The organism is Pontibacter mangrovi (genome assembly GCF_006385705.1).
GTDB classification, from domain to species: domain Bacteria; phylum Bacteroidota; class Bacteroidia; order Cytophagales; family Hymenobacteraceae; genus Pontibacter; species Pontibacter mangrovi.
On the sequence record NZ_VFRQ01000006.1, the window covers coordinates 1 to 57,671 of the forward strand.

A 57,671-nucleotide genomic window follows, 5' to 3' on the forward strand; every position below is an offset into this window, starting at 1 on the left:
CGTAGGGCATACGCTGTCAGCTTGGGAGTCAGACACCGATGGTGTCCAATACAACGGCAATGGTCGGGTAGCCCAAGAATCCCACAGTCTTTAAACGTGGGAGTGTCAAAGCCGCTAAACATATGCAAAGCCCAAGACATCCCGGCGAGCCTGATGAACACTATTTAACCTTATGAGGAAATGACAGACGTTATCAAACGAAATAATGTCCGCACCATCGGTGAAGGAGATCAGGCAATTATTTTTGCCCATGGATTTGGATGCAACCAAAATGTGTGGCGCCATTTGGTTGACGCATATAGAGACCAGTATAAACTGGTCCTTTTTGACTTTGTCGGATCTGGTCAATCCGATCTGAGTGCTTACGATTCTGAGAGATATGGCTCCTTGGATGGCTATACCAAAGATGTTCTAGAAATCCTGGAAGCGCTAAACATCAAAAACGCGCTTTATATCGGCCATTCTGTAAGTAGTATGATAGGAGTGAAAGCCGCAATAGCACAGCCTTCCTATTTTAGTAAATTGATTTTTATATCTCCTTCTCCCTGTTATTTAAATGATGGGGATTATATAGGCGGTTTGGACAAGGAAGACTTAAACAATCTGCTAGCATTAATGGACAGCAATTACCTGGGCTGGTCTAGCTTCCTTGCGCCCCAGGTGATGGGGAATTCGGACAGACCAGCCTTAGGAGAGGAACTGGTTGAAAATTTTTGTGCCACTGACCCGGATATTGCGAAGGAGTTTGCCCGCGTAACTTTTCTTTCTGACAATCGGGCTGATCTGGAAAAACTGGTAACCGAGAGCCTGACCTTACAATGCGCTGAGGATATTTTAGCCCCTTTAGCAGTAGGGTATTACTTAGAGAAGAAAACGAAAGGGAATACGCTCAATATTTTAGAGGCGACCGGGCATTGCCCCCATTTAAGTGCTCCGGAAGAAGTAATTGCAGCTATTAATGCCTATATTGATTTCGAATAACAACACTTTTATGGAAAAAGAGCCTGCAACCGATCTCATAAATTTTAAATGTGTATATGACAATGCTCCCTGCGGCTTATTGACTTATAAGATGCAGGGTCCCATCATGTATGCAAACCAGACGCTGCTAAAATGGCTTGGTGTCAGTGAGGAGGAAATCATAACTAAAAAGATGCCGGATATCTTAGATAAGGCAGGCGTCCTATATTATGAACTTTTCGTGCAGCCTATCCTGAAAATGCACCAGGAAGTAAAGGAGATCAGCCTGCGCATTGAGACTCCAAAAGGTGCTTTCTCCTGTTTATTTAACGGAGTAGCAGGCGAAGGGCAAATTGTCAATGCCGTTATTTATAAAATAGAAGATCGGCAGAAGTATGAAAAAGAGCTCTTCCTTAAAAGAAGCAAGGCAGAAGAAGATAATAAACTTAAATCCAAAGCCTTACAAGAAGTGATCTTTGACCACTCCCATCTGGTTCGGGCTCCATTGGCAAATATTCTGGGCCTGATAACACTACTGGAAAGAACGATTCAGAACGGAAAGGAAGTTACCGTTATCATTGCCATGCTGCAACAGAGTGCCTCCAAACTGGACAACCAGATTACCTCTATTGTGAACAAGGCAAACCTAACTTCCTAGCAATAGTGGTGTCAAGAGCCTATGTCCCTGCCTTGCCTTTCGATGCTGACCAGGCACTGTCTGGAGGTCGTAACCCCGGCTTTTATTGTGCTTTGCTGCAGGCAATGGATGAAGTGGCATAACTTCAGTTGGCTTGCAACATAGCGGGGCCGGCGCCTTGCAACTTGGCGCGGGATTCGCGTGGGGGCGTTCACAGTGGATAACCCTTGCCGGGTTACCCACAAACGAACACCCCTGGTAGTAGTGGTGAGGTGTGTTTTATTTTGGTGCATCTTCTATTCCAAAAAGGCTCCAAAGCCGGCGGTAGACACAAGCAGGATTCGGCTTAGCCCTCCACCTGCCCGCTCAACAGGTGGTCATACAGGACCTTTGCTGCCGCCTCCAGCAAGGGGAAGTCATTGAGCCGCTCCTGGCAGCGCTTCATATCGAAATGGCAAAGGCTTCCGAAAGGACGGCCATGCGCGTCTCGCATCAAGACGCCATAATAGGATGTCACGGGCGTGACCACCAGCCCTTTCACGCGCTCATCCTCCGTCGCATCCATGATTTCCAGCGCCTGCCGCACTTGCAGTAAACTACAGTAAGTCGCTTTCATGGGCGCGTCTTCGCCCTTTTTCAATGCTGGGTCATACTTATCGAAAATGGCCACATTACGCAGCATCTCTCCATCATAGCGGTAGATACCCGTGAAGCGATGGGGGGTTCTGTGGCTCAGGTAGCGCAAGGCCCCGTGGATACCGGCGCTTCCGAGCGCCTCTTTAAATTCCTGAAGCTCTTTTTCAAAGTACGCAGCTGGGGAAGAATCCATATTTCTCATTCATAGTGAAAAGTAGCTCCTAGTCTGCGACGCGATTTATGCGTACAGCAATTGCCAGTCAGCTTGCCACTGGCAGGTAGGAGAAAGACGCGACGTCTGTCTTCCCAGCAAAGCTACGGCAATTTCTTTAGATTAAATGCCCCCTCCTTCCCTTGCTGCCAGCGCCTGGCCTGCCGAACCCCGGCTTCAGGCTTTCCCAACCCTGTACTGCAAGCCCCTCAGCCAGCCCCACTGTTGCCGGAAGTTCACAATAAAATATCAAAGAACGCCCGGGCACTCCTGTCTTTGGCGGTATAGCCGTCAGTGCAATTTTACCGGGCGCTTCTCCCTAAGCTACAGCAAAGGAAGCAGAAAGCCTTCGCATGGGATACTTTGAGGATGTCGCTGCCGGGGAACCATTTCGCTTCAGCTTGAAAGCCTGAAGAGGCTCTTGGATGAAATACCTCGCAGTAGGGAGGCAGCTCAGCAACCCCAGCTCCTTTAGCGGTGGGAATGGCAAGATGAGCGGCACCAACCTCTCTGGCCCCTCTTCCCAGCAAAGTTCATGAGAGGACTGCGTCCGGTCCAGTCTCCCTGCCATCGCCAGCGCAACCGACGCTTCAGGTGCCCAGAAAAAATTCCGGGATGCAACCGTATAACCGATTCATGGCGTCCTTGAAAAGTATGGGCTCATCCTGAGTCCACACAACATAAGCCTGTGCGAAAGCGGGATTTTTTCTTAAGTTTGCACCCCCAAATTATTCGCGTTTTTGAGTTTTTGCTCTAATTTTACAAAATGGAATTTACTGTTCAACAGATAGCTGACCTGCTGCAGGGCAAGGTAGAGGGAGATAACACTGTAAAGGTCAGCACCTTGGCAAAGATTGAGGATGCCCAAGCGGGCGCCCTTGCGTTCCTGTCCAACCTCAAGTACGAAGCCTACCTATACAATACCCAGGCCAGCGCCGTGATCGTTTCAGAAGCGCTGGAGCTGAAGAAAGAAACCACTGCTACCCTGATCCGGGTGCAGGACCCCTATTCGAGCTTCTCGACGCTGCTGACCTATTACCAGACGGCGCTGCTGGCCTCCAAGGTCGGCGTGGAAGAGCCCTGCTTCCTGGGACAGGGCAGCCAGATCGGCGAGGGCCATTACCGCGGCGCCTTTTCCTATATCGGCCAGAACTGCAACATCGGCAACAACGTCCGCATTTTCCCGCAGGCCTATATCGGTGACAATGTCACCATCGGCGACAACACGACCATCTTTGCCGGCGTAAAGCTCTATGCCAACACCGTGGTGGGCGCCAACTGCACCATCCACTCGGGCGCTGTGATTGGCAGCGACGGCTTTGGCTGGGCACCGCAGCCCGATGGCACCTACAAGGCCGTGCCGCAGATCGGCAATGTGATCCTGGAAGATGACATTTCCATCGGGGCCAACACCGCCATCGACTGCGCCACCATGGGCTCCACCATTATCCGCAAGGGCACTAAGATTGATAACCTGGTGCAGATCGCCCATAACGTGGAAGTGGGCACCGACACGGTGATTGCCTCCCAGTCCGGCATTTCCGGCTCTACCAAGATCGGGGACAACTGCGTGATCGCCGGCCAGGTGGGCATCGTGGGCCATATCACCATCGCCAACAAAACCACCATCGGCGCCCAGTCCGGCGTTTCCAAGTCCGTCAAGACCGAAGGCCTCATCATCCAGGGCTCCCCGGCCTTTGACTATAAGCAGAACCTGCGCGCCATGACTGTGTTCCGCAAGCTGCCTGAGCTGCAGCGCGAACTGGAAATGCTCAAGGAGAAAGTATAAACCGGTAACTTTAAGGTCTGAATAGCCCTGGCAGCTACCGGCGTGCCCATCTTCTATACCTTGTACTTTGCCTGTAGCGCTATTTCTGAGACAGGCTGGCTACTTTATGCTTAAAAGTTGGCAATACCCTATTTAATGTCTTAAGTTTGCAGGGTAAAAAGCACCGGCACGCAAACGCCTGCGCTTCCCTATACAGCCAGACGCTACAAGAGAGATAACACGACTACAGATACGTGAATGAACGATAAACAGCACACCATTAAAGCGCCGGTCACTGTATCGGGCATTGGGTTGCACACCGGCGTGGTTTCGAACATGACCTTCAAACCCGCCCCCATCAACCACGGACACAAGTTTCAGCGCATCGACCTGCCGGGCAAACCTGTTGTCAACGTGGATGTGGACAATGTGGTAGACCTCTCCCGCGGCACCACCATTGAGCAGAACGGCGCCCGCGTCAACACCGTGGAGCATACCCTGGCCGCGCTGGTGGGCCTGCAGATAGACAACGTGCTCATCGAGCTTGACGGCCCGGAGCCCCCGATCATGGACGGCTCTTCCATTGAGTTTGTGAAAGCCTTGCAGGAAGTGGGCCTGCAGGAGCAGAATGCGCTGCGCAACTTCTTTGAGATCACCCAAGGCCTGAGCTATAAGGACGAAGACCGTGGCGTAGAAATAGCCGCCCTTCCCCTGGACGATTACCGCCTCACAGTGATGGTGGACTATAATTCGCCGGTGCTGGGCAGTCAGCATGCCTCTATCACAGACCTGAACCAGTTCGAGAAAGAGATTGCCCCGTGCCGCACCTTTGTGTTCCTGCACGAGCTGGAAATGCTCTACAAGCAGAACCTGATCAAAGGCGGCGATCTGGACAATGCGATCGTGATCGTGGACCGTGTGGTGCAGGACGATGAGCTCACGCACCTGTCCGAGCTGCTGCAAAAGCAGAAAGTGGAGGTAAAAGAGGAAGGTATCCTCAACAACACGGAGCTGCGCTTTAAAAATGAGCCGGCCCGCCACAAGCTGCTCGACCTCTTGGGCGACCTGGCGCTGATCGGGCGCCCGATCAAAGGGCAAATCCTGGCCGCACGCCCCGGCCACGCGGCCAACATCGCCTTTGCCAAAAAGGTGAAAAAGCTGATCCACGAAGCAACGATTAAAAACGTACCGACCTACGACCCGAAGAAAAAGCCGGTCATGGACATCAACCAGATCTCGGCCACCCTGCCCCACCGTTACCCTTTCCTGCTGATCGACAAGATCATTCACCTGGACGAGACAACGGTGATGGGCATCAAGAACATTACCATGAACGAGCCGTTCTTTCAGGGACACTTCCCGGGCAACCCTGTGCTGCCGGGCGTGATCCAGATAGAGGCCATGGCCCAGACAGGCGGTATCCTGGTCCTTAACTCGGTTGAAAAGCCGGAGGATTACTGGACTTACTTCCTGGGCATAGACAAGTGCCGCTTTAAGCGCAAAGTGCTTCCGGGCGATACGATAATTTTTAGATGTGAACTGCTGGCTCCTATCAAGCGCGGCATTGCCAAAATGAGTGGTCAGGCCTTTGTAGGCGGGCAACTGGTGATGGAAGCTGAAATGTCGGCAAGTATAGTAAAGAAAGACGCATGAACCAGCCATTAGCCTACGTACATCCAGAAGCTAAAATCGCGCAGAACGTTGTCATTGAGCCCTTTGTCACCATCCACAAGAACGTGGAGATCGGCGAAGGCACCTGGATCGGTTCCAACGCGGTGATCATGGAAGGCGCCCGCATCGGCCAGAACTGTAAGATTTTTCCCGGGGCGGTGGTCTCCTCCATTCCGCAGGATTTGAAGTTTGCCGGTGAGGTCACCACGACCCATATCGGCGACAACACCGTCATCCGCGAGTATGTGACCGTGAGCCGGGGTACCATCGATAAGATGAAAACGGTGATCGGCAAGAACTGCCTGGTGATGGCCTACGCCCACGTGGCCCACGACTGCATGGTGGGTGACAACTGTATCATCGGTAATTCGGTGCAGATGGCCGGCCACGTAGAGGTGGGTGATTTTGCCATCGTCAGCGCGGCCACCCTGGTGCACCAGTTTGCCAAGATCGGCGCTCACGCCTTTGTTTCCGGCGGTTCGCTGGTGCTCAAGGACGTGCCGCCGTTTGTGAAGGCTGCCCGTGAGCCCCTCTCCTATGCCGGCATCAACTCCATCGGCATGCGCCGCAGAGGCTACGTGAGCGAGCAGATAAACGAGATACAGCACGTGTACCGCCTTCTGTTCATGAACGGGCTCAACAACAGCCAGGCCCTGGACAAGATCGAGGTGGAGCTGTCACCGAGCAGGGAACGCGACGAGATCATCAACTTCGTGCGTAATTCCGGCCGGGGCATCATCAAGGGCTATTTTGCAAAAGATGCAAGTTAAGCTGAAGGGCTTAGGCAAACGCTATAACTACGAGTGGATTTTCCGGAACCTGACCTATACCTTTGAGGCAGGCACCGCTTATGCCGTCCTGGGGCATAACGGCTCCGGGAAATCCACTTTGCTGACCATCATGGCCGGCCACAACCTGGCCAGTGAAGGGCAACTCAGCTACAGGCTTGACGGTAAAACAGTGGAACATGACCATGTGTACCGTTACCTCTCCCTTACAGCCCCCTACCTGGAGCTGGTTGAGGAGTTCACGCTGCTGGAGATGCTCGACTTCCATACCCGCTTTAAACCGCTTCGCCACCAGCTGTCCACGCTGGCGCTGATCGACAGAATGGGCCTGCAGCGCTCCAAACACAAGTTCGTCAAGGATTTCTCCTCCGGCATGAAACAGCGCCTCAAACTGGGCCTGGCCATCTACTCTGACAGTTCCCTGCTGCTGCTCGATGAGCCCACCACCAACCTCGACCAGGAGGGCGTGGCCTGGTACCAGGAGCACGTGGCCCAGAACAAGGAAGGCCGCCTGATCATCGTCGGCTCCAACATCCACCACGAATACAGCTTCTGCGACGAGCAGCTGCGCATCTCAGACTACCACGTGGCGCCGCGGGGGCGGTAAAAAGTCCACCGCAGCACAGTCTTTTGCCTAAAAGGGCCACGGCGGCCAGCTTGGTGGGGAGTGTAGAGCACACGGTGGCCGGAGTGAAGCACATGAGCATCACAAAGGAGAAGATCGGGCTGCAGGGAGACCAGTCATGCGCATCGCCTACGGCCCGCTCACCTTAAGAAGGGACCCTAGAAAATTATATTCATAAGCTTTAATAGATTGGCTAATTAAAAACCTGTTTATCTTTTTTTAAATCAACTTGGTGCCTGTGGCACCTGCCAGGACAAAGCCTGCTTAGGAGCCTAGGCCGCCTGTGGCGTCGCGGTGCTCATCGGGAGCAGTATGAGTATGGGGTATGCTAAAGGCCGATTTCTGAAAGGCCACGCCATACAATCTAGGGACCGATCACAGAGGATGGAAAACACAAGCTGACAACAAGGTTGACTTTCCACACGGCGAGTGCTGCGGCAGATGTAAGCACTTCCCCAAGTGCTCTTCATAGCAGGAATTATAATAAACAGAAGGGGCAACTTCTTTCGGGCTGTTTTTAAAAATAGCAAGAGGGCCGATGTGCATCAAGAGGCTAATCGATCTCGGATGTCATTTGGTGAGAGCGTGCTGATGTGCTATTCTCCCAGGGGCGTGTCCACATCCCGCCTCTGATACAGAACAGGCCGCACTATGATATGATGGGCAGCCCCAACATCATAGAAAATAAGATAAGTGCTAGCAGGAAAGCTTCGCAGGTCTTTCCTCAGTTCATTCCTGGCCTTCCTGATCAATGGGGTCTGGGCCAGGTGCCGGCAGGTAGCGCTGATATCATCCAGGATGTGTGCTCACCGGCGTTCTCTGCGAGGGAAAGCCAAATCTCCGTCAGGTCTTCCTCTGCTGCAGGGCTTAATTGGTAAAGATCCATTCCTTAGGCGGACTTCTTAAAGCGCTGCGCCAGAAGAGTCCGTCCTTTTTGTTTGATGGCGGCTGCGTCAAAGGGCTTGGGTTCGCCCACATACCCTTTTTCGATTTCCATTCTTAGCTCCTGCAGGCGGTTCTCCATCAGCTTTTCCTGCAGCTCTAACGCACGCAGTCCCGCTCTCACCACTTCGCTGGCGTTGTTAAACTTGCCGGAGCTTATCTTACCGGCGATATACGCTTCGAAATATTTTGTCAGGTGAATGTTCATGGCCCTAAATCCTTTAGCGCAAAGATAAAAAGCAAAGCGTCTGTGTCCATCTTAGACAGTCAAAATATGGTATGTTCATATGTAACGCTGACTAAGAAAGCTTGTTGCTGGAAAGCGTAAGACCTCCCCTCCCGGTTTTACCTATGGCCCGGTAGAATCAAGCCAGGAATACGCGCACACAAAGACATACTTCCAACCCGGATGGCTCACTCGGCATGATGCTGCCAACCTGGCATTTTATCCAGCGTCACCACGCGAGGGGAATGGTATAAGGCCTTGATTTCCGCCGCTGTGTTGCTTTCCTGAACCAATTCAGACCAAGCCATAAAGAATACCCACCTTGGTTGGGCCTTTAGCATAGCCGGACTGGGCAGCTTGGCGCATTCCCCTATCGCGATGGGCTTGTCTCCAACAATAGACAGAATATAGTCATACCACGATTTATCGAACCCTTGATCATATACATCAAAGGCAAAAACGTCCCAATATGCTTCTCCCGGATTATAGGCTGCAAAGTCCCGGCTCATGTCCTGCATGTCCCACACCCATATCAGGTTTGTCAGCCCTTTTTCCTTGACCATGTAATCATGCGTAATCCGGTATAGCTTCGCTGTCCCCTCCGGCCCCGGTCTTCCTCCCCACCAGAACTTTCCCTGGTTCATCTCGTGCAAGGGCCTGAAGAGCACTTCCACGCCATTTTCCTTTAAATACTGCAGGTACACGGCAATGTCATCCATGCGGCTTTTCCATGCCTTATTCAAGGGAGTTCCGTTAGTGGTCAGTTCTTTCCACTCATGGTCAGAAAGAGGGGCATTCAGCAAACCCGGGTCCCAGCCACAGGGTTCCCCTTCATCGGGTGGGCAGGCGTGCCACATGATATTGACCAGGGCTCCCCTATCCCATTGTTTCTTGGCTTCTTGAATCATGGTCCACCGGTTGTCCATGTTCTCCTGCTGAAAGAGAAAGTCCCCACTCCACAGCCCCGGGTATTTCCCTGTGGTATTTGAAATGTATTCAGACCACCTGTCCGGGTCCTTGTTGGGCTCACGGTTATGCTGCCCGGCGACCGTTTTAGTCCCTGCGATGCTTTTAAGGTAGGGAAGCACTCTGGTAGACTGTGCAAAGGCGGCTGAACAGGCCAGCAAGAAACATGAGGCCAATAACAGCGTTAAGGTTAGATTTCTCATCGTTGGCTTAAGATGGGGGGTAGCTTTCATCACCCCCTGTTTTTACAATTTGTTTATATCAGCATCCTGTTGGAAAAAACGAACGACGGCTTGCTGTTCTGCGCAAGGCGGCAGGCGCCGTTACCATCCAGGCATTTCATCCAGGGTAATTATTCTGGGTGAGTGGTGCAGGTCATTGATTTCCCTCTCTGTATTTTGCCGGAATACCAATTCAGACCAGCCCATAAAAAAACTCCATTTTGGCTGGGCAACCAGCTGTGCGGCAGTCGGCAGTTTCTCGCACTCGCCAATGGCAATTGGCTTCCCGCCCGAGACCTTCACCATGGCATTGTACTTGGTTTGCGTATACCCGCCGCCATCGTATATATCCAGTGCAGCTACGTCCCAGTATTCCTCCCCGGGATTATAACTTTCCAGGTCACTGGACAAGGTCGGGAAGTCCTGCAGATCCCACACCCATATCAGATTGGACAGCCCCTTGGTTTTGGTCATGTAGTCATGGGTAAGCTGCCATAACTTCCGTGTTCCGTTCGCTCCGGGCCTGCCTCCCCACCAGAACTTTCCTTGGTTCATCTCGTGCAAGGGCCTGAAGAGTACTTCTACGCCACGGTCTTCTAAATACTGTAGGTAAACGCTTACCTCATCCATCATCCCTTTCCAGTTTGTGTTCAGCGGGGTACCATCTGTTACCAGCTCCTTCCACTGGTCATCGGTCAACTTGCTTAAAACCCCTTCTTCGTCCCATCCACATGGCTGCTCCAGGGCCGGATTACAGGCATGCCACATCAGATTGACCAGGGCACCTTGCTCCCATTGGTTCAAAGCCTCCTCGATCATGATCTGCCGGTTATCAATGTTATCCGCCTGGAAAAGAAAATCGCCGCTCCACAGGCCAGGCACCTTTCCTGTGGTAGATGTTATTTCATCCGTCCACTTGGCAGGCGTTTTGTTTGGTTCCCGGTTGTGAATACCCGCAACAGTTTTTTCCCCGGAGATTTGGTAGAGGTAATTTAGTGATTTGAAGCGGGTCTGGGGAACTTCTTCCGGCTGCTCATCTTGGGCAGGGACATCTTCTCTCTTGCAGGAACATATGACTAGTGTTGTAGCCATGCACATCAAAAAAAAGTATTTTTTCATAAGTACTACCTAAAGCTTGAAAAGAATTAACGCTACAGCCTGCCTGGATAGCTGTTGTTGATCCAGCCAAGAGGGCGTATTTGCCTGCCTAGAAGCAATGGTAGGGAAAACGGTGCCGTCTCCTTGCGCCATGTTCCCTACCCCTTTATTAGTCTCGTTTCTTTACTTCTATCCAAAACTTGCGGGGCTTCTTTACGAACTTATCGTAGTCCGAATAAATATTGTCCCAGTCGTCCGTCCCGTTCAAGGTAAAAATAAAGGCATTGTCGGCTACCGTTTTCGATAAGTTATTCCCCAGGTCCTCTGTTCCCGGCCCTGCAAAGCTGCCGGTCGCGGTACTTCCGTCGGCAAAGGTGAACGTCACGGTTTTGTTCACATAGTTTCGCTCCCAAGTACCCTCCCCTTTCGGAATTTTTCTGTAGAATGGATTTACGTCTGTTTGCGGATTCCCCACATACAGGAAATTGGCGTATTGGCCGTCCTCACCGGCATCGTTGGTAATTGTTCCGTACGTATTGCCGTCCTCGGTGACGCCCGTGAACGAAAAGGTCAGCACATTATCCAGCTCAGCAGCGGGGCCGCCCTCTTCCGGCCATACCCAAGGCTTATCCGTTAGGTTCAAAACACCGCCACCACCGTATTCCGGACCTGTACCACCATAGAGCACCAGGCCCGTTATATCATATGTACCTAACAGCGTCTCTGTAAACGGTACAAGCTCTACTGTCCATACACGGGTCTGGCCGGACTCTGAAGTAACCGTGTAGGTCACTTTATTATTATTTGCAGCAAAGTTAACCGGTGTACCCGAGGCAGGAGTAATCGTCGCTTTATAGGAGGGTAAAATGTTCGGTGCTAGGTGGGTGAGGTCTGTCCCTTCGTCCACCAGCACATTGACTGTTACCGTTGAAAGCTCCCTGTCAATAACAGCTGGTCCCATTTGTCCTTGGTCAAGGGAAAAGGACATGATCGCACGCTCGTTGCTAATAATGCCGTCAAAGGGATCTTCCGTGCAGCCGCTGAAAGCCAATACCCCCACCAGTATAAAAACGTATGATAAAATTCTTCTAAAGCTTCTCATAACAAGTCATTAAAGGTTTGGATTCGCATCAACTTCTCTTTGTGGAACAGGGAAGAAATAAGGATCGCCCTGAATAGCCTTACCGTATTTTTGTTCCAGTACCTCTTCCATTTTATGTGTTCTGCGCAGGTCAAACAAGCGATTTCCTTCAAAGGCTAACTCCCAGGATCTTTCCTGTATGACCGCATCGCGGAAAGCCTCCGGGCTCAGCCCCTCTTCCAAGGGCTGCAAGCCTGCTCTTTCCCGTATCTGGTTGATGGCTTCATACCCTTCTGTCGTGGGACCGCTTGCCTCGGCAAATAAAAGCAAAACATCGGAAAAACGCAGGACAGGGGTATTAACGCCCGTCTGCTCTCCCACTTGATGCGGATCCAGGTACTTCCTGGTGAAAGGACGGCTATAATCGTTGATGCCTAAGACCCGCTCTTCTCCATCCACATACACCTTCGAGACGATTAGCTCGGTTTTACGCTTGTCTTCAGGCGCAAAGCTGTTATACAGTGCTGGCTCCGTCAATAAGTGGTTCCAGGCAGACCGCACGGGGGTGCCATCCTCCAGTGTAAACACGGCACCATCTATGTAGGGGATAAACATAAGGGGAAGCTTTGAAAAGTTTCCTTCCTGTGGACCTGTCCGGTCTGTAGAGACACTAAAGATGTGTTCCGGCCCATTTTCTTTATCTATGTCAAAAATAGCTTTCAGATTTGGGTCCAGCCTGTACACACCCTGCTGATGGACAACTTTATCAGCGTAGGTCTTTGCCTGGGCATACATTTCATCGGCACCCGTTACAAAATCATACCCTGGCGAGGCAGTGCTCTTGGCAGAGGCCAGTGTTGCATATACTTTTGCCAGCAGTGACCAAGCCGCAACTTTATCGGCTCTCCCTTCTCTTCTGGTCATGTCCATTAAGTCAGAGGCCTTGACTAAGTCTTCGACAATCAGTTTGTAAATATCCTGCATAGAGGATTTAGGTGAGTTTATCTGCTCGATGGAGGTGACCGGCGTGGTTCTCAGTGGCGCCTCTCCGAATAGCCTTACCAAATTAAAATAATGCAGGGCCCTTAAAAAATAGGCTTCGCCCACGACCTGATCTCTATAGGCTTCCCCCATGTTACTGATGCCCGGTACATTGGCAATAACTGCGTTAGCCCGGTTGATGCCGATGTAAGCGTAGCGCCAAGCTGTTGTAAGATCCGGGTTATCAGCCCGAACCCTCAGCTCATCAAATTCAAAGTTACTGGCCCCTGCGTCTGGCTTGAGTGTGATGTTCTCGCTAGGCAGCTCGGTTATGAGTATGAAATTCCTGGAGTAGTACTCTATTTCCGGCAATATGGAATAGGCATAGATGATGGCAGCGGTGGCATCTGCCTCTGATTTGTAAAAATTCTCCGTGGAGGTGAAGCCGTAAGGCTCTTCCTGTAGCGAGCAGCCAGCTAGCAGGAAGGAAGTCAAAACGGCATATAGATACTTCTTGATTCTCATGACAGTGTTTTGGTTAAGATTAAAAACCTATGTTTAACCCCAATGAAAAGGCACGCGGTCTGGGATAGGATCCCCACTGTTGTCCGTTGGCAGGCACTTCAGGGTCATAGCCCGGGTTGAACTTCGTGAAGGTGTAGAGGTTATTCCCAGAGAAATAAATCCGCAGGTCATCAACGCCCTTTATAAAATTTGACTTGAAGTTATACCCTAGCGTCACGTTCTGGACTCTCAGAAAATTTCCATCTGTCACAAACCAGTCTGACCCGTAATAGGCCCTGGTGGCATTGACACGTGGATACTCGTTCGTAGGATTGTCTGGGGTCCAGCGTTGTAACTGCCCGCTGGGAGAAAACTTGTTGAAATTAAAAACGTCGTTTCCCTGGACTCCATATAACTGGGCGGATAAGTCGAAGCCTTTGTATCTGGCAGTCGTGTTTATACTGTAAAGGAAATCAGGGTTAGGGTCACCAATGACCGTACGGTCATTTTCATCTATGACGCCGTTGCCGTCTAAATCAACATATTTGATTTCTCCCGGGTTTGCCATATCGCCGGTCAGCCCCGCTGCCAGGCCTTCTTCCCGCGTCTGTACAATGCCGTCTGATTTGTACCCGTAGAAAACATTAACAGGCTCCCCAACAATAAAGGCATTAATGGGGGAGCGAAGCATTTCAATGTTACTGCCGTTCCATACAAAATCATTCTCGCCCATATCCACCAGCTTGTTGCGGTTCAGGGTAACGTTTCCCCCTAGGCTCCACTCCACCTCCCCTGTCAGGATAGCTGCATTCAGGCCCAACTCAAAGCCCTTGTTTTCAATCACCCCATCATTCACCCAAATCCTGTCATAGCCTGAGGAGGGAGTAATATAGGACTGGCGCAGCAAGTCATCCGTGCGCTTATAGTAGTAGTCGGCTGTAACGGTGAAGCGTTGATTCAGGAAACCCAGATCCAAACCGGCATTGAGCTGAGAAGTAGTTTCCCACTTAAGGCTTTCATTGGGTACCCCTCCCCATATTTTATTATAGCCATCCCAGTCAAAGATGCCCGGTCCGAACCCAATCTGAAAATCGCCATCGGTATAGTACCTGCCAGATCCCAGCCTGTCGAGTGTCTGGTACGGGCTGAGTCCCTGGTTACCAGTAAGGCCATAGCTCACCCTTAGTTTTGCCTCTGAGACAGCCGTCAACGCACGCATAAAGTCCTCCTCCTGAATTTTCCAGCCTAAAGCACCAGAAGGGAAGAAGGCCCACTTATTGCTTGCCCCAAACTTTGACGAGCCGTCCGCGCGCGCTGTAAACGTTACTAAATACCTGTCAAGCAAGGAGTAACTGGCTCTACTGATGTAAGAGTTTAAAACAGAACGGCTAAGCCAGTTTGTAGTCACCTGCTCCTGAGCCGCATTCATGTTCTGGTTCTCCAAAATGTCATTCACAAACCCCCTGCCTTCTAGCCGCGATCCTCTGGAATGGGACGTCTGCGTGGTGTAGCCCAGCACAAAGTTCAGATGGTGAATAGTGCCAATATTCCGGTTTATTGTAAAATAGTTCTCATTTAGGAACTCATTCCCCGACCAGTTATCAATGGAACCGAAGCCTTCAAATTGATACCCTGTATACGTCACCTCACGCGGCTGATAGCCATCATTTATGGAATTGCCGTATTTATCACTGACCTGGGTCCTAAAGCTTAACCAATCTGTGATATCCCAGTTAACAAACAGGGTCCCAAGCACATCAATGCCCCTGTTTTCGTTAAGCACCTCGTTTGCCTGCGCAAGGGGGTGTCCAAAATCAAGCGGGCTGATCTTAAAATAGGTTCCGTCTTCATTATAAACAGGGAATACCGGGGAGCGACCGGCAGACAGCCCGCCGCCAGTTCTGGCCGTATGCGTTAAAATGAGATTTACCCCCGCTGTGACGTTCTCAAGCAGCTTCTGCTCCAGGTTCAGCCTTCCGTTATACCGCGCATAATCGTTCTTGATAGCCAGCCCTTCTTCCCTGTAGTAGTTGCCTGAAATGGAATATTTGGTCTTTTCACTTCCCCCGGTAGCCGTGAGGGTATAGCTTTGAGAAATAGGATTACGGTAGACAAGGTCAGGCCAGTAGGTCTTGTAAGGCCACACAGGCTTTTCAGGGTCTTCCCCTCTGAGCTCTGCCACGGAAGGATAATAAGTCCCTAAATAGTCTTGCCCTACATAAAGCGGGTCTAGCCCTGCATTGGCCCTGGCTTCATTGTCGATGATGGCCACATCCACTGGATCTGACCACACATCCATTTTATTTGCCAGGGTGGACACCGTGTTCAGGGTACTTAGCGTAATACGGGGCTTGCCTTCCCTGCCCTTTTTCGTCGTAACTAAAATAACGCCGTTGGCGCCTCTTGAGCCGTATATTGCCGCGGCAGAAGCATCTTTGAGTACTTCGATGGATTCTATATCCTCGGGATTGATCTGCTTCAGGTTTCCGGCATCCCCCCACGGAAACCCGTCTACTACTACTAAAGGACTGTTAGACCCATTAATAGAGCTGATACCCCTGATGCGAACCGTTGCGCCGGCGCCAGGTTCCCCGGACGGTGCCACCACCTGTACCCCTGCTATTTTACCTTGCAATAATTGGTCTACGGATGAGGCAGGCGCCTTATTGAGTTCACCGCCTTTTAAGGAAGCCACTGAACCGGTCAGATCGCTTTTTGTAGTTGTTCCGTAACCCACCACGACCACTTCCTCAAGTGCTTTGGCATCAGCTTTCAAAACCACGTCCAGAGTACGTTTGCCCTGCACCGGTACTTCCTGTGTTATATAGCCTATATACCTGAATCCTATCACAGAAGATTCAGAGGGAGCCGTGATCGTATAATGGCCTTCTGCATCAGTCACAACACCTTGTGTCCCCCCTTTTACAAACACGCTCACCCCAATTAAGGGAGTGCCATTCGTTCCATCTGTCACAGTACCACTGACAGGAACTGCTTGCGCCCATAACTCCAGTGGCATAAGCCAGCAGGTTAGAAGCAAATAGAATAGATAACGCTGTTTCATAAATTTTTAATTTAAGTAGACGTAATGGATATGGATGCATAGCAAACTCCTCACAGAGCCGTCCATACAATTATTCCGGATTAGACAAAGCTTATATTCCTTTCAGCACCCCATCTGGCAGCATTCCATAACTTCCACCGCTCCTTGGACTTCTATGATAAAACTGCCTGGGTCGTACCCAGGCAGGCGGCCACGTTCCAGACACGCTTCATCAGCGATCGTCAGCCTGATTGCTTTATCATAACTGAGTGCTTACTAACTTTACAGCTTAACAAATTTAAGTTTAAAAAAACGGCTCATTATAATACTAATTTATCAATTTGTTTGCCTCATCTGCTTAATAGACCTGTCACTTGCGGGCAAACCCTGTAGCAGGGCATACCCAGCAGCGCGGCCTGCCGCCTAACACCATGCAAAGCGCTAGGTTTAACCAGCCCCTCCCATGCAGCACCTACTCCAATTTTAAGACATGCCATCAAACGAAGCGAAACCGGCACGAACCGCAAAAAAAAAGCAGAATCCGCTATCCCTCAGCCTAGCAACATTAGGCAACGGATTTTTTACAAGAAGTAGCTGTCCTTTCCATTATTTCCTGAAATAGGTGCTGCGCCAAAAGCGTGGTAGAGATCAGGTTATACGCAACAACAAGGTTGTCACATCCACCCAGGCTTTACCGCAGGTACGCTTCCCAAAACAAGCCCAAATCATGCATACTCCTGTGAATGAAGCGCACGCTTCTTTACGCTTCCCTACAAGCTATTTGCAATGAAGCAGCTTCTCACAGCGGTGCATAACTTCGAGGCAGGCGCGGGCATTGTGATAGGGGCACTTCCAGAAGCCGATTTTGTCCGCTGCAGCCATTAGGCTATAGTCGTCGTGCACGCCCCAGAACCATTCTCCGTTTTCCCTGTCAAGCAGATACTTTTTGGCAAAGCCCCAGGCCCCCGTGGATTTCTCCAGAAAACCCCTCGAGTGAGTGAGTTGAAAGGCGTTTAGAAACCCAACCATCGCCTCGGCGCTCACCCACCATTCGCGGTGTTTGTCGTACTGGTGCTCCCCGAGGTCAAGCTCGTGATAAAGGCTGCCGTCGGACTGCAGGCCCTCGGTGGTGGCCTGGGCCATTTTCAAGGCCACGGTCTTCACTTTTGCCACCAACACCTCGTTGCCCAGCACATCTGCCGCCTCCAGCAGCAGCCAGGAGGCTTCGATATCATGGCCGTAGGAGACCAGGTCGGCAGCAGGCATCCAGTCGCGGGTGAGAAACAACTTCAGGTGCCCGGTTTCTGTGTCGATAATGTGGTGCAGAAACACCCGGATCAACCCCTCCAGCTGTGTAGCCAGCTGCTGGTCAGGCCAGATGCGGTACAAGTTTGCGTAAGCTTCCAGCACGTGCAGGTGCGTGTTCATGGTTTTGGGCGTGTTGCGGTCTTTCTCGCTCAGGCGCAGGTCCCCAAGCGGCTGCCCCTGTCGGTCAAAGGCCTCCAGATAGCCTCCGAACATCGGGTCGAAACTATGCTGCTCGATCCAGCGAAAAAGGTCCTGACAAACCTGCAGCGCCTGGGCTTCCTGCGTGGCCAGGTAATACTCGCTCAGGCCGTAGACCGCAAAGGCCACCGCATAGATCTGTTTGCGCGTGTTGAGCGGCTCTCCTGCGTAATTAACTGACCAGAAAACACCGCCGTAGTCTTTATCCAGAAAGTGTTCCACCAGGTAGTGGTAGGCCCTGTCTGCCAGCTTCCGGTGCGCCTCGTTTTGTGTGTGCCGGCAGGCGGCAGAAAAGGTCCAGAGAATGCGGGCGTTGAGCACGGCACCTTTCGGGGCCACCGGGTTTACCTCACCCCTGTTGCTGAGCTGCCCGACAAAGCCGCCGTGCCCTCCGTCAACGGCATGGCGCTCCCAAAAAGTCAGAATACGACTCAGCTCAGCCCCGGCTTCCTGCCGGTAGACCTGAATACTCTCTTTTACAGTTGGGGTATCCATCATCTGGAGGATGCAAGGCCCTTGCGGATTAAAACCACGCCATTTTCATTAGCCGGAAGACAGCCCGTGTTCTTATCAATCAGTTCATTGAGGCGTTCTACCGAGGCGGCGGAGCTGAAGCCATCGGCGGGGGTGTTCAGCACATAGTCCAGCAGGCGGTCCACAGTCGAGGTAGCTACCTGCATACGCGTGTCAGAGGAGCCGTAGTAGATGAACACCGTGCCGTTCTCGTCCAGAATCCAGCCGTTGGCGAACACAACGTTTGATACATCGCCGATGCGCTCCTCCCCTTCCGGGGCGATGAAGTAACCGGCTGGCTTGTGCGTCACTTTTGCCGGGTCCTGCAGATCTGTAAGAAACAGGTAGAGCACGTAACGGAGGCCAGCGGCCGTGTTGCGCACGCCGTGCGCCAAGTGCAGCCAGCCCTTCTCGGTCTTAAGCGGCGCAGGGCCCTGCCCGTTCTTCACCTCGTAGACGGTATGATAGTGCTTGGCGTCCAGAATATATTCTTTTTCGATCACGGCCATCTCCATGGAGCTTGCTAAGCCGAAGCCAATACCGCCACCGGAGCCTGCCTCTATAAAGCCGTCTTGCGGGCGGGTGTAAAAGGCGTACCTGCCGTCCACGAACTCGGGGTGAAGCACTACGTTCCGCTGCTGCGGCGACGGCGTTTTCAGATCCGGCAGGCGCTCCCACGTTCTCAGGTCATGCGTTCGGGCGATGCCGCACTGGGCGATGGCTGCCGACTCATCGCCGGGCCGGGCATCCGGATCCTTGCGCTCGGTACAGAACAGGCCGTAAATCCAGCCGTCCTCGTGCTGCACCACACGCATGTCATAGATATTCCCATCCGGCACGTCCGTCTCGGGCATGGTAATGGGACGGTCCCAGAACCTGAAGTGATCGACCCCGTTGGGACTCTCGGCCACTGCAAAAAAGGATTTGCGATCAACACCCTCCACCCGGGCCACCAACAGGTACCTTCCCTTCAGCTTGATGGCGCCAGCATTAAAGGTGGCATTTATGCCAAAGCGCTCCATGAGGTAGGGGTTGGTTCCGGGATTCAGATCGTAGCGCCAGAAGAGCGGGGTGTGCCGGGCCGTGAGTACAGGATATGCATAGCGGTCGTAGACACCATTGCCCAGCGGCTCTTTTTTATTTTGTCGCGTAATAAGCGCCGTGTGGGCCTGCTCCAACTCACGGAGCCTGTTTTGAAAGGTATTTTCCATCAGGATAGCAAATAATTTATTTAACCGTGCACGGTTCGATGTTATCTATAAGAAACAAGTTTTTTCTTCCTACCCGTAGCCAAGCCGGCGCCTTCCTCCGGCAGCCGGTCCCACCAGGTCTTCTTCAGGACGAGGCCCGCCAGTAGCAGTATCACCAGCACCACCAGCAGCTCGCTGTGCATGCCAAGCACCAGGTATAGCGGGGCTAGGGTAAGGCACATCTGCCCGACTACGCCGACTACCACATTAAACATGTTCAGCCAGAAGTCCCTGTTCTCCCTGAAGTCCGGATCCTCGGCCTTCACCAGCGCGTCAACCGGCTTCCAAAAGCCCCAGGGACGCACAGTCCGGTAGAAGTGCTTCAACGTCTCCTCGTCCGTAGGCGGGGCCATATAGGTGCCGATGATGCTGCCTGCCAGGGAGATAATCAGCAGCAGAGGAAAATAGTAGAGGTCTAGCCCATCGAAGAGGTAGGGAAAAATAAGGGCGGGCACGATACCTGAGAGCATGCCCCAGAAGAAGCCACTGCCGTTGAAGCGCCACCAGTACCACTTGAGCACATTGGCTGAGATGTAGCCCCCGTAGAGACCGGCCACGATCCACTGCAGTAAGCTGTTGACGTCCTTGGCGAAGAAGCCGAGCACCACACTCAGCAGCACCACCACAATGCCTGTGGCATAGTTCATCCGCGACACGGTCCGATTAGACGCGCCTGGGTTGATGTACTTCAGGTAAATATCGTTCACCACGTAGGCTTGCGCGGCGTTAAGGGTGCCCGCGAAAGTGCCGATAAAGGCGGCCAGCAGCCCGGCCAGGATCAGCCCCATTACCCCGGTGGGGGCAAAGCTCTGGATGGCTGCCGGTAGTATTTTCTCAAAGTCAATGCCGCCGCCAGCCCCACTCAGGTCCAGTTGATTATAGTTGAGAAGCGCAAGAACGGTGAAGCCAATGATCATCAGGTAGCGCGTTGGGATGAGCACGATCGAGACGAAGGCACTCATCTTGGCCGCATCCTGCGGGGTGCGCGTCGAGAGGATCTTCTGCATATCGTAATTCGGCGTCGGGCCCGCCAAACTGGCCAGCACCCCTTTAAACACCATCAGGGAAAAGAAGATGCCGAACAGCGAGAAGCCGTCCTCCTGTATCTTGGCATTTACGCCGTCAATGATACCGGTCCAGTCCAGATCCTGGAGAGTAGCGCCAAAGAAGGGTGTTTTCCAGGCCTCCGGCACGTTCAGGGTGGAGGTATCGAGATTATTGATGGCCAGCACGGCGATGATGACGGCGGCCACCGTCATGATGGCATACTGCAGCACATCGGCCCAGACAATGCTGGCCATGCCGCCCAGGATCGAGTAGAACACAGCAAAGGAGGTCAGCACCAGGCCGTAGAAGTGCGGCACATATTCAGCCGCGATAGCGAAGGGTATATAGGGCTGCACAGCTGACCAGGGCACGAAGATCTCCACAAACTTGCCCAACCCAATAAAGCCGTAGGCCAGGAAGCCCAGGCAGCTTAGCAGCGCGAAGACCACCACGATGGTATGGGGCCTGTTCACGTCACGGCCCCGGCCAAAGCGCGTCAGCATCCACTCCGCGCCGGTGGTCACGTTGGAACGGCGCAGCCAGGCTGCTAAAAACATCATCAGGAACACTTGGTTAAAGGAAGGCCAGAGCCAGGGAATCCAGACGCTCTTGAGGCCGTAGACAAAGGCCAGCATTACCATCCACATGGTGCCTGAGATGTCGAACATACCCGAGGCATTGGAGAGCCCCAGGGCGTACCATGGCAGCGTATTGCCGCCCAACATGTAGGCCTGCTTATCGGCTTTTGCTCTTTTCTGCAGCACCAGACCAATAGCCGCTACAGCGATTAGATAGCTGAGGATAATGCCAATGTCAATTAAGGATAGCTTCATAAAGGAATAGTTTATCGAAAACAGTGTCTCGGCCAGCTTGCTAACTTCCTGCCATTGGCCGTCTCTACCAGGTTGTGCTCCTTTACAAAGCTAGCCAGAAGCTACAGCAACTTGTAATACTATTTTATCCTTTTTTATATCGTAACTGAACAACATACAGGTCTTCGCCTGTTTTCAGGCTTCTCCTATTGGCACGACACAGAAGCATGGAGCACATGACAGCAGGAAGCATATTTTGGAAATCAAACATTAAATGCTTTCTTTATACCAATTCAGAGGAGGGATAACTGTAAAATGGCAGGTTAAAACCTGATGACAGGTGCTGCATAGAACACCCACAACAGGTAAAAATAACTGTGTACCCTATACTCTTTTTTTAACAATTATGTAATTCGCCTAAATCAGGCAAGGCATGAGCACGATTTACAGAGAGATTACGCCACTCACACAGAATGATTGCTTCACGGTTTTTTCGCGTGTAAAAGAGGAATTTAACTTCCCGCTGCACCACCACGAGGACTTTGAGCTGAACTTCATCGAAAACGCGGCCGGGACAAAGCGCGTGGTGGGCGACCATGTGGAGATCATAGACGATCTGGAGCTGGTGTTGGTCGGAAGCAACCTGCCGCACGGCTGGTTTACACACCAGTGCCAGAGCAGGAACATCAAAGAAATCACCATCCAATTTCATAAAGATCTTTTTGATGAGAAGCTGCTACGACGCAACCAGCTGAGTTTTATCCGGACCCTGCTCGAGCGCGCCGGCAAGGGCCTTTCCTTTTCCAGGGAGACAAAGGAAGCGTTCCGGCCCAGATTAGAGCAGCTCAGCCAGAAAGGAGGCTTCGACTCGATGCTGGAGCTCATGTCCATCCTACACGATTTGTCGGTGTCGCGCAACATGCGTACACTCTCCAACAGCACCTTCACTTCCGGACAATTTAACTACTATAGCCGCCGCATTGAAAAGGTTTTCGATTATATGGAACTGCACTACAACAAGGACATCTCGCTGGCCGACATCTCCAAGGTAGCCAATATGCCAGAGGTGTCCTGCAGCCGGTTTATCAAGAAGCGTACCGGCAAAACTTTTGTGGAGAGCCTCAACGAAATTCGGTTAGGCCACGCCTCCCGGATGCTAATAGACACGACCGAAACCATCTCAGAAATCTCATTTAAGTGCGGCTTTAACAACTTGTCTTACTTCAACAGAATTTTTAAGCGCAAAAACGGCTGTACCCCAAAAGAATTCCGTCTTAATTATTCAGGATCACGTGTGTTTATTTAAAGGCAATGTTTCACGACTGTCACCCGGTCCTGTTAGCGCCTGTCTACATCAATATATGGATAAGAGGCTTGGACGTATGCTGGCGCGGCCTCTGATGCAAAGCCATGGGTAAGGTAGCTCCGGACGGGCTTTCCGGTGACATGTGAGGAGAAGGCGAAGAATTTGCTTTATACTTGACAAAGGGCTGTATGGGCTCATCACTTTCAGGGCATTACTTACGCCATAAGTGCATTATAATGCACTTACACTACTTTTTGTATTGAGTTTTTATTATTTTTGCATTAAAAGGGCCATATAATGCACCAAGAGCTATGTCAAATCATCAAGGAGCGTCGAAGCATGCTGCGCCTCACGCAGGAGGACCTGGCTGCGCTGGCCGGTGTGGGGCTGCGTACGCTAAAAGCTTTGGAAGCCGGAAAAGGGAATCCTTCCCTGGATACGCTGCAGAAGCTGGCAGACGTGCTCGGCCTGGAGGTGCGGCTGGAAGTGAAAAGAATCGATAGGTAAAACGGATGAGGAAGGCACAGGTGTTCTGGAACAATACGGTGGCGGGCACCTTAACAGAGGTAACGCCGGGGGAATATATCTTCCGGTACGAAGATGCCTATTTTACTGACCCGGCGCAACCGGCTATCAGCCTAACGCTGCCCAAGCGCCAGCAGGAATACCGCAGCAGTTACCTCTTCCCCTTCTTTTTCAACATGATCGCCGAAGGGGTGAACCGGAACCTGCAGAGCCGGCAGCTGAAAATAGACGAGCAGGACTACTTTGGCCTGCTGCTGGCCACGGCGCAGTATGATACGATTGGGGCTGTCACGCTTAAACCGCTACAGGAGAAGAACGCATGAGCCTGCCAGATATCAGTTATTGCCCCGGAACACTTGCCCCCGAATTTCACACCTACAGTCCCGCCTGCCTTCGCAGGATGTTTAATGGCAGGAAGGTGAGCCATATACTCCCGTACTTGCCAAGCGAGGCGGACGCCGAGAAATTCCTGGAGAATCGCAAGCGCATCTCTATCTCCGGCGTACAGGAAAAGCTCTCGCTCCTGCTAGAGAAGAACCGCCTGCGCCTCACCAGACCGGGAGAGCATGGGGAGTATATTCTCAAGCCGATTCCACGCGATGTGCGGCGACCGGACCAGGTGCCGGCCAACGAGCACCTGACCATGCAGATAGCCCGCCAGGTGTATAAGCTGCAGGTAGCGGAGAATGCCCTTATTTTCTTCCGGAACGGGGAGCCGGCCTATATCACCAGGCGCTTTGATGTGAAGCCTGACGGGATGAGGCACGGGCAGGAAGATATGGCCTCGCTTGCCGGCCGCACCAGGCACACAGCCGGTAGTGACTTCAAATATGCGGGGAGCTATGAGGAAATTGCCCGTATCATCGAATTGACAGTGCCTGCCTACCGGGTGGAACTGGAAAAGCTGTTTTCCCTGATCGTGTTTAACTACCTCTTCTCGAACGGCGATGCGCACCTGAAGAATTTCTCCCTCATTGACACAGCCTACGGCGATTACGTACTGAGCCCGGCATATGATCTGCTCTGCACCCGCCTGCACGTGGAGGATTCGTACTTTGCCCTGAAAGGCGCCCTCTTATCAGGTGACTATGAAACAGAGAGCTTTCAGGCTAACGGCTTTTACGCCTATGACGACTTCTATGAATTTGGGCTCAGGATTGGCCTGCAGGAAAAGCGCATGGCTGGAATACTGAAGGCTTTCCGGCAGGACCACGCCGCTGTACACCAATTGATTGACCGCTCCTTTCTGCGGGAGGATCTGAAGGAATCGTACAGGAAGTACTACCTGGAGCGGCTGGAGATGCTCTGCTATTCAATGGCTGAAAGAAGCCGAGCATAAGGAGCGTGCCCTTTAACGGCAAGGCAATAGGGCCTCCCCCTTGAAATTGGTGAGCTTAGCCATGATGTCTCACCAGGCCTCTGACGCGAAGCGGTCGAGCTAGTGTTTCGTGGTCTTCTCACTGCCTTGGCCCAGCTTACAAATTTTAAAGGCTTTTAAACACACTGCGATGAATTACGAGCCTGCATCCTAACATTTTACTTTGTGGAAAATGCTGCATGTTGCGATATAGAGCAGACTTGTCTTTGGGTGCAATGGCTTTAACTTTCTTAGCTACCTACACTTTACTATACCTTATCGGGTATAAAAGCAATAATAAATCAAATACTTATACCCGATAAGGTATAAGGCATGTTATTAAACGAATTTGTAAAGGAAAGGCGCAAGCAAGCGAACCTGACACAGCCAGAATTAGCGGAGAAGGCTGGAGTCGGCCTTCGGTTTATCAGGGAACTGGAGCAGGGGAAAGAGACCCTTCGCCTGGATAAGGTGAACCAGGTGCTGCAGCTCTTCGGGCACCGGATAGGCCCCGTACCGGTAACCTATAACATGACTACCTGATGCAAAAAGCACGGATAAAGCTCCACGACAGAACGGCCGGCTGGCTGACGCAGGACGAGAACGGTTACCATTTTGTATATGACCCCGCCTTCTTGCGATCCCCTGCGCCAGAGCCGGTCAGCCTTACGCTGCCGCTGCAGGAAAAGCCCTTCACCAGCAGGGTGCTGTTTCCCTTCTTTGACGGCCTGATAGGTTACCGGACATTGCCGAGCGGAATTGGAAGCTAAACCCGCGGGACCGCATGGGGCTGCTGCTCGCCTGCTGCCGGGACTGCATCGGGGCTGTGAGTGTGTACCCATTCGATGAGGAGGAAAATGCATGAAAAGGTGTCTGTATTGCTATCAACCACTGGCTGAGCATGAAAGAGACTTCCATGGGCGCTGCAGCAAAAGGCTGTTCGGACAGGCAGTCCCTCCTGACCTGCCGTATACGGAGGCACAAATGGAGCAGCTGGCTGAGCAGGTCGTCCGAAACCATGCCGCAGTCACCGGGGTGCAGCCAAAGCTCTCGCTCGACCTGGCACCGGGACCGACCGCTGCCGACCCGAAGCGCTTCACCATCGTCGGCCTGTGGGGAGGCTACATTCTCAAGCCTCCAAGCCCGCATTATGCCCAACGTCCGGAGGTAGAGGACCTGACCATGCATCTGGCAACTATCGCCGGGATAACCGTGGTGCCGCACAGCCTGATCCGCTTGAAGTCAGGAAATCTATCCTACATTACCAAACGCATAGACCGGACGCCAAAAGGCAAACTCCACATGGAGGATATGTGTCAGCTGACGGAACGGCTTACGGAAGATAAATACTATGGCTCTTACGAACAGATCGCTAAGGCTATCCTTAGGCACTCGGTCAACCCGGGCCTGGACGTGATTAATTTCTTTGAGCAGGTGCTGTTTTCCTTTCTCACCGGGAATGCGGACATGCACCTGAAGAACTTCTCCCTGCTTCACCAGCCTGGCTTCGGGCCAGTCCTGGCACCGGCTTATGACCTGGTGGCCACGGTGGTCGTGAACCCGGCAGATGACGAAGACCTGGCCCTCATGCTCAATGGCAAGAGGAAGAAAATCAAAAAGGCTGACTTTATTGCGGCTTTCAACACGCTGAAGCTGAACGAAAGGCAGCAGCAGAACCTTTTTAACAAGATGGTCAAGGCAAAGGCCAAATGGGTCTCGTTTATAGACACCAGCTTTCTAAGCCAGGAAAATAAAGAAGCCTACAGGGCTGTGATGCACGAAAGATTCTCCAGGTTGGGCTTAGGTGGCTGACCTTGGGGCAGGATCGGGGTTGTTGAGCGCGCTAAACCCAATGCAGCCTGTCTGGCAACAAACCTGGAAATAGCACCTGCTTCACCTCTATGTCTGGGCAGAATCGTTAGTCTGTTGACTATAAAGGGATGATTCCCCCGCATTTGGCGCCGGGCAGGCAATAACCACGCAAGCACCGGCTAAAAAATTACCAAATTACACGGAAGCTGCCTACCTTTACAGGCACACATAACGCATACTATGGGACGCGCATTTGAATTTAGAAAAGCTCGCAAGTTTAAACGCTGGGATAAGATGTCGAAGGCCTTTACGCGCATCGGCAAGGAAATAGCCATGTCCGTGAAAGAAAGCGGCCCCAACCCTGACACCAACTCCCGCCTCCGTACCGCCATCCAGAACGCCAAAGGCGTGAACATGCCTAAAGACCGCATCGAGGCGGCCATCAAGCGTGCCTCCTCTAAAGAGGAGAAGGATTACGAGGAGGTCGTATACGAAGGCTACGCCCCGCACGGCATCGCCGTGGTGGTGGAGTGCGCCACTGATAACCTCAACCGCACTGTCGCCAACGTGCGCATGCACTTTTCCAAAGGGGGCGGCTCGCTGGGCAAAACCGGCTCCCTGGACTTTATGTTCGACCGCAAGGGCATTTTCAAGGTAGCCTCTGAGGGCGTGGACCTCGAGGAACTGGAATTGGAGCTCATCGACTTCGGAGCAGATGATATCTATGAGCACGAAGGGGAGATCATCATTGAAACGCCCTTCACCGAGTTTGGCAACATGCAGAAAGGCCTGGAGGAAAAAGGCCTGGAGGTGATCAGCGCCGAAGTGCAGCGCATCCCCACTACCCGCACCGAGCTAAGCGAGGAGCAGGAAGAAGAAGTGATGAACCTGATCGAGCGCTTCGAGGAAGACGACGACGTGCAGGCCGTCTACCACAACATGGCCTAGCCACACCTACGTATAACCGGAAAGTGGCTGCCCAGGGAAAACCCGTGGCAGCCATTTTTGCTTTAACACACGTACTGACACCCAAAAAGCCGCACCGCACATGCTACTATACGTTCTTTTTGCCATAGGTTTTCTGTTACTCATCAAAGGCGCCGACTGGCTGGTAAGCGGTGCTTCTTCTATTGCCAAGCGCTACGGCCTGTCGGATATGGTCGTGGGGTTGACGATTGTTTCCTTTGGCACCTCCATGCCCGAGCTGATCGTGAACGTGCTCGCCAGCTTGCAGGGGCAGCCTGAACTGGCCATCGGCAACGTGTTTGGCAGTAACGTAGCCAATTTGCTCCTCATCCTTGGCGTTACGGCCCTGATATGCCCGCTACCCCTGAAGCGCAGCACCATCCTTACCGAGATTCCCTTCTCCCTGATCGCCACGCTCCTGGTAGGTTTTCTGGCGAACGCCACCCTGCTTAACACCAACAAAGACTCCTTGTACATCAGCCGCTCAGACGGCGCCATCCTGCTGCTTTTCTTTGCCTTGTTTATGGTCTACATCTACAATGTGGCCAAGACAAACAAAGAGGACATGACGGCAGAAGAGAACGGAAAACCTCTGATGCCGATGGGTAAAGCAATTCTATTTATCCTGCTCGGCGTAGGCAGTTTGTTTCTGGGGGGCAAGTGGGTTGTGGACGGCGCGGTGCATATCGCGCAGGCCTTTGGGCTGAGCGAGTCCTTTATTGGGCTGACCGTTGTGGCCGTGGGCACTTCGCTGCCTGAGCTGGTGACCTCCGCCATGGCCGCCTACCGCCGCAACATTGACATTGCCGTAGGCAATGTGGTGGGCTCAAACATCTTTAACCTGCTTTGGATTCTTGGCCTAAGCGCTGTGATCAGTCCCCTGCCCTTTAACCAGATGAACAACGCCGATATTGTGATGATGATCCTGGCCAGCACCATGCTCATCCTGGCTATGCCGATTGGCAAGCGCAATGCAATCGACCGGCTCAATGGCATCATTTTCCTGTTGGTATACTTCTCCTACATTACCTTTCTGGTGATGCGCGGCTAGCTGTTAGAGCAGCTGTCTCTCTTAAGGCAGTGCCGCAGCTTCGGTGGCGGCACTGTCCCCTTTAAGTCCAATACTTGCTCTTCCTTTCATTCTTGCTTCCGCACAACACCTCCCGCTTGAAGCCGCCAGTCCTTGCCTTGTCACAGAAGGGAAAGATTCTACAAAGGGCTTTCGGCACGTCATTAAGTGACCACTCAATGCCTTAACAAAGGATGCATATCCTGCATGAAGTAGCTGGCTAAACTTTGCAAAACGCTTGTTATCAACGCCTTTATGAAAGATGTCAAAATCATGACGTAGTCATGACGTAGCGGCAAAGTAGCGAAAGTGTAGCCCCTCTGTTTTGAGATATGTCCCTTTCCCCCTAATATCATGGCAGCTTAGCACCTTCTGCACGGCACCACATCATTGCCTCTCATTCGGATATCCATGAGTTAAACCACCAAAAATACAAAGCCAAAAAAAATTTGCCACTCTTGGTAATTGATTAATCACAGGTCAAAACAGTAAACCTAATCACACATAACATGAGAAAACATTTTTACACCGCACTTGGCTGCCTCACCCTCACGGCCTGCGTTCATGCCAGCACCTACGCTGGCAGCGCGTCGGGGCTGCGGCCATTGCCATTCCAGACGGCCCAGGCGATAACGCTGACAGGCACAGTAACCGATGAGAACGGTGAGGGGCTGCCTGGGGTGACGGTTCTACTGAAGGGCACCACTAAAGGAACGGCCACCGATGCATCCGGCGGCTTCACCCTTGCTGTACCGGATACGGAGGGCACCCTGGTCTTTTCCTATATCGGCTACCTGCCACAGGAAGTGGCCATCAACAACAGATCAAATTTCAACGTGACCCTCAAGCCGGATGCAAAGGCGCTGGAAGAGGTGGTCGTAGTAGGCTATGGCACGCAGAAAAAGAGCGTGGTAACCGGGGCGATCAGCAGCGTGAAGGCCAGCGACCTGGAGAACCAGCAGATCACCCGCGTGGAGCAAGCCCTGCAAGGCAGAACCTCCGGGGTAGCGGTGGGCGCCAACTCCGGCGCGCCCGGAGCCGCTTCTACCGTGCGCGTGCGTGGTATCACAACCTTAAATAGTAATGATCCTCTCTACGTGGTGGATGGGGTGATTGTACAGGGTGGGATTGATTTCCTCAACCAGTCTGACATCGAGTCGATCGAAGTGTTGAAAGACGCTGCCTCCGCTGCGATCTACGGTACGCGCGGTGCGACCGGGGTGATCCTGGTAACCACTAAAAAAGGAAAAGCCGGTGCCCTGCGCCTAAACTACAACGCCTACTACGGCACGCAGGCCGCCGCCCGCAAGCTGGACCTTCTCAACGCCACGGAATATGCCACGCTCCGCAACGAGGCCTATGTGGGCGGGCTGGCTCCCAATCAGCAGGTGAACCTGCCTTACCCTGATCCGCAGTCTTTGGGAGAGGGCACCGATTGGCAGCAATATGTATTTAACGATGATGCCCGCATACAAAGCCATGACCTGAGCATAAGCGGGGGCAACGAGAAGTCTAACTACTATGCCTCTTATGGTTACCTGAACCAGGAAGGCATCGTGGCTACGGACATCTCCAACTACGAGCGCCACAACGTGCGCCTGAACTCGACACATAAAATAACCGACTGGTTGACTGTGGGCCAGAACCTGGGCTACTCGCACATTAAGAGCAAAGGTGGCTTTAACCCCAACACCGAGTTCGGCGGCCCGCTTAACTCGGCCATTAACCTGGACCCAACCACACCGGTGCTCATCACCGACCCGGCCATCCTGGAAGACCCGGAAAGTATATATAACAAGCAGCCGGTTATCCGCAATGCCCAGGGCTACCCCTACGGCATCTCCTCCACGGTGATGCAGGAAATGACCAACCCGCTGGCCTATATCCAGACCCAATTGGGCAACTATGGCTGGTCAGATAACATCATCGGCAACGCCTATGCCGAGCTCGAGCCCCTGAAAGGTCTGAAATTCCGTTCCACGTTGGGCGGCAAGCTGGCCTACTGGGGAGGAGAGAGTTTCCGGCCGATCTACTACCTGAACGCCTCCACCATGAGCACCCAAACAGCCCGAAGCCGTGACAGGAACATGGTCGTGGACTATAACCTGGAGAACACCCTGTCCTACTCCAGACAACTGGGAGACCACAACTTCTCCGTTCTCTTAGGACAAGGCGCCTACAAAGACGGCCAGTCAGACGGTCTGGGGCTTGCCTATAACGCGATTCCGGCCAATACCTTCGACGAGGCCTCTTTCAACCTGCCGGTGCCGAGCTCCAACATCACAGCCTACGCGTATGATGCTGTAGCGCACACGATCAGCTCACTGTTTGCCCGCGCCACCTACGATTATAAAGAGAAGTACCTTTTCACCGGCATTATCCGCCGCGATGGTTCCTCCCGCTTTGGCGAGAACTACCAGTATGGCTACTTCCCTTCTGTCTCCCTGGGCTGGGTGGCCACCAACGAGGACTTCTGGCCGACAAACGACGTGGTGAACTTCCTCAAAATCCGTGGTTCTTATGGGGAGGTAGGCAATGACGGCTCGCGTAACTTTGGCTATATCTCCACAGTGAGCCCCGGCAGGAACTACACTTTCGGGAATGGGTATACCATCGGCTATAGCCCGAACGCCCCGGCCAACCCGGACCTGCACTGGGAGGAGACTGCGCAGACCAACATCGGCTTTGAGGCAACCTTCCTGCAGAACTTTAATGCCACCTTTGACTGGTACAACAAAAAGACAAGCGGCATCATCCGAGACCTGGAACTGCCAGGCTATGCCGGCCAGACCGGTAACCCGATCGCCAACATTGCTGACATGCGCAACCGCGGCGTGGAACTCGAGCTTGGCTATAACAAGCAGTTCGGTGACCTGGGCTTCAGGCTGAGCGGCAACGCGGCCTACGTTAAAAATGAGATACTCTCGCTCGAGAGCGGCAAGTCCTTCACCGAGAGCGGCAGCGCCAGCATCCAGACCTTTGAGTACCCGCTCAACCGTATGATCGTGGGCCAGCCTTTCGGGGCCTTCTACGGCTTTAAAACGAACGGCATCTTCCAAAACGAAGAAGAGGTGCAGACTTATGTGAGCTCCGATGGGACGGTGATCCAGCCGGATGCCGCGCCGGGCGACTTCCGCTGGGTAGATACCAACGACGATGGCCAGATATCGGCAGACGACCGCGTGGTGCTGGGCAAATCCCTGCCTGACTGGACCTTCGGCGCCACGCTGAACCTGGACTGGAAGAACTTTGACCTGCTCGTGTTCGGACAGGGTGCCACGGGCCACAAGATCTTCCAGGGCCTGCGCCGCCTGGAGATCAGCAACGCCAACTGGCAGTCTAAAGCGCTGGACCGCTGGACAGGCGAGGGAACGTCCAACAGCTATCCGAAGCTGTCCACAAAAGACCCGAACAAGAACTTCTCCAACCCTTCTGACTTTTACCTTGAGGACGGAGACTATTTCAGGATCAAGACCCTGCAGATCGGGTATACCCTTCCCAAATCCCTTACAGACAGGATCTCCCTGCAGCGAGCCCGCTTCTATGTGAGCAGCAACAACCTGGTGACCTTTACCAACTACACCGGTTACGACCCTGAAATTGGCGGAAACATCTTCGGTATCGACCGCGCCTTCTACCCACAGGCACGCACGTTTATGGTAGGCGTGAACCTGGGCCTGTAGTCAGAAAAATTTAAACGAATCAGCATCATGAAAAAAAGACTTATATACGCCGCCGTTTTCGCCATGGCCCTGCCCCTTTTCAGCGCCTGCGAGGATGACTTTTTAGACGTGGACCCGGAAGGCACTATTCTGGAGTCGGAATACTACAAAACCCCGGAAGAAGCTTACACCGGCCTGGTGGCCGCCTATGATCCCCTTGGATGGGAAGCCGGCGATACGTACCACAACATCGGCGCCATGAACGCTGCTTCCGACGACGCCTTTGCCGGCGGCGGCGGCCCTTCGGACATGAACACCTGGCAGGCCTGGGACAACTTTAGCCTCACGCCGGCCATCGGCCCCCAGGAAGAGTACTGGGACCGTAACTTCCGGGGTGTGGCGCGTGCCAATACCATCCTGGCTAAAATTGAGGCGGGCGTACCCGGCCTTGCCGAGGCCACGGCCCAGCGCTATATGGCAGAGGCCAAGTTCCTGCGTGCCTACTACTATTTTGAGCTGGTGCGCCTGTTTCAGAACGTGCCGCTCTTCACTGCTCCCCTGGCCACAGAAGAGATCTTCAACCAGACCCAGGTAGCACCCGACCAGGTATACGCCCAGATTGAGAAGGACTTAGCAGAGGCGATTCCAAACCTGCCGGTAACAGTGCCTGCGGCCTCTGAGGGAGGACGTGCCACACAGGGTGCCGGCAAAGCCCTGCTCGGCAAAGTATACTTGTTCCGGAAAGAGTGGAACAAAGCCGCCGAACAACTGGCTGACGTGAACGGCACACCCGGCGAAACGAGCCTATATGGCTATAAGCTGCTGGAGGATTTCGGCGCTATTTTCGACCCGGCCAATAAGTTTCACAGCGAGTCTATCTTTGAGATTGTGCACACCAATCTGGCCCGGCAGGACTGGGGCGCCTGGCCTAACTTTGAAGGCAACATAGGCGTGCAGATGATGGGGCCAAGAGGCTATTCCGGGCCTACCTACCTGGCAGGCTGGGGCTTTAACCCGCTCACAAATAGCCTGGTGGAGGCGCTGGAAGGCGACCCGCGCTATGCGTATACCGTGCTGGACATCAACGCCATCGAAGGTGCCACCTACGAGCCCAGCTACAACGACACGGGCTATTTCGTGAAAAAGTATGCGCCACGGGCCTCCTGGCTTTCCACAGAAGGCGGTGAGCCGGTCCTGAACTTCTCTGTGGATTACATCGAGATTCGTTTGGCGGACACCTACCTGATGGAAGCAGAAGCACTTGTACAGGGTGGTGGCGATCTAAGCAGAGCCGCAGCGCTTTTAAACGCGGTCCGTGCCCGTGTTGGTCTGGCCCCTGTGGCAGCCACGCTGGAGAACATCTACACCGAGCGTCGCCTGGAGCTTGCCACCGAAGGGCACCGCTTTAACGACCTCGTGCGAACCGGCCGGGCCGCTAGCGTACTGGCTCCGATGGGCTTTGAAGCCGGCAAGCACGAAGTGCTGCCTATCCCGCTGGAAGAACTATCCAACACCAAACTTGTGCAAAACCCTGCGTATCGCTAAGCAGGGGATCAACATTTAAAAGGAAGAAATCATGAAATATAATAGATTCAGAACAAGCCTCCATACGTTCCTGGCCATGGGGCTGCTGGCCGGTGTGATGACCGCCTGTACCCCCGATGAGTCGGCCTCCGGGCTGGGGCCTGCCCCAAGCGCGGAGATGGTGCAGTTCACGGCCACACCAAACGCGGACAATGCCAACATCATGACCTTTACCAACCAAACCCCGGGCGCCTTCCGCGCTGTCTGGGATTTGGGCAACGGTTCGGTGCAGGAAGGCCAGCAAGTGGAGGGCTCCTATGCCATGGAGGGAGACTATACCGTGAAGCTGACGGTGTTTACCAGCGGCGGCTATGCCATCAGCTCCAAGACCATCCAAATTGACCAGACCGACTACTCCATGCTTGACCGCGAGGACTTTAACTTCCTCACAGGCGGAGCGGATGCACTGGAGGGGAAGACCTGGGTGTTTTCGCCGGTAGGCCCGATGAACTTCGGAGGACCGCCTGAGGCGCCGTCTTCCTGGTGGAGCCAGACGCTGGACGCCCAGAACGACTGCATGAAAGATGACAAGTATGTTTTCAAGCTGGAAGGCTTTGCCTTTGAAAACCAGAGCGGCGGAGCCATGTGGGGCGTAGAAGACGGGGCAGAGAACGTGTGCGCCACGCATACGCCGGTAGCCAGTACCTGGAGCCTGTATGAAGAGAACGGCAAAACGATGCTCTCGGTGAGCAACGGCGAGACCATTGCCTGGGCTGACGGCGAAGGCACTTACGAGGTGATGGAACTGACGGAAAACAGGCTGCACATCCGCAAAGTATGCTGCGGCGGCAGTGGCGTGCGCAACTACGTGCTGGTACCGGAAGGCTACGCGCCACCGGTAGAGCCGCGGCAGGTGCAGGCCATCGAGCTGGAGGATACGTTCGAGGCGGAGGGCAACGTGACCTGGAAAAAAGAGAACCTGACGCTGAACGAGAGCTATGACAACCCCGCTCCTGTGCCGATCAACGACTCGCCTAAGGTGGCCATGTATGTAAAGCAGGCCGGCCAGGCCTATGAGTTTGCCAACATGTTCGCCGACTTTGACTATAACTTCGACCTGACTCAAAACGGCATCATCAAACTGAAGGTGCTCATTCCGGGCTACAACGACTTCACGACGGCCCAAGGCGAGGACTGGGCCATTAAGAACCTGCTTCCGCAGGTGTCTGTGAAGCTGCAGGATGGCACTGCCGCCGAGCCCTGGGCCAACCAGGTGGAGATAAAGCAGCAGGTAGCGCCAGCCCAGTATGACAAGTGGGTAGAACTAAGCTTTGACTTCAGCGCTTTTGCCGAACGTAAGGACCTGAACCGCATCGTGATCCAGATCGGCGGCGAAGGCAACTTTATCCCGGGCATCTTCTTTATCGACGATATACAGGCAGTAACCGAGTAAACCCTTCCAAGGCCCGGGACGCCCCAACGTTCCGGGCCTTTTACCAAAATTTTACCTGCCCGTTACGGGCAAACAGCATACGACCATGGCACGTACCCAAGCTCCCTTCACACCCCGCATTACATACTTTTTAGCATTCCTTTTCCTGCCGCTGCTTCACTCTTCCTGCGGCTCCAAGTCCGATGACCCAAATCCGCTCCCTCCTGCGCCAAGGCCGCAGGCACCGCAGGATAAAAACTGGTCCTTCGAAACTACCCCCGTCTGGGCCGATGAGTTTGACTATACCGGCAAGCCGGATGCGGCCAAGTGGGGCTATGACCTGGGCGGCGGTGGCTGGGGCAACAACGAGCTGCAGTACTATACCGACAAGGCTTCTAACGCCAGCGTCGCCGATGGCACCCTGACCATTACGGCACGCAAAGAGGAAATGGAAAACAGAAGCTACACCTCGGCGCGGCTGGTCACAAAAGGCAGAGGCGACTTTCTCTACGGCCGCTTCGAGATAAAGGCAAAGCTGCCCACGGGCCGCGGCACCTGGCCCGCGATCTGGATGCTGCCCACCGACTGGAAGTATGGCGACTGGCCCAAGTCCGGCGAGATCGACATCATGGAACACGTGGGCTATGACCAGAACAAGGTGCACATCACCGTGCACACCGAAGCCTACAACCACAGCAAGGGCACCCAGAAGGGCAACAGCAAAGTCATAGAAACAGCCAGCACCGACTTCCACCTCTACCGCGTGGACTGGACACCCTACGCTATCCGGGGCTATATCGATAACCAGAAAGTCTTTGAGTTTATCAACGATGGGAAAGGCGCAGCCACCTGGCCCTTTGATAAGCGCTTCCACCTGCTGCTAAACCTGGCCATCGGAGGAAACTGGGGCGGTGCCGAGGGCGTGGACCCGGACATTTTCCCGCAGGCCATGGAGGTAGACTACGTGCGCGTGTACAAAATGATAGAATAACCAGGCTGCCTGGATGATTGAGCACGACATCGAAAAGCTCAATCCAAGCCCCCTTCTTGTGAAGCTATAGCAAAAGGGGGTATTATCTTTCTCTTAAAGAACGCAGTGTTTACACATAGTTTAATGTATAGCAAGTATACGTAAGTATAACCTTTTATCCTTCGACCATATGATACATACGTTTATATCCCTCCTGATGCTCGGCGCTTCCGTAATGAGTACGCCACAGCACACAGATCAGGTTGGTACCAAGCCCACACAAGCTGAAAAAAAATGGGAGTTTGCCACCACCCCCATCTGGGCCGATGAGTTTGACTATACCGGCAAGCCGGATGCGGCCAAATGGGGCTATGACCTAGGCGGCGGTGGCTGGGGCAACAACGAGCTGCAGTATTATACCGACAAAGCCGCTAACGCCCGTGTAGCGGGCGGCATCCTGACCATCACCGCCCGCAAGCAAAAGAAAAACGGTATGGATTATACTTCTGCCCGGCTGGTTTCCAAAAACAAGGGCGATTTTCTCTATGGCCGTTTCGAGGTAAAGGCCAAGCTGCCCACGGGCCGCGGCACCTGGCCGGCCATCTGGATGCTGCCCACCGACTGGAAGTACGGCGGCTGGCCCAAATCCGGCGAGATCGACATCATGGAGCACGTAGGCTATGACCAGAACAAGGTGCACATCACCGTGCACACCGAAGCCTATAACCACGGCAAGGGCACGCAGAAAGGAAAGCAGGAAATCGTGCCTACCGCCAGTACCGCCTTCCACCTCTACCGGGTGGACTGGACCCCGGATGCCATTAAAGGCTACATAGACGATAAGCAGATATTTGATTACCCCAACGAGGGCACTGGCTACGAAGCCTGGCCCTTTGACAAACGCTTCCACCTGCTGCTAAACCTGGCGGTAGGCGGTGATTGGGGCGGGGCAGAGGGCGTGGATGCCAGTGTTTTCCCACAAGCCATGGAGGTAGACTACGTGCGCGTGTACGAGCTCAAGCAGGAGTAGCGCTGCTGTTATAAAAATCAGCTGTATTTTCCCTGCATCACCGCGTTCACCGGGGATATGTACTTCCCGGTGAACGCCTTCAGGCTTTGATTAGTCAGCTCCTTTGCCTTAAAGCGGAAATGTGGCTAGCTTCATAGGCGACGCTTTTGAGCAGGAGCAAGCCTACTGCGTCTCGAACTGCTGGTATGAAATCTTTATAGAGGTCATGTCTGTGCAGAAAGAGACACTCGATAAGATGATTTTGTACTTTGGTAGACCCATCATAAATACCAGGATAAACAATATAATTACGAGAAAATGCCAAAGAAAGCCCTCGGACTTGGGGCTTTCGCCAAGGGCGAGGACTTTCTTTGGCACCATGCGATGCGGGGCAGCATACTTCTACTTTGATAAGTAAGATCTTACCTTATGTTCTACCCCTGCGCGCTGGCGGGCTGATATCTTTGCAGCAGGAACTAAGCGATTGTCGTGGAGAGGGAGTGGACTGGAGTCGACGGGCATACCCTCGACAGGGATGTAAACGCGGCGATCAATATAAGAAAAAAGGCGGTCGGGCAGACCGTTTCAGCCTGGGAGACATACAAGGACAGGAGTCGGGTAGCCCAGAATTCCCACCTGCTTAAGCGGTGGGAATGTCAAGCTGTTGTAAGTAGATTGCCTTATGGTTTAAGTCGAAAGGCAGGCGCCATTAACTCCTGGTCCGCCTTTGAGATACCATACTTGCTGGCTACGCTACGCCAATTACCCACGGCTTCTCTGATCTGCTGGTGTATCGCTGCCGCCTGCTTTGGGGAAAGGCGGTAATAGTCTGCTGTGGCGAGTGCCAGCTCCGGATCCAGTGCGTTGTCTTCCTCTGTGATATTGAGCTTGAGGCCGGCCCCAGTCTCCACCGGGTTTAAATCATAGGCAGGAGATAGCCGCCAGCCCAAGGGGGTAAGGATGAAGCCGTGGTTGCGCAGATGGTCATCTGTGTTACTCACGTAGATGTTAAATAAAATTCGCCGCCAGAGTTCTTCCAGGTCTTTTTCCGGAGCGGCACCCTGCCTGGTGATGAACTCAGCCAACTCCAGATAGCTTACCCCATCCTGGTAGTCGAGGCCGTCGTGATAACCCAATAGTGTCATGGCAGACGCGAAGTGAATACGCTCCCCTGTTTCAGTGCGGTCAAAGCGCTTGGTCAGGAAGGTGTGCTGCCTGGAGGCATAGCGCTCTACCCTGGCCTCTGCCATGCTAATACCCGCCATCAGAGCCAGCTCCTGCACCACCATCTCCCAAGCACCGACGTCCCGGTTATCATTACGGCTAGGAAACTTAGCAATCCACAGCCCTCCTTTCTCGTCAGCCACTCCCGCCTTCGGCCGGGCTCCCCCCAGAGAGGATCCGGGAGCCACCAGCAGGCTGAGCCATTTGAGATACTCCTCGTCCTGGCTAATGTCATCTTCTTCCAGCTTCTGGCTTGCGTAGGCCAGCTCCCGCAAAGCCGTCCAAGGCGGCGTGGCCATTTCACGGTTATCATTCAGGAAAGGGCCATCTGGTGTTTGTTTAAAGCGCAGCGCCCCCATGCGGTGGCCGTCATACACCCCCAGCAGGTAGTCGCTCTCCAGTAGGCGCTGTTCCGCCCGCCCTTCCCTGCGGGCAAGCGCCGCCTCGCGCCTTCGCATCAGTACCCTGCCCCATCGGTCAGGGGAGGAATCCAAGAACACGCCGAAGTTGCTTTTCTCCTCCCCTGCCAGGTATTGCGGCCCCGTGTACAGCTGCAGATCAGGGTCTAGCACCTGGGCGTACGCGCTGCTAAGCCAGGTCTTCTCGTACTCAAAGGAGAACACCTCCTTGCCCCTGACCACGCTGGCCTGCAGCGTGCCCATCAGCCGAGGTCCTCCTAGCTCGACCCAGTCGGCGTATACGTATATAGCTTTGGTTACCTTGTGCTTTGCCATCTTCTCTTAAGTATCACTTGGATGCTTAGGAGCCCTTTCTCGTACCGGCAGTTCTGCATCCTGCAACTTGCGGCCGAGCTTATCGTCCCGACCCACTTGCGCCAGGTCTTTTTCCAGACCCAGCACCGCCAACACCTTGAAATAATTCCCCATAGCCACGGTGGGCTCCCCTTTCTCGATCTGGCTCAGTGTGGGCCGAGAAATAGCCGCACGTTCGGCCACTTGTTCGGAACTGAGCCTGCGCCGCAGCCGGGCTAGCTTAACGTTTTCCCCCAGCTCAGCCAATAGCCGTTGCCAGGAGGGGTATAAAGGTCTTGATTTAGCCATAATGTAAACTATATTTTACAAATATACCGTTTTTTGTAAATTATAGTTTACGTTAATTAAAATAAAAATACTTCGCACATGCTGTACCGCTAAAGTGTGTAGCAGGGCATTGTCAAGTTTTATAACCGAAAAACTTGACAATGCAACAAAAGTGCACCTGCCTGTTGAAAGAAAAGCTTTATCCAACTTTTATCCGACATTGGGGCATATTATCCGACATAAAATGTATATCAGCACTTATTCTATGCGTGCGGTGGCAAAAGGGGCAGCGTATCCACCCCCGAAGTCTCCAGTAAAATATTGCCGTTCCACTTGAGCCACCGCTGCAGGGTGGAGCGGGTGATGCCGCAGCGGCGGGCAGCCTTGCTGATGAATCCCAACTGCTCGTAAACCCTGATCCAATCTGCTCTGGCTTTCTGCTTTAGCTCCTGCTTTTTCATAGCGATACAGGCAAAAAAACAGCTGTGGATTTATGGATAACTCTCTCGAGTTACCCACAAGTCCACAGCTTCAATAGTAGTAATATTGCAAGATTATATCAACACCTGTAACTGTAGCGCATCTTTTGAACCTTCAGAGTTAAAGACTTGATTATGTTGACTCGTGACTAGAAGCTGTTTAGACCAGCGTTTGACTGATCGTCGAGGAGCCGACAATAGCCTTCATTACATACCAGGACGAGGTACCAATGTCCCCGTAAATGATTCCCAACGCTATTAGCAGCCCGGCCTCTGAAAGCTTGTTTACATGGTGTGACTCCGTTATATTTGAAATTGCTGAAAATATAGGCCCCCTCCCCCAGCGGTGACATGCTTCTGTCTCCACGCTAATAAACCGAATCTACTACCAACCAGTGTAGGTTTAACGTCCTGGCAGGTACCTGAGTTTTAAGCGAGCAGCAAGTCCCCGGCAGCAACCGGCATCTACCCGGGCGCAGGCCGGCCATCCCAGGCGACGGGACCGTAGGCAAAGGACACAGATCACGCCGCTGCTCTCTTGGTGGAACAAACGCCGGTTCCGCTTCGCAAAGGCCGTCTTCAGTTGATTGTTGGAAGCGCCCTCCTGTGCAGTCCCCTGAATAATTTCCAAAAAGCCGCTTATCGCTAGGATTCCCACGATGCTGCTCATCCTCCTGGAAGCCGCTTTCAGGCAAAAAACCAACCGTCATTCATTCTGGGGCAAAGGTAGCCTTGCGGGCCGGACACAGGGACAAGGTCGTGCCGGCAAAAGGGGTATCCGCCTTGCGGCGGACCCTCCGCATTTTCCCGGCCTCCACCTTGCCTTTAGTCCGGCGCCGAAGGCGGGGGGGGCACCATAATCAATTCCTCTAACTCTAAAAGATCAAGATTATGGAAAAGACCAGACAAACATCCGCCTTCCACAGAGTAGCCGAAGTCAAGCTCTCCTACCGCAACCGCGTCAAGCCCAGTGAGCGCCCACAGGTCACCTGCTCCACTGATTCCTACCGCGTCCTGAAAGAGGGCTGGGACAAGAGCAAACTCGAGTTTATCGAGCAGTTCAAGGTGCTGCTGCTCAACCGCGCCAACCGGGTGCTGGGCATCTACGAGCTCTCCACCGGCGGGGTGGCGGGCACTGTGGCCGATCCCAAACTCGTCTTCGTGGCGGCCCTGAAGGCCTGCGCCTCGGGCGTCATCCTCTCCCACAACCACCCCTCAGGCAACCTCACCCCCAGCCAGGCGGACCTGCAGCTCACCAAAAAGCTCAAGCAGGGCGGGGAGCTGCTCGACATCGCCGTCCTGGACCATATCATCCTCACCAGCGAGGGCTACTACTCACTTGCAGACGAAGGGCTCCTGTAGCCCTTCTTTTTGCTCATTTTATACCCAAGGCCCCACTGCCGGCTGCAAAGGCTTTTTCAGAAAGCGTGTGGGACCAACATAGGCGTGTAGCTGCCGGCCACTTTTTAGCACACAAGGCACTTGACCGTGGAAGACGCGTACTGGCCCGCAGGGGCTTGCTTTCCTTCCCAGCCTTCTCCTCCCGAAACCCAGCCTCTGCACGGGGAAAGAAGGCGCGCCCGGCAGGAGGCCGCTCCGCACTGGTTACATCGCAAAGACGTGTTTTTTTTAAAAAAATTAGGCCTGCCTCTGCCCTTCCAAAACTGCGTAGGTGGCTTTACTGAGACCGTAGAAGAAGAAGATCCTTAAAACTGGCGGCGCCATGTCCCCAAGGCGACACTGCCAGGCCGCTCCAGTTCAAAACATCGCAGGCAAAACCGCGTATATCCTATCACCCCTTATAAACATACTATGCCTTCTAAAAACACAAAAACAATCAGCAACGCTGCCTTAGTCAAGCAAATAGTCGATAATTTTAACCTGGCCTACTTTGCATTTGACCCCATAAACAATCGCTTTACGCACCTGCAGGAAGCCATGGGCTCTTTAACGGGCCTTTCGCTGGCCCGCATCCAGCAGGCACCTGCTTCCCTGCTCGCTGCCATTCATCCTGATGACCGGGAGTTCGTACGCGAACAGTACCAAAAGCTCCTGGAGGAAAAAACCGGCCTGCAGAACGTGGAGTTTCGCACGGTGTTGCCCAATCAAGAGGTTAAATGGCTGAATGTGGCGGCCGCCCTGCTCAAGGACAAGGCCGGCAATACCTTTATCGGAGGCTATGCCGAGGACATTACCGACACGAAGGCGTACCTGCATAACCTGCTCAAGTTTAACTCTAAGAAAAACTCTACCCTGGAGATCCTGTCGCACGACCTGGCAGCCCCCTTTGGCAACATTGAAGGCATCAGCGGCATTATCCGGAAGCTCATCAGTTCCCGGGGCGATGAGTCCCTGCAGAAGCTGCTCGACCTGGTGGAGGAAGATGCCCGGAGAGGCTCTACCATGATCAGCGACTTTATCAACAATGAGTTCCTGGAATCCTCCCAGGTGGTGCTCAACAAAGAGCGGGTAGATCTGGTGGAGAAGATAAAGATCATGGTGGACAATTACCAGAAGCGGGAAGAACTGGTCAATAAACAGTTTATATTCCAGGTACCGGAAAGCCCCGTGTTTCTTTACCTGGATGTGATGAAGTTTATGCAGGTTATAAACAACCTCTTCTCCAACGCCATTAAGTTCACCACGGATCAGGGAAAAATAGCCCTCTCGCTAGAGGAAAAAGCCACCTCCGTGTTGGTCACCGTCGCCGATAACGGCATCGGCATTCCGGAAGAGCTGCAGCCCTATCTGTTCGATAAGTTCACCAAAGCCCGCCGGGAAGGCATCAGAGGCGAGAAAACAGTAGGCATGGGCATGTCTATCATCAAAACCATCGTGGAACTGCACCAGGGCCGTATCTGGTTTGAGAGCCAGGAGAACGTAGGCACGACGTTCTTTATCGAGATCCCGAAAGAATAGAATAGCCCGGCTAATCCACCAGGATCTCCTCTAGCTTTTCTTTGGTGAGGGGCTTTTGGAAATAGGCGTCCACCGCATACTGCGCGGCCTGCTCCCTGAAACTCCGGCTGCCATAATAGCTGAGCAGCACGATACGGGTGTTCAGAAGGCCCGGATGCCTCAGCGTGGCATATTCTTTCAGAAAGTCAAATCCGGTAAACTGGGGCATCACGATATCGAGTAGGATCAGCTCCGGGAAGCTGTTGTCCCGGACACAATCCTGCAAGATCGCAAGCGCCTCCTTGCCACTAGCAGCCATCCTGATGCCGTCTCCCATACCCACCGAGGTAAGCAGATCCTGTATCAGGTATCTGCTCGAGAACTCGTCATCGACTACTAGTATTTTGCAGTTATTCATTTTATACCTCCAGCATCCCTGCTGTTTTGATCAGTTTGTACAAAGAACGAAAATAATATGGCATTCAACGAATCGTAATCTAAAAATGATGATTCGTTCATACATACGAAAGACCTTGCCACGGGAAGGTGGGGAAGCCTGTTGGCGTGCTTTGCGTAAGATACCGATAAAAAATGGCATTCTCGCCCCGCCAGACGCTAATACTTTAAGATAACCTCCGTCAGGTTCTCTTCCTGCTCCAGGCGCAGCTTTTTGCGCAGCCTGTACCTGCTTGTTTCCACGCCGCGCAGCGACAGGTTGAGCAGCGATGCGATTTCTTTGCTTGTCAGGTTCATGCGCAGGTAGGCGCAGAGCTTCACGTCGCGGTGGGTCAGCTCAGGATAGTCGTGGCGCAGGCGCTTGAGGAAGTCCTGGTGTATCTGGTTGAAGTGCAGCTCAAACTGGTCCCAATTGTTCTCCACCTTGATGTCCTCCTCCACCGAGCGCAGCACTTTCCGCAACTGATGCTGCGCCTGCCCGTCCTCCACCTGCTCGATCACTGTCTGTAGCTGCCCCCGCACCTTGTCAATGGTTTCCAGGCTGTGCATCACGTGCATGGCCGACGAAGCCAGCTCCTTGTTTTTATGAACCAGCTCACTTTCCAGCTTTTCGTTGTTGAGCTTGATGATCTCTTTCTCTGCTTTGAGCACCTCCTCCATGTGCCGCGCCTCTTTTAGCCTGAGTGCCTTCTCCTGCTCTTCCTGCAGCCGCTGCTGCTGCCGAAGCAGGCGGCGGTCCTGCAGCTTTTTAACCTGCCAGATGGCCAGCAGGCCGAGCAGTATGTATAAGCCGTTGGCCCAATAAGTCCGGTACCAGGGCGGCAGCACCGTAAAGGTATACACCGCCTCCTCGCTTTCGCGGTTGTACACATCCTTTGCCCGCACCCTGAACGTATAAGTGCCCTCCGACAGGTTGGTGTACTCTTTTTGCCACTCCCCTGTCCAGGCCGACCAGTTCTTGTCGAAGCCCTCCAGCATGTACTGGTACTGCACGCGCTCATTGTCCTCGTAAGTCACGCCGCTGTAGGCAAACTTGATGGAATTGAAGGCGAAAGGCAGCACGGCCTGCAGGCCTGCCGGTTGGTTAGCCGCAGGCTGCCCCTTGTACGTGAAACTGCCGCCGGAGATGAGGGTATCCTGTGCCCCATTGGAGGCCGTTACCTGCCGGATCAGGGTATGGAAGGTATGGTCCAGGTTCTTGGCCTGCAGAAACGTTGGATGGTAATGCACAAAGCCCTCGTCGGTGCCGATCAGCACGTTAAAGCGGTCGTAGTGGGCGATGTGCTCAAAGCCTCCCACCAGTTTGCCGTTCAGCTTGTTAAAGGCATTCTTCTCCATCTCATAGCTGCCGTTGCCCCGTTTTTTCAGCACCCCCATCTCCTCCCCGGCCGAGAACCAGATGTTGCCGTCGCCGTCTTCCACCAGTTTGCGGATCTGCTGGCCCGGGGGAAAGAGCTTGCTGTAGAGGGGATGCTCCTCGAACCTGTCTGCGCGTTTGTTATACTTGTAAATCCCCTTCTCACCGGTAAACACCAGTTCCCCGTTAAGCTTGAACACGTTAATGAGCAGGTTTGAATAGAAGCCTTTTTCCTTGCCGTAAAACTGCACCGAAGAGACCCTGTCCAGCCCCTCGGCCAGTTTCACCTTGAAAGCGCCCTTATAGCCGTGGGTTATCCAAATGTTGCCGTCCTCGTCTTCCTCCATCACCCGGGAGGATTCATGAAAGCCTTTCAAGGCGCGTATGAAGCGTAGTTCTGTACCCTCAAACTTGTAGAGCAGCAGACCGTTGTAGGTGCCGCACAGCAGGTAGCCAGGGTGTGCTTTCAGGGGCAGGAACATCCAGGCGCCGCGGTGATCGGACAGGCGTACGGCCTTGCCGTCTACTACTTCAAAAGGTCCCTCATGGTGCGACAGCAACAGCTTGTCGCGTATTTTTTGAAGGTTGTAGACCTGCCCCTGCGCCTGCGCTACCAGCCTGAAAGGCACCGGGTGCAGCGGGTTCTCCTTTTCAGACCATTCTTTCACGAACAAACCGTCACTCGTGCCCAGGTATAGGTGGCCCTCATCCAGCAGCGAGGTATAAGCTGTGCCCGGCAAGCCGCTTTTGCTGTTGAAGTGCGTAAAGGCCGAGTTCGACTCCACATAGCTGATGCCGTTGTTGAGCCCGAGCCAGATACTGCCGGCATCGTCCTGGTAAATGCTGCGCACAGAATTGTTCTGCAGCCCTTTCGCCGCGTTCAGGTGCTGCTGCGGCATCCCGTTGGCATCGGTGAGCAGCAGGCCGTTGTGGGCTGTGCCAAAGGCGTAGCCGCCCGAGAAAGCGATAACCGTGTTGATGCGGGCCGAGGCCAGAAAGGCCGAGACAGGCCGCTCCCACTCCTTAAAGTGGCTGTAGCCATCGTAGGTAAAGAGCTTGCCCTGCTCGGTGACCAGCAGCGCGCCGCCCTCGTTGTGGGGCAGCATCCCGATTACTGTATAGTCTTTAAGGAGCTCGCTGTTGGGGATGCGCACAAATTGGTTGCCCTGCAGTTCATATACCCCCTGTCCCGGAACCGGCACGTAGAGCGTGTTGCGCACAAAGCACGGGAAGCCGCTTGGCTGCACGGGCACCTGCAGCACAGTTAGTTTCTCATCCTTTAGATGGAAAATGCCCTGCACGGTACAAAAGTATACGCCGCCGTCTTCGGCTATGTATATCCGCCAGACATCGTCAAAAGATTGGTGCCGCTTCGGCACCAGGTCTTTCAGGGAGACATACTCCATCTGCCCCAGCTCGCCTGGGCGCAGGTAGCCAAAGTCGTTCTGGCCTCCCACGTATACCCTGCCGGCTTTGCCAACGGCCAGCGCCCGCGCGTTGGACATGTTGGGCAAGCCGATGCGTCGCCAGCTGGTGCCGTCAAACTCCAGCACCCCGTAGTTGTTGCCAAAATACATCACGCCACGCTGGTCCTGTACCACGGCCCAGTTCTGCGAGGAGGCGTCGTATGTTTTCTGCGCGTAATTTTTAATGAAGGGAATGCCTTCGTCTTTTACCTGTGCCTGAAGCGGTGCCGGCCAGCAAAGGGTGCCGGCCAGCAGTAAGAGCGATAGAAGCTTTTTCACCTGTTACCTGTCTGTTTGTCTTATCGCGTAAATTCTCCTGTTACCAGGAATCAATCAAGATACGAAGAAGGAGACAAATAACAAGCATGGCCCGTGCAAAGGCCAAAAATTCACTGCCCTAGCGGCAGGGCTCAGTAGTTCCACGGATACAGGTCAGGCTCTTTGGCGCCGCGGCTCTTCATGCGGATCGGGTGCACCGCCTCGGTCTCATCAAAGTATAAAAAGGCATCATACCGCTCCGGTATCAAGGTAGGCACGTAGTTTCCCAGCATCTCATATTTGGGGTCATACACCACCCCAATGGCGCGGTGGCCGATAAAGTCCTGCACTTCCGGCACGTTTTTAAGGTCTTTGGAGAGGATGATCTTATCGTCTGTATTGATCTTGTGCAGCAAGTCCTCCCAACTGCCGCCCGTGGCCGGCGGCACCTCCATTTTCTGCATGGGCGCCCCCCAGGCCTTTCCGGCGATCACCGTGCCCTGGTAGGAGCCAAAGCCGATGAGCCGCACATTGGCCCGGCCATACCTTTCCCGCGCCAGCTGGCCGATGTTGTGCATGCCGTTGTCGGCCATGTCCGTGTAGCGCGCATCGCCGATGTGCGTGTTATGCTCCCACACTATAGCCTTGGAGTCCGGGCCGTGCAGCTCCAGCAGCCGGTCCAGCGTTTCCATCATGTGGCTGTCGCGCACGTTCCAGGAGTTGGCGCTGCCGCTGATCATGGCGCGGTAATACTTCTCGGCATTGGCGGCCACCAGCGCATTTTGGCGTGTGTTAAAGTCCTGCTCAGGGTCGTTGTTGAACTTGCGGTGCTGCTGCACCTTCTGCAGCATCTCCACCACCTCATGCTCGCAGTTGGTGGGCACAAAGGCCGTGGCCTGGGCGTAGGTCTGCGGGTCGCGGTTAAACGGCTCAAAGCAGTTGAGGGCCAGCCGCGCCGCCTCCGCCGCCTGTCCGTCGTTGCGCTCCAAAAACAGCAGGATCTGCTCCAGCGACTCCCACAAACTGTACACGTCCAGCCCGTAAAAGCCTGCCTTCTCCTCCTGCCTGCGCAGCTTGTTATACTCCCGTAGCCACTCTACCAGGGCCGCCACCTCCCAGTTGGCCCACATCCAGGAAGGCCAGCGGCGGTATACCTCCAGCACATCGGCAATCTTGCTCCCGGCGCTTGGGTAGCCTTTCACCAGCCGGTTCACCGCGTAGCACTCCGGCCAATCGCCCTCCACGGAGATAAAGTTGAACCCCTTTTCCTGAATCAGGCGCCGCGAGATAGCCGTGCGCCAGGTATAATATTCGGAAGTGCCATGAGAGGCCTCTCCCAGCATCACCACGCGCGCATCCCCTATCTCCTGCAGCAGCACGTCCAGGTCTTTCTCTTTTGTTAGAGCGGTATAGTGAAAAGGCTTGTTTCCCATAGCTGAAGACAAAGTATAAAACAGGCAATTAAATTTTGCTGTATTGTACTTGCCTTGAGCCGTTTATGTTCCAGAAAACAAAGCACCCGCCCTACTAAAAAGTAAAGCGGGTGCAAAGGATGGTGAAGCGGTCGCCTGGCCTACGACTGGTTCTGCTGGGAAAATACGCGCCGCAGCAGCTCGGTGGTGCGGGCAATCGGGTTCTCGCGGATCTTCAGCTCCTCCTGGGCCACCAGCGTAAACAGCCCGTCAATGGCTTTTTGCGTGGCGTAGTCATCCAGGTCCGGGTTTACTTTTTGCACCAGCGGGATCTTGTTGTACTGGTTCACCAGGTCCGCATAATAGCGGGTGGCGTTCGTCTTCTCCAGCGACTTGACCATGATCGGGTTAAAGGCCTGGTAGAGCTGCTGTGAGGTGGTGCGCCTTAGGTAACTCGTGGCAGCGTCCTTGTCGCCGCGCAGAATGCCCCAGGCATCCTGTATCGTCATCTGCTTGATGGCATTCACAAAGATCGGCACGGCACTCTTGGCCGCGTCCTCAGCCCCGCGGTTCAGCGTCAGCACAAACTTGTCCACCTCCTTGCCCAGGCCTACCTGGCGCAGGGTGTTCTCCACGCGCTGCACATCCTCGGGAAAAGGAATGCGGATAAGGGAGTTGCCGTAGTAGCCGTCGGTTTGCGAGGCCTGGCCCGCGCCATTGGAGATGCCCACCTCCAGCGCCTGCTTCAGGCCCGCCGCCACCTCGGTTTGGGTGAGCGGGGCATTGGCTGTGCCGGCCAGCACGCCGTCCACGGTACGCTGCAAATCCGTTACGGTACAGGCCGTGGCACCCAGCGCCACAGCCAACATAGATGTATACATGAATCGCTTCATAGAGTCTTAGGTATTGTTTCTGATGAATTAACTATACTTTACAAGAGGTATTCAGCTGCCTCACCTCCAGCGGCATGCGCCCTTTTGCCCGCCAACTAGAAAGAAAGCGCCCGGCGGCATGCGCAATTTACGGCAACCTCTTTACCTTTACCCGGTTAAACCACCAGAACATAAATCAGACCATAAATACATGAAAGCAGTGATAGCCGAGATCATCACCATTGGCGATGAGATCCTGTATGGCCAGATCGTAGACACCAACTCCGCCTGGATGGGCACCGAACTTACCGGCATCGGGGTAAAGGTAAAGCAAATTACCTCCATCTCCGACAACGCCACCCATATTGTGCAGGCCCTGAACGATGCCCGCTCGCGCGCCGACATCATCCTGATCACCGGTGGCCTGGGCCCCACCAAGGACGATCTGACCAAACATGTGCTGGCCGATTACTTTCATACTTCGCTCAAACTGCACGAGCCTTCGCTGGCTGACATCGCGGCGCTCTTTCAAAACCGTGGCATCGAGCTCACCGAACTGAACCGCCAGCAGGCCTTTTTGCCTGTAAGCTGCACCGCGGTGCGCAACGTGCTGGGCACGGCGCCGGGCATGTGGTTTGAGCAGGAAGGCAAGGTGTTCGTATCGATGCCGGGCGTGCCCTTTGAAATGAAGCGCATGATGACCGATACGGTGCTGCCGCAACTCAAAGCCCACTTCCGCACCCCGCATATCCTCCACAAAGTCATTCAGACGGTAGGCCTGGCCGAGTCTATCCTGGCCGAGCGCCTGGAGGCCTGGGAAACCAGCCTGCCCGAGCACCTGAAACTGGCTTACCTGCCCAACCTGGGCGGCGTGCGCCTGCGCCTCACGGGCCAGGGCGACGATGAGGCCGCTTTGGAAGAGGAGCTGCAGGGGCAGGTGGAGAAGCTGCCGGGCCTCATCGGCAAGTATATTTTTGCCTACGGCGAGGTGCCGCTGGAGGAAGCGATCGGCCGGATGCTGCAGGAGCGTGGGCTGACCATGGCTACCGCCGAAAGCTGCACAGGAGGCTTTCTGGCGCATAAGATCACCAGCGTGCCGGGCAGCTCGGCCTGGTTTCAGGGCGGGCTTATCGCCTATCATAACGCGGTAAAAACACAGGAGCTACACATAAAACCTGAAACCCTGCAGCAGCATGGCGCCGTAAGCGAGGCTGTTGTGCGCGCCATGGCCGAGAACGTGCGCCGCAAGCTGGGCACTGACATTGGCCTGGCCACCAGCGGCATTGCCGGCCCGGACGGCGGCACGCCCGAAAAGCCCGTGGGCACCATTTGGATTGCCTGTGCCGATAAGGATAAGACGGTAGCGAAAATGCTTTCCTACAACAAAAGCAGGCTGCTCAATATAGAGTATACGGCCGTGGCCGTGCTGAACCTGCTGCGCCAAAGTTTAGGGGCAGGCGTTGAGGAATAGCCTAAAATAATTAACTTTGTCCTAACTTTTTATACAAAAGGCTTTAAAAGGGTTAGCACTCACTTCCCTTTACAAAGACCTTAAAAGTAAATACCGGAATCGAAAACGATCAACGAAAAACGAATAACGACAATATGGCACTTGTAGAAATGGTGATGCCCAAGATGGGCGAGAGTATCATGGAAGGTACCGTTCTGAAATGGCTCAAAAACGTGGGAGACACGATTGAGCAGGACGAGTCGGTGCTGGAAGTAGCTACAGATAAAGTGGATACGGAGGTACCTGCCCTGCAAGGCGGCGTGCTGAAGGAAATTCTGGTTCAGGAGGGAGATGTGGTGGCCGTGGGTGCCCCGATCGCGATCATCGCCACTGACGGAGAAGACACTGCCGCCCCTGCAGCGCCAGCCGCCACCGAGGCCCCTGCCGCCGCACCGCAAGCCGCTGCGTCACAGGAAGCCGCTGCCCCTGCCACTTCTGCTGCCAAGCTCGATAAACCCGCTACAGGCCGTTTCTACTCGCCGCTGGTACTCAACATTGCCCGCGAAGAAGGCATTTCGATGGAGGAACTGGAGTATGTGCCCGGCACCGGCAGCGAAGGCCGCGTTTCCAAGAAAGACATCATGCACTACCTGGCTACCCGTGGCGCTGCAGCTCCACAGGCTCAGGCTCAGGCTCAGGCACAACCGCAAGCGCAGGCGCCTGCCCAGGCTCCGGCCGCGCAGCCACAGGCCGCCCCGGCCCAGGTAAAGCCAGCCGCCTCTTATGGCGGTAACGTGGAGCTGATCGAGATGGACCGCATGCGCAAGATGATTGCCGACCGCATGGTAGACAGCAAACGCATCTCCCCGCACGTTACCTCGTTTGTAGAAGCCGACGTGACCAATGTGGTAAACTGGAGAAACAAGTGGAAAAACGAGTATAAAAAGCGCGAAGGTGAGAACCTGACCTTCACGCCGATCTTTATCCAGGCCATCGCCAAAGCCATTCAGGACTTCCCGATGATCAACGTGTCAGTGGACGGCGGCACCATTATCCGCCACAAAGACATCAACATTGGCATGGCCGTGGCGCTGCCAAGCGGCAACCTGATCGTGCCCAACATCAAGAACGCTGACCAACTCAACCTGAACGGGCTAACCAAGAAGGTAAACGATTTGGCCAACCGCGGCCGCAACAACAAGCTGACGCCGGACGACCTGGCGGGTGGCACCTACACTATTTCCAACGTGGGCTCTTTCGGCAACGTGATGGGCACGCCGATTATCATGCAGCCGCAGGTAGCCATTATGGCCGTGGGCGCGATCAAGAAAAAACCGGCCGTGATCGAAACGCCGCAAGGTGATTTGATCGGCGTTCGCCACTTTATGTACCTGTCGCACTCCTATGACCACCGCGTAGTGGATGGCTCCCTGGGCGGCATGTTCGTGCGCCGCGTGGCCGATTACCTGGAAAACTTCGACGTGGACCAGTCGATCTAAGCGCTTCGAATAAAACCTATACTTCTAACGCCTGCTTCCCTTAGGGAGCAGGCGTTTTTGTTGCCTCCATGGGGGATGTTTTGCGTAAAAACAATTTTAGGCCTAGCTACGAAAACCTATGACACGAGACAGCTTTCTTTTGATGCTCCTGGCCGCTGTGCCGCTGACATCGCTTGCCGGCAGCTCCTGGCGGCCACAAAAGCCCGCCGCCGGCTTCAAAGCAAAGGCCGGTGAAGGCAGGTACAATGGCCACATTCAGTTAAAGGGCGTCAACGCCAACATCCTGGACGTCAAGGTATCGGGACGCGATACAGACGGCGCCTTGGCAATTTTTGAGCAGACGAGCGTATCGCCGGGCAAAGGCACGCCGCTGCACCTGCACCACGACCAGGATGAGATCTTTTATGTGCTGGAGGGGCAGTATGCGTTTCAGGTGGGCGAGCAGAAGCACGACCTTGCCCAGGGAGACACTATTTTCCTGCCCCGCAAAATCCCCCACGCCTGGGCGCAGGTAAGCGAGCGGGGCCGCATGATGGTCACCCTGCAACCGGCAGGGCAACTGGAGAACTTCTTTCTGGCCATGGCTGCCCTGGAAACGGAACCCTCTAAAGAGCAAATCGCGCAGATCTTTGCCGCCCACGGCATGCAGGTGGTCGGCCCGCCGCTGCAGGTAGGCAAGGGAGCGGCCGAAAAATAAAAAGGCACACGTATAAATTGTTGGCGTAAACTCCCAATAAGTATATATTCGTACACAAGAATATAACAAGTATAAAACGATGAGAAACCTTTTACCCTGGATACTGGCTGCCGCATTCCTTTTTCTGGCGCTATACTTTTACTGGCAGAAAAATGAGGCTGAGAGCCGCCTGTCCATTGCCGACAACCAGGTAGCTGAAATAGACCAGGAACTGGAAGAGCAAACCGAGGCCATAGACTCGCTGGAAGGCATGGTACTGCCCCCTGACACGATGGAGCTGGTGCCCCCGGGCGGGGCGGCCTTTGTGGATGAGTTGGGCAGCCTGAGCCAGAGCGACGTGCAGCGCCTAAGGCGCAAGGGCCTGCAAAACCCCGAAACAGACCTGATGAACGACTTAAGCCGCAAGCAAGAGGAGCTTTTGCCGACCAAGGGCGTGCTGGGCGGCACCATGACCATCCGCGACAGCCGCATCCTCAGCGACCACTACGCCATGGCTTACTACGAGGACGGCCACATCGGCGGCTATATGCTGCTCAAGTATGAGGTGAAGGACGGCAAGGTCACCTGGAAGGTCCTCGACAGCTCGAGACTTTAAAAATACGTTTGCTTTGTGCTTTCCTCAGTACCATACTGCTGCCGCCAGTGAAGCGGTAAAGACGTAAGTATGATTTTTAGCACAAGATTTGATGAGATGCAGTATAAGACATAAAACACTGCTACAACATGATAAAACTAGCGCTCAGTATACTGCTTCCCCTCACGTTTATACTTCCTGACACCTCGCAGCTGCAGCTGCTGCAGGACCTGAAACAAGACCTGCAGCAATTGCAGTCGGGCAACAGCCACTTTATCTCTGATAACAGCACGCTGAGCCCCTCGGTAGAGACCGTTGCCCAGGACCTGCAATTGTTTGGGCTGATCGCCCATTTAGACTTAAGCCAGGCCTCCTATACCTGGCAGGAACAGGGACAGCACCAGGTGCACCGCTGGAAGTTTGACGAGGGCGATATTCGCAGCATTGTGGAGATTCAGAGCAGTATTCCGCTCGACACGGTGGTGACAGTGCGCTACCTCGATGGCAAGCCTCCTACCCAGCAGCACATTGCCAACACCTTTACCTTCCGCGCCTACTTTATCTCCACGGTCGATACTCCGAACAAGCTATACTACCTCACAGAGGAAGAGCAGGGGCTGCTCGGCTACCGCCTGGGCGAGAAACTGGTGGAAGTCACCTACGCTTCTGCTAAAAAAGGCCTGAGCGACGTGCTGCCAAGGTATAAAGAAGAAGTGCGGCAGCTGGTCTTGCAGCTACAGCAATAGAAAAAAACAACATGGCTGGGGCCGCTCCTTTCCGGGGGCGGCCCCGGTTTTTTTAAACCTGAAGGCGCCCTGGCAGGTAAAGTATAATCAGCTATTGTGTCGGGGCAAGCACAAGAGCGCCCTAGTTAAACGCCAACTAGGGAGGTCTTAGGAGCCAGGCTCTGCCATATTGACATAAAAAACAGGCAGAAGTCCCCTTGGCACATGGCTTGTTAAAACAGAAGTAACTGAAAAGGAAAATTGAATCAGCAACTATAAATAAAACTATAGAATGGGAAAAATAATAGGCATTGACTTAGGTACAACCAACTCTTGCGTAGCCGTAATGGAGGGTAACGAGCCCGTTGTAATACCTAACAGCGAAGGACGCCGCACCACACCGTCTATCGTGGCATTTCTGGATAACGGGAACGGCGAGCGTAAAGTAGGAGACCCTGCCAAACGCCAGGCAATCACCAACCCGCAGAACACGATTGCTTCTATCAAGCGCTTCATGGGCCACAGCTACAACGAAGTGAGCGAGGAGGCCAAGCAGGTATCGTATCAGGTACAGCAGGGCTCTAACAACACCGTGCGCGTAAAGATCGGCGACAGAGAGTACACGCCACAGGAGATTTCTGCGATGATCCTTCAGAAAATGAAGGCTACGGCAGAGGAGTACCTGGGCACGACCGTAACAGAAGCCGTTATTACCGTACCCGCGTACTTCAACGACGCACAGCGCCAGGCGACGAAAGAGGCCGGCCAGATTGCAGGCCTGGAAGTGAAGCGTATCATCAACGAGCCAACGGCAGCAGCCCTGGCCTATGGCCTGGACAAGAAGAGCATCGACCAGAAAATCGCCGTGTTTGACCTGGGTGGCGGTACATTCGATATTTCGATCCTGGAATTGGGTGACGGTGTGTTTGAAGTACTTTCTACGAACGGTGACACGCACCTGGGTGGTGATGACTTTGACGCCGTGATCATTAACTGGCTGGCCGAGGAGTTTAAGAAAGACGAAGGCCTGGACCTGCGCAAAGACCCCATGGCCCTGCAGCGTCTGAAAGAAGCTGCCGAGAAGGCAAAGATCGAGCTTTCTTCTTCCCAGGAGACAGAGATCAACCTGCCTTACATCATGCCGGTAGACGGTGTGCCGAAGCACCTGGTGCGCAAACTGACACGCGCCAAGTTTGAGCAGCTGTCTGACGATTTGATCCGCCGCTCCATGGAGCCATGCAAGCAGGCTTTGAAAGACGCCGGTCTTTCTACCTCTGACATTGATGAGGTGATCCTGGTAGGTGGTTCTACCCGTATCCCGAAGGTGCAGGAAGAAGTAGAGAAGTTCTTTGGCAAGAAGCCTTCTAAAGGCGTGAACCCGGATGAGGTAGTGGCCATCGGTGCCGCGATCCAGGGTGGTGTACTGACAGGTGAGGTAAAAGACGTGCTCCTGCTGGACGTAACACCGCTGTCACTGGGTATTGAGACGATGGGTGGCGTGTTCACCAAACTGATTGAGTCGAACACCACCATTCCTACGAAGAAGTCTGAGACTTTCTCCACCGCTTCGGATAACCAGCCGTCTGTGGAGATCCACGTGCTGCAGGGTGAGCGCCCAATGGCCAAGGATAACCGTACCATCGGCCGCTTCCACCTGTCGGATATTCCGCCAGCACCGCGTGGTGTGCCGCAGATCGAAGTAATCTTCGATATCGACGCCAACGGTATCCTGCACGTAACGGCTAAGGATAAGGCGACCGGCAAAGAGCAGAAGATCCGCATCGAGGCTTCTTCCGGCCTGAGCGAGCAGGAGATCGAGAAAATGCGCAAAGAGGCAGAGGCCAACGCCGAAGCGGACAAGAAGGCGAAGGAGGAGATCGAGAAGCTGAACACAGCCGACTCTATGATCTTCCAGACCGAAAAGCAGCTGAAAGAGTATGGCGACAAGCTGTCTGCCGGCAACAAGTCGAACATCGAGAACGCGCTGGCTGAACTGAAGAAAGCCCACGAGTCGAAAGACATCGCCGGCATCGACACAGCCACTGAAAACCTGAACAACGCCTGGAGCGCAGCCTCTCAGGAGATGTACGCCGCGACGCAAGGCCAGGGTGCCCCGGGCGCCGAGGCCGGAGGCAACGGACAGGCCGGTGGCCCGCAGGGCGCCTCAGCCGACGGCGGCGTAACCGATGTGGACTACGAGGAAGTAGACGGCAACAAATAAGCATCTAAAACTCAAACTATATTGAACACCCCTGCCGGGCTCCGGCAGGGGTGTTTTTTTTAATATATACTTTATAATATGCAGGAAATCTTTAAATGTGTAATTTAGACTTTTGAATTTTAACGATTTACCTAAAAAGCATGAAACAACTTTACCTCACCCTTACCTTTCTGTTTATCTGCACCTGCACCTTCGCCCAGAAGAGCTTCCGCCCCGGCTTTGTTATCCAGAACGGAGATACGATCCGCGGCTACGTAGACTACCGCGGCGCCATGCGCAGCGCCACCGTTACCACTTTTAAGCCTAACGAAAACGCCGCAGAGCAGAGTTATACGCCCCAGGACATTGAAGCCTATGGCTTTCTTGCCGAGCAAAAACTGTATGAGGTACTGGAAGTACCCGTTGCCCCCGACAGCCTGCAGCAGGTACGCGTGTTTCTGGAGGCGCTCGTAAAGGGCCCGGCCAGCCTTTATTATTTCCGGGACGCCGAGCAGCGCAACCGCTTTTTTCTCAAAAAAGAGCAGGAGCCGCTTACGGAGCTGACGTACGACGTGCTGGAGCACAGGGACAAGCAGACGGGGAAAAAGTATAATGTATGGGTCAAGTCCTACGCTCAGGCTATGACCCTGGCCTTTGCCGACTGCCCGAAGATCAACACCCACAGGCTGGAGAAACTGCGCTTTACAACCGAGGCCCTGGCCGGCATCACCCGCGACTATAACCAGTGCGTGGCCCCGCAAAGCAAGCAGCTCGAAGGCCAGATCAAACGCCCCGTCTTTACCTTCGGTCCCGCGGCCACCTATACTTTCAGCACCTTTAAACTAAAAGGTCAGCGGCATGCTATCGCGCAAGCCGATTACAAGGACGAGGGGCCAGGTTTTGGTGGCGGCCTGACAGCCAACATCACCGTGCCCAAGCTCAACGAAAAGCTCTCCCTCCAGGTGGATCTGCTTTACATGCCCTTCAAGCAGGTGGCCTCTTTCACCTATGGTAATACCGATGGCATGGTTTACGGCTATGAATATGACTATGACGTGCGCTTTGAGGCGGACTTTTTGAAGCTGCCCATCCAACTAAAATATACATACCCGAACGGCAAGCTGCGCCCTTACTTCAGCGCCGGCCTGGCCAATAACTTTGTACTCCAGGCAACCCAGGAAGCTATTATTACCGACAACTACTATGCCGATAAACCACGTGTTAATCGTCAGGAACCCTTTGGGGAAGATGGCTTCCGCAAACGCACCTTTGGCCTAACGGCAGGAGCCGGTCTGCAACTGCCCGTGGGCGAAAATTCGATGTCCCTGGAGGTGCGCTACGAGACAAACGAAACCTCTTCGGCCATTAAATCTCTGTCTGCCCAGGCCAAGCATGTATACTTTATGCTGAGCTATCGCCTGTAAACAGGTAAACCATCAACAAAAAGGCCTCCGCCGGAAATCGTCCGCGGAGGCCTTTTTGCTTTATGCCTTCCCACTTCGCCTCCAACCATCTCCACAGAAGTATAAGTATAACTATTTCACCACACCTGAAGCTTCTATTTTCTACAACTTCTTTATATTAATAAATTTCTATACTTTGGCAATCAAGGGCCTAACCTGTCAAACTTCTTTAAATAGCACTATTCCGAAGGTGTACTTCACTTTTCCAAAAACTTAAACATTTCCAATACCGCTCACTAAATAAGGCTTTGATCGCATCTGATTTATTATCACTATTGCAGGAGAACCAATTCTGACAGGAATGGGTTTGCTTTTATTATTGCAATTTTAGTTTCATCGTTTATGGTGCATCCTTACGCTAATCAGTATGTCTTTCTAGCTTATCCCACACCTTGTGTTGCCCCAGCATGGCTAGGCAAGATGATGGTGGCGCGGCCTCCCCTGCCGCTAGGCCATGTACGGCTTATATCCTTTCTATACGTG

49 protein-coding genes are annotated in these 57,671 nt (G+C 53.8%); 31 read left to right on the plus strand and 18 right to left on the minus strand.

What is annotated here, in order from left to right; all coding sequences use genetic code 11:
- Positions 1–180: 180 nt before the first annotated feature.
- Together FJM65_RS11815 and FJM65_RS11820 are read left to right on the plus strand one after the other, a co-directional pair.
- The gene (locus FJM65_RS11815; RefSeq protein ID WP_140621748.1) at positions 181–981 is read left to right on the plus strand and encodes an alpha/beta fold hydrolase; all 801 of its coding nucleotides are present in this window, start codon (positions 181–183) and stop codon (positions 979–981) included.
- Between the two features lie 10 nt (positions 982–991).
- The gene (locus FJM65_RS11820) at positions 992–1,618 is read left to right on the plus strand and encodes a PAS domain-containing protein (protein WP_140621749.1); all 627 of its coding nucleotides are present in this window, start codon (positions 992–994) and stop codon (positions 1,616–1,618) included.
- A gap of 325 nt (positions 1,619–1,943) precedes the next feature.
- On the opposite strand, the gene FJM65_RS11825 is transcribed toward FJM65_RS11820, so the two are convergent.
- Positions 1,944–2,426 carry a hypothetical protein gene (locus FJM65_RS11825; RefSeq protein WP_140621750.1) on the minus strand — a complete coding sequence of 161 codons (483 nt, stop codon included), beginning with the start codon at positions 2,424–2,426 and terminating at the stop codon, positions 1,944–1,946.
- A 784-nt stretch (positions 2,427–3,210) separates the two neighbouring features.
- On the opposite strand from FJM65_RS11825, the gene lpxD reads away from it, so the two are divergent.
- From lpxD to FJM65_RS21260, 5 genes are all read left to right on the plus strand, one after another.
- Entirely contained in the window at positions 3,211–4,233 is a 1,023-nt protein-coding gene (gene lpxD / locus FJM65_RS11830) for a UDP-3-O-(3-hydroxymyristoyl)glucosamine N-acyltransferase (protein ID WP_140621751.1), read from the plus strand.
- 237 nt (positions 4,234–4,470) lie between these two features.
- Positions 4,471–5,865 carry a bifunctional UDP-3-O-[3-hydroxymyristoyl] N-acetylglucosamine deacetylase/3-hydroxyacyl-ACP dehydratase gene (locus tag FJM65_RS11835; RefSeq protein WP_140621752.1) on the plus strand — a complete coding sequence of 465 codons (1,395 nt, stop codon included), beginning with the start codon at positions 4,471–4,473 and terminating at the stop codon, positions 5,863–5,865.
- On the plus strand, positions 5,862–6,653 hold the full coding sequence (lpxA, locus tag FJM65_RS11840; RefSeq protein ID WP_140621753.1) for an acyl-ACP--UDP-N-acetylglucosamine O-acyltransferase: 792 nt from the start codon (positions 5,862–5,864) through the stop codon (positions 6,651–6,653). Before FJM65_RS11835 ends, lpxA begins: the two co-directional genes overlap by 4 nt.
- On the plus strand, positions 6,643–7,278 hold the full coding sequence (locus tag FJM65_RS11845; RefSeq protein ID WP_140621754.1) for an ABC transporter ATP-binding protein: 636 nt from the start codon (positions 6,643–6,645) through the stop codon (positions 7,276–7,278). The genes lpxA and FJM65_RS11845 overlap by 11 nt, the downstream gene beginning before the upstream one ends.
- A 23-nt stretch (positions 7,279–7,301) precedes the next feature.
- The gene (locus FJM65_RS21260) at positions 7,302–7,445 is read left to right on the plus strand and encodes a hypothetical protein (RefSeq protein ID WP_181163704.1); all 144 of its coding nucleotides are present in this window, start codon (positions 7,302–7,304) and stop codon (positions 7,443–7,445) included.
- Between the two features lie 447 nt (positions 7,446–7,892).
- On the opposite strand, the gene FJM65_RS21740 is transcribed toward FJM65_RS21260, so the two are convergent.
- The 10 genes from FJM65_RS21740 to FJM65_RS11895 all read right to left on the minus strand — a co-directional run bounded on the left by FJM65_RS21740 (position 7,893) and on the right by FJM65_RS11895 (position 21,507).
- On the minus strand, positions 7,893–8,096 hold the full coding sequence (locus FJM65_RS21740; RefSeq protein WP_140622062.1) for a type II toxin-antitoxin system RelE/ParE family toxin: 204 nt from the start codon (positions 8,094–8,096) through the stop codon (positions 7,893–7,895).
- Between the two features lie 89 nt (positions 8,097–8,185).
- Positions 8,186–8,446 (minus strand): type II toxin-antitoxin system ParD family antitoxin, encoded by a 261-nt coding sequence (locus tag FJM65_RS11855; protein WP_140621755.1) that lies wholly within the window; start codon positions 8,444–8,446, stop codon positions 8,186–8,188.
- Positions 8,447–8,652: 206 nt separating this feature from the next.
- The gene (locus tag FJM65_RS11860) at positions 8,653–9,633 is read right to left on the minus strand and encodes a glycoside hydrolase family 26 protein (RefSeq protein WP_140621756.1); all 981 of its coding nucleotides are present in this window, start codon (positions 9,631–9,633) and stop codon (positions 8,653–8,655) included.
- 120 nt (positions 9,634–9,753) lie between these two features.
- Positions 9,754–10,770 (minus strand): glycoside hydrolase family 26 protein, encoded by a 1,017-nt coding sequence (locus FJM65_RS11865; RefSeq protein ID WP_140621757.1) that lies wholly within the window; start codon positions 10,768–10,770, stop codon positions 9,754–9,756.
- Positions 10,771–10,918: 148 nt separating this feature from the next.
- Positions 10,919–11,851: a DUF5018 domain-containing protein gene (locus FJM65_RS11870; protein WP_140621758.1), complete on the minus strand. Its 933-nt coding sequence runs from the start codon at positions 11,849–11,851 to the stop codon at positions 10,919–10,921.
- A 9-nt stretch (positions 11,852–11,860) separates the two neighbouring features.
- Positions 11,861–13,336 carry a RagB/SusD family nutrient uptake outer membrane protein gene (locus tag FJM65_RS11875; protein WP_140621759.1) on the minus strand — a complete coding sequence of 492 codons (1,476 nt, stop codon included), beginning with the start codon at positions 13,334–13,336 and terminating at the stop codon, positions 11,861–11,863.
- A gap of 19 nt (positions 13,337–13,355) precedes the next feature.
- Positions 13,356–16,379: a SusC/RagA family TonB-linked outer membrane protein gene (locus tag FJM65_RS11880; RefSeq protein ID WP_140621760.1), complete on the minus strand. Its 3,024-nt coding sequence runs from the start codon at positions 16,377–16,379 to the stop codon at positions 13,356–13,358.
- Positions 16,380–17,135: 756 nt separating this feature from the next.
- Positions 17,136–18,362 carry an AGE family epimerase/isomerase gene (locus tag FJM65_RS11885; protein WP_140621761.1) on the minus strand — a complete coding sequence of 409 codons (1,227 nt, stop codon included), beginning with the start codon at positions 18,360–18,362 and terminating at the stop codon, positions 17,136–17,138.
- A complete protein-coding gene (locus FJM65_RS11890; RefSeq protein WP_140621762.1) occupies positions 18,359–19,588 on the minus strand; it encodes a glycoside hydrolase family 130 protein in 1,230 nt (409 codons plus the stop codon). Before FJM65_RS11890 ends, FJM65_RS11885 begins: the two co-directional genes overlap by 4 nt.
- Positions 19,589–19,629: 41 nt before the next feature.
- Positions 19,630–21,507: a sodium:solute symporter family protein gene (locus tag FJM65_RS11895; protein WP_140621763.1), complete on the minus strand. Its 1,878-nt coding sequence runs from the start codon at positions 21,505–21,507 to the stop codon at positions 19,630–19,632.
- A gap of 412 nt (positions 21,508–21,919) precedes the next feature.
- On the opposite strand from FJM65_RS11895, the gene FJM65_RS11900 reads away from it, so the two are divergent.
- From FJM65_RS11900 to FJM65_RS11965, 15 genes are all read left to right on the plus strand, one after another.
- A complete protein-coding gene (locus tag FJM65_RS11900; RefSeq protein ID WP_140621764.1) occupies positions 21,920–22,792 on the plus strand; it encodes an AraC family transcriptional regulator in 873 nt (290 codons plus the stop codon).
- A gap of 297 nt (positions 22,793–23,089) precedes the next feature.
- Entirely contained in the window at positions 23,090–23,299 is a 210-nt protein-coding gene (locus FJM65_RS11905) for a helix-turn-helix transcriptional regulator (protein ID WP_140621765.1), read from the plus strand.
- A gap of 5 nt (positions 23,300–23,304) precedes the next feature.
- Positions 23,305–23,640, plus strand: a complete 336-nt coding sequence (locus FJM65_RS11910) for a HipA N-terminal domain-containing protein (protein ID WP_140621766.1) — start codon at positions 23,305–23,307, stop codon at positions 23,638–23,640.
- A 95-nt stretch (positions 23,641–23,735) separates the two neighbouring features.
- Positions 23,736–24,656, plus strand: a complete 921-nt coding sequence (locus FJM65_RS11915) for a HipA domain-containing protein (protein WP_239022935.1) — start codon at positions 23,736–23,738, stop codon at positions 24,654–24,656.
- A 351-nt stretch (positions 24,657–25,007) separates the two neighbouring features.
- Positions 25,008–25,217, plus strand: coding sequence for a helix-turn-helix transcriptional regulator (locus tag FJM65_RS11920; protein ID WP_140621768.1), 210 nt, complete (start codon positions 25,008–25,010; stop codon positions 25,215–25,217).
- Positions 25,217–25,444 carry a HipA N-terminal domain-containing protein gene (locus tag FJM65_RS11925; protein ID WP_317131342.1) on the plus strand — a complete coding sequence of 76 codons (228 nt, stop codon included), beginning with the start codon at positions 25,217–25,219 and terminating at the stop codon, positions 25,442–25,444. The genes FJM65_RS11920 and FJM65_RS11925 overlap by 1 nt, the downstream gene beginning before the upstream one ends.
- A gap of 14 nt (positions 25,445–25,458) precedes the next feature.
- Positions 25,459–25,539, plus strand: coding sequence for a hypothetical protein (locus FJM65_RS21690; RefSeq protein WP_317131344.1), 81 nt, complete (start codon positions 25,459–25,461; stop codon positions 25,537–25,539).
- Between the two features lie 119 nt (positions 25,540–25,658).
- Positions 25,659–26,486 carry a HipA domain-containing protein gene (locus FJM65_RS11930; protein ID WP_317131343.1) on the plus strand — a complete coding sequence of 276 codons (828 nt, stop codon included), beginning with the start codon at positions 25,659–25,661 and terminating at the stop codon, positions 26,484–26,486.
- A 240-nt stretch (positions 26,487–26,726) separates the two neighbouring features.
- Positions 26,727–27,434, plus strand: coding sequence for a YebC/PmpR family DNA-binding transcriptional regulator (locus FJM65_RS11935; protein ID WP_140621770.1), 708 nt, complete (start codon positions 26,727–26,729; stop codon positions 27,432–27,434).
- A gap of 100 nt (positions 27,435–27,534) precedes the next feature.
- Positions 27,535–28,503: a calcium/sodium antiporter gene (locus FJM65_RS11940; protein WP_140621771.1), complete on the plus strand. Its 969-nt coding sequence runs from the start codon at positions 27,535–27,537 to the stop codon at positions 28,501–28,503.
- Positions 28,504–29,030: 527 nt separating this feature from the next.
- Positions 29,031–32,204 carry a SusC/RagA family TonB-linked outer membrane protein gene (locus FJM65_RS11945; protein ID WP_140621772.1) on the plus strand — a complete coding sequence of 1,058 codons (3,174 nt, stop codon included), beginning with the start codon at positions 29,031–29,033 and terminating at the stop codon, positions 32,202–32,204.
- Positions 32,205–32,231: 27 nt separating this feature from the next.
- Positions 32,232–33,728 (plus strand): RagB/SusD family nutrient uptake outer membrane protein, encoded by a 1,497-nt coding sequence (locus FJM65_RS11950; protein WP_140621773.1) that lies wholly within the window; start codon positions 32,232–32,234, stop codon positions 33,726–33,728.
- 31 nt (positions 33,729–33,759) lie between these two features.
- Complete coding sequence (locus FJM65_RS11955) at positions 33,760–35,160, plus strand: PKD domain-containing protein (RefSeq protein WP_140621774.1); 1,401 nt, start codon at positions 33,760–33,762, stop codon at positions 35,158–35,160.
- Between the two features lie 85 nt (positions 35,161–35,245).
- Complete coding sequence (locus FJM65_RS11960; RefSeq protein ID WP_140621775.1) at positions 35,246–36,130, plus strand: glycoside hydrolase family 16 protein; 885 nt, start codon at positions 35,246–35,248, stop codon at positions 36,128–36,130.
- Positions 36,131–36,299: 169 nt separating this feature from the next.
- A complete protein-coding gene (locus tag FJM65_RS11965; RefSeq protein WP_140621776.1) occupies positions 36,300–37,139 on the plus strand; it encodes a glycoside hydrolase family 16 protein in 840 nt (279 codons plus the stop codon).
- Between the two features lie 659 nt (positions 37,140–37,798).
- On the opposite strand, the gene FJM65_RS11970 is transcribed toward FJM65_RS11965, so the two are convergent.
- The 3 genes from FJM65_RS11970 to FJM65_RS11980 all read right to left on the minus strand — a co-directional run bounded on the left by FJM65_RS11970 (position 37,799) and on the right by FJM65_RS11980 (position 39,843).
- The gene (locus FJM65_RS11970; RefSeq protein ID WP_140621777.1) at positions 37,799–39,076 is read right to left on the minus strand and encodes a type II toxin-antitoxin system HipA family toxin; all 1,278 of its coding nucleotides are present in this window, start codon (positions 39,074–39,076) and stop codon (positions 37,799–37,801) included.
- Positions 39,077–39,082: 6 nt separating this feature from the next.
- Positions 39,083–39,403, minus strand: a complete 321-nt coding sequence (locus FJM65_RS11975; RefSeq protein WP_140621778.1) for a helix-turn-helix transcriptional regulator — start codon at positions 39,401–39,403, stop codon at positions 39,083–39,085.
- Positions 39,404–39,645: 242 nt separating this feature from the next.
- Positions 39,646–39,843: a helix-turn-helix domain-containing protein gene (locus FJM65_RS11980; protein WP_140621779.1), complete on the minus strand. Its 198-nt coding sequence runs from the start codon at positions 39,841–39,843 to the stop codon at positions 39,646–39,648.
- A gap of 909 nt (positions 39,844–40,752) precedes the next feature.
- On the opposite strand from FJM65_RS11980, the gene FJM65_RS11990 reads away from it, so the two are divergent.
- Positions 40,753–41,223: a JAB domain-containing protein gene (locus FJM65_RS11990; protein ID WP_140621781.1), complete on the plus strand. Its 471-nt coding sequence runs from the start codon at positions 40,753–40,755 to the stop codon at positions 41,221–41,223.
- 450 nt (positions 41,224–41,673) lie between these two features.
- A complete protein-coding gene (locus tag FJM65_RS11995) occupies positions 41,674–42,780 on the plus strand; it encodes a PAS domain-containing sensor histidine kinase (RefSeq protein ID WP_140621782.1) in 1,107 nt (368 codons plus the stop codon).
- A gap of 10 nt (positions 42,781–42,790) precedes the next feature.
- Here FJM65_RS11995 and FJM65_RS12000 read toward each other — a convergent pair whose 3' ends face one another.
- The 4 genes from FJM65_RS12000 to FJM65_RS12015 form a co-directional block, all read right to left on the minus strand.
- A complete protein-coding gene (locus FJM65_RS12000; RefSeq protein WP_140621783.1) occupies positions 42,791–43,177 on the minus strand; it encodes a response regulator in 387 nt (128 codons plus the stop codon).
- A 197-nt stretch (positions 43,178–43,374) separates the two neighbouring features.
- Positions 43,375–46,317, minus strand: coding sequence for a ligand-binding sensor domain-containing protein (locus FJM65_RS12005; protein ID WP_140621784.1), 2,943 nt, complete (start codon positions 46,315–46,317; stop codon positions 43,375–43,377).
- 131 nt (positions 46,318–46,448) lie between these two features.
- The gene (locus tag FJM65_RS12010) at positions 46,449–47,729 is read right to left on the minus strand and encodes an erythromycin esterase family protein (RefSeq protein ID WP_140621785.1); all 1,281 of its coding nucleotides are present in this window, start codon (positions 47,727–47,729) and stop codon (positions 46,449–46,451) included.
- A 140-nt stretch (positions 47,730–47,869) separates the two neighbouring features.
- Positions 47,870–48,601, minus strand: coding sequence for a DUF4197 domain-containing protein (locus FJM65_RS12015; protein ID WP_140621786.1), 732 nt, complete (start codon positions 48,599–48,601; stop codon positions 47,870–47,872).
- A 190-nt stretch (positions 48,602–48,791) separates the two neighbouring features.
- On the opposite strand from FJM65_RS12015, the gene FJM65_RS12020 reads away from it, so the two are divergent.
- The 7 genes from FJM65_RS12020 (at position 48,792) to FJM65_RS12050 (ending at position 57,149) form a co-directional block, all read left to right on the plus strand.
- Positions 48,792–50,051 (plus strand): competence/damage-inducible protein A, encoded by a 1,260-nt coding sequence (locus FJM65_RS12020; protein WP_140621787.1) that lies wholly within the window; start codon positions 48,792–48,794, stop codon positions 50,049–50,051.
- A 134-nt stretch (positions 50,052–50,185) separates the two neighbouring features.
- Positions 50,186–51,529, plus strand: coding sequence for a dihydrolipoamide acetyltransferase family protein (locus tag FJM65_RS12025; RefSeq protein WP_140621788.1), 1,344 nt, complete (start codon positions 50,186–50,188; stop codon positions 51,527–51,529).
- Between the two features lie 118 nt (positions 51,530–51,647).
- Positions 51,648–52,226, plus strand: coding sequence for a cupin domain-containing protein (locus FJM65_RS12030; RefSeq protein WP_140621789.1), 579 nt, complete (start codon positions 51,648–51,650; stop codon positions 52,224–52,226).
- 79 nt (positions 52,227–52,305) lie between these two features.
- On the plus strand, positions 52,306–52,821 hold the full coding sequence (locus FJM65_RS12035; RefSeq protein ID WP_140621790.1) for a hypothetical protein: 516 nt from the start codon (positions 52,306–52,308) through the stop codon (positions 52,819–52,821).
- A gap of 128 nt (positions 52,822–52,949) precedes the next feature.
- Positions 52,950–53,546 carry a hypothetical protein gene (locus FJM65_RS12040; protein ID WP_140621791.1) on the plus strand — a complete coding sequence of 199 codons (597 nt, stop codon included), beginning with the start codon at positions 52,950–52,952 and terminating at the stop codon, positions 53,544–53,546.
- 271 nt (positions 53,547–53,817) lie between these two features.
- Complete coding sequence (gene dnaK / locus FJM65_RS12045; protein WP_140621792.1) at positions 53,818–55,746, plus strand: molecular chaperone DnaK; 1,929 nt, start codon at positions 53,818–53,820, stop codon at positions 55,744–55,746.
- Between the two features lie 140 nt (positions 55,747–55,886).
- Positions 55,887–57,149: a porin family protein gene (locus FJM65_RS12050; RefSeq protein WP_140621793.1), complete on the plus strand. Its 1,263-nt coding sequence runs from the start codon at positions 55,887–55,889 to the stop codon at positions 57,147–57,149.
- Positions 57,150–57,671: the final 522 nt, after the last annotated feature.

Excerpts from the sequence above, each read along its gene's own strand:
- FJM65_RS11815 (WP_140621748.1), top strand. The coding sequence starts at position 181 with ATGACAGACGTTATCAAACGAAATAATGTCCGCACCATCGGTGAAGGA.
- FJM65_RS11820 (WP_140621749.1), top strand. The coding sequence starts at position 992 with ATGGAAAAAGAGCCTGCAACCGATCTCATAAATTTTAAATGTGTATAT.
- FJM65_RS11825 (WP_140621750.1), bottom strand. The coding sequence starts at position 2,426 with ATGGATTCTTCCCCAGCTGCGTACTTTGAAAAAGAGCTTCAGGAATTT.
- lpxD (WP_140621751.1), top strand. The coding sequence starts at position 3,211 with ATGGAATTTACTGTTCAACAGATAGCTGACCTGCTGCAGGGCAAGGTA.
- FJM65_RS11835 (WP_140621752.1), top strand. The coding sequence starts at position 4,471 with ATGAACGATAAACAGCACACCATTAAAGCGCCGGTCACTGTATCGGGC.
- lpxA (WP_140621753.1), top strand. The coding sequence starts at position 5,862 with ATGAACCAGCCATTAGCCTACGTACATCCAGAAGCTAAAATCGCGCAG.
- FJM65_RS11845 (WP_140621754.1), top strand. The coding sequence starts at position 6,643 with ATGCAAGTTAAGCTGAAGGGCTTAGGCAAACGCTATAACTACGAGTGG.
- FJM65_RS11855 (WP_140621755.1), bottom strand. The coding sequence starts at position 8,446 with ATGAACATTCACCTGACAAAATATTTCGAAGCGTATATCGCCGGTAAG.
- FJM65_RS11860 (WP_140621756.1), bottom strand. The coding sequence starts at position 9,633 with ATGAGAAATCTAACCTTAACGCTGTTATTGGCCTCATGTTTCTTGCTG.
- FJM65_RS11865 (WP_140621757.1), bottom strand. The coding sequence starts at position 10,770 with ATGAAAAAATACTTTTTTTTGATGTGCATGGCTACAACACTAGTCATA.
- FJM65_RS11870 (WP_140621758.1), bottom strand. The coding sequence starts at position 11,851 with ATGAGAAGCTTTAGAAGAATTTTATCATACGTTTTTATACTGGTGGGG.
- FJM65_RS11875 (WP_140621759.1), bottom strand. The coding sequence starts at position 13,336 with ATGAGAATCAAGAAGTATCTATATGCCGTTTTGACTTCCTTCCTGCTA.
- FJM65_RS11880 (WP_140621760.1), bottom strand. The coding sequence starts at position 16,379 with ATGAAACAGCGTTATCTATTCTATTTGCTTCTAACCTGCTGGCTTATG.
- FJM65_RS11885 (WP_140621761.1), bottom strand. The coding sequence starts at position 18,362 with ATGATGGATACCCCAACTGTAAAAGAGAGTATTCAGGTCTACCGGCAG.
- FJM65_RS11890 (WP_140621762.1), bottom strand. The coding sequence starts at position 19,588 with ATGGAAAATACCTTTCAAAACAGGCTCCGTGAGTTGGAGCAGGCCCAC.
- FJM65_RS11895 (WP_140621763.1), bottom strand. The coding sequence starts at position 21,507 with ATGAAGCTATCCTTAATTGACATTGGCATTATCCTCAGCTATCTAATC.
- FJM65_RS11900 (WP_140621764.1), top strand. The coding sequence starts at position 21,920 with ATGAGCACGATTTACAGAGAGATTACGCCACTCACACAGAATGATTGC.
- FJM65_RS11905 (WP_140621765.1), top strand. The coding sequence starts at position 23,090 with ATGCACCAAGAGCTATGTCAAATCATCAAGGAGCGTCGAAGCATGCTG.
- FJM65_RS11910 (WP_140621766.1), top strand. The coding sequence starts at position 23,305 with ATGAGGAAGGCACAGGTGTTCTGGAACAATACGGTGGCGGGCACCTTA.
- FJM65_RS11920 (WP_140621768.1), top strand. The coding sequence starts at position 25,008 with ATGTTATTAAACGAATTTGTAAAGGAAAGGCGCAAGCAAGCGAACCTG.
- FJM65_RS11925 (WP_317131342.1), top strand. The coding sequence starts at position 25,217 with ATGCAAAAAGCACGGATAAAGCTCCACGACAGAACGGCCGGCTGGCTG.
- FJM65_RS21690 (WP_317131344.1), top strand. The coding sequence starts at position 25,459 with ATGGGGCTGCTGCTCGCCTGCTGCCGGGACTGCATCGGGGCTGTGAGT.
- FJM65_RS11930 (WP_317131343.1), top strand. The coding sequence starts at position 25,659 with ATGGAGCAGCTGGCTGAGCAGGTCGTCCGAAACCATGCCGCAGTCACC.
- FJM65_RS11935 (WP_140621770.1), top strand. The coding sequence starts at position 26,727 with ATGGGACGCGCATTTGAATTTAGAAAAGCTCGCAAGTTTAAACGCTGG.
- FJM65_RS11940 (WP_140621771.1), top strand. The coding sequence starts at position 27,535 with ATGCTACTATACGTTCTTTTTGCCATAGGTTTTCTGTTACTCATCAAA.
- FJM65_RS11945 (WP_140621772.1), top strand. The coding sequence starts at position 29,031 with ATGAGAAAACATTTTTACACCGCACTTGGCTGCCTCACCCTCACGGCC.
- FJM65_RS11950 (WP_140621773.1), top strand. The coding sequence starts at position 32,232 with ATGAAAAAAAGACTTATATACGCCGCCGTTTTCGCCATGGCCCTGCCC.
- FJM65_RS11955 (WP_140621774.1), top strand. The coding sequence starts at position 33,760 with ATGAAATATAATAGATTCAGAACAAGCCTCCATACGTTCCTGGCCATG.
- FJM65_RS11960 (WP_140621775.1), top strand. The coding sequence starts at position 35,246 with ATGGCACGTACCCAAGCTCCCTTCACACCCCGCATTACATACTTTTTA.
- FJM65_RS11965 (WP_140621776.1), top strand. The coding sequence starts at position 36,300 with ATGATACATACGTTTATATCCCTCCTGATGCTCGGCGCTTCCGTAATG.
- FJM65_RS11970 (WP_140621777.1), bottom strand. The coding sequence starts at position 39,076 with ATGGCAAAGCACAAGGTAACCAAAGCTATATACGTATACGCCGACTGG.
- FJM65_RS11975 (WP_140621778.1), bottom strand. The coding sequence starts at position 39,403 with ATGGCTAAATCAAGACCTTTATACCCCTCCTGGCAACGGCTATTGGCT.
- FJM65_RS11980 (WP_140621779.1), bottom strand. The coding sequence starts at position 39,843 with ATGAAAAAGCAGGAGCTAAAGCAGAAAGCCAGAGCAGATTGGATCAGG.
- FJM65_RS11990 (WP_140621781.1), top strand. The coding sequence starts at position 40,753 with ATGGAAAAGACCAGACAAACATCCGCCTTCCACAGAGTAGCCGAAGTC.
- FJM65_RS11995 (WP_140621782.1), top strand. The coding sequence starts at position 41,674 with ATGCCTTCTAAAAACACAAAAACAATCAGCAACGCTGCCTTAGTCAAG.
- FJM65_RS12000 (WP_140621783.1), bottom strand. The coding sequence starts at position 43,177 with ATGAATAACTGCAAAATACTAGTAGTCGATGACGAGTTCTCGAGCAGA.
- FJM65_RS12010 (WP_140621785.1), bottom strand. The coding sequence starts at position 47,729 with ATGGGAAACAAGCCTTTTCACTATACCGCTCTAACAAAAGAGAAAGAC.
- FJM65_RS12015 (WP_140621786.1), bottom strand. The coding sequence starts at position 48,601 with ATGAAGCGATTCATGTATACATCTATGTTGGCTGTGGCGCTGGGTGCC.
- FJM65_RS12020 (WP_140621787.1), top strand. The coding sequence starts at position 48,792 with ATGAAAGCAGTGATAGCCGAGATCATCACCATTGGCGATGAGATCCTG.
- FJM65_RS12025 (WP_140621788.1), top strand. The coding sequence starts at position 50,186 with ATGGCACTTGTAGAAATGGTGATGCCCAAGATGGGCGAGAGTATCATG.
- FJM65_RS12030 (WP_140621789.1), top strand. The coding sequence starts at position 51,648 with ATGACACGAGACAGCTTTCTTTTGATGCTCCTGGCCGCTGTGCCGCTG.
- FJM65_RS12035 (WP_140621790.1), top strand. The coding sequence starts at position 52,306 with ATGAGAAACCTTTTACCCTGGATACTGGCTGCCGCATTCCTTTTTCTG.
- FJM65_RS12040 (WP_140621791.1), top strand. The coding sequence starts at position 52,950 with ATGATAAAACTAGCGCTCAGTATACTGCTTCCCCTCACGTTTATACTT.
- dnaK (WP_140621792.1), top strand. The coding sequence starts at position 53,818 with ATGGGAAAAATAATAGGCATTGACTTAGGTACAACCAACTCTTGCGTA.
- FJM65_RS12050 (WP_140621793.1), top strand. The coding sequence starts at position 55,887 with ATGAAACAACTTTACCTCACCCTTACCTTTCTGTTTATCTGCACCTGC.